The organism is Pantoea endophytica, from assembly GCF_002858935.1.
Classification (GTDB): domain Bacteria; phylum Pseudomonadota; class Gammaproteobacteria; order Enterobacterales; family Enterobacteriaceae; genus Pantoea; species Pantoea leporis.
This window is the reverse complement of sequence record NZ_PJRT01000025.1, coordinates 170,539-227,118: the sequence shown is the minus strand read 5'-3', so window position 1 is coordinate 227,118 and position 56,580 is coordinate 170,539. Positions and strand designations below refer to the sequence as shown.

The following is a 56,580-nucleotide window of genomic DNA, read 5'->3' as shown; positions in this document are numbered from 1 at the left end:
TTTTGCCACCGGCATCGTCACCGGATGGTGTGCGAAAACCTCAACCTTCGTATTCGGTGCCTGGCTGCGTATCACCGCTGCAATACCTTCAGCTGTGTGCGTGGTGTGCAGTAGCGGTTTTAGTATCGCCAGCAGGGGTGATGAAGGTTGGTCGCCGCTATGGTAGATGCCGATTAGCGCCATCACGCTTTGCGAAACCGTATCGGTACCGCCTGGCTCAAAGGTGGCCGGATAGCTGTACTTGCGCCAGATGCGGTAAAACTGCGTCATCAGCCGGTGATTGAAGATATCCAGAAACGCGGCCATCGCATCAGCGCCGTCACGTCCCTGGTTGATGTCATCAATGATGCTGGTGGGCAGCGGCGAATCCACACCGTACAAGCCGAAGAAGTTGGTTCTGACCGTTGGTATCGCATCCGGGTTATCGGCGTCAATTTCCGTGCGCTTTAGTTCCCCGGCGGGAAAGCCCAGATGCGGATTGGGACGAAAACGCACTGGATCACTTTCTGGCGTGCGGCCCGTGCCGAGACGGCTGCCGGTCGTCTGCTCAAGTAACTGGCAGAAGCGGTAAAAGTTGTAACGCGCGGTCTGGTCATTGCCGTCATCGTCCAGCCAGAACGGTTTTTTGTTTTCTTCGCTCACATCAGCACCCTGTCAATGCGTCGCTCCGGCCAGGCCCATTCGGTTCCCGACGCGGTCAGCAGCACCGTCAGTTGGGTAAAACGTACAACGCTGGCGTACTGCGTCAGGAACTGTTCCAGCAGCTCGCAGAACAGGCGGGCATCGCCGGTGCCGCTGAACTGGGTTTCATCGAGCGCCACGCGAATACGCACGCCGTGCCAGTGATAGGAGGCGTTATAGTCCTGACGCCAGCTGACGTGACGAATACCGCTGATGCGACGGCGGTTGTTATCGTCATCGCTCCAGTCAAACAGCGCCAGCACGGCTCGGAGACTTGCAGCATCGTTAATCATCTGGCTCAGGGCGCGCGGATGCAGCAGCGACATCACATGCCACTGATACAACTGCGTGGCTGGCCGGTAATAAGGCATAGAAGGGGGATGACGCGTTATGCACTGCAACGTCAGGTTGCCGGTGACCGCGCTTCCATCAAATACGGCTTTCTCCAGCGCCATGCGCGGATAGTTACCATTGGTGCAGGTGATGTTCATAAACAGCGTGGCATCATCCTCGCCTCGATCGGTCTCGCTTTCATCGCCGCCCAGCATCAGCAAGGTTTCATAAAGACCGCTGACACCACGCCAGATGCGCGTATGGAAATATCGCTCCGGCCACGACTCTTTGCGTTGCAACATGCCCCCTTTTTGCCGGAAGTGCCGATACGGCACATAACGCCGCTTATCCAGTGTTTCGCTGGCGGCAACTTCATCAACACTGTAAATCTCAGTGTGCCGATCGCGCAGGCGGTGGGGACGCAGACGATAATCGAGCTCCGCAGGCTTTACCTTCAGCGGCTCGGCGTTCAGCGTAAACAAGTTAATCACCGGCACGCAGTGAATGCGCAGCGCGTCTGCTGGCAGCGAGATATCATGCGGAAGTGGCTGACTAAGGTGAATATCGAGCATCACTTCCCGGCAGCTTTCATTGAAGGGCAGCGTGTTGAGCCCCGATAGAGTAAAGAAGGCGTAGCGAGTCGGAAAACTGAAATATTCCAGCAGCGGGCGCACTTCACCACAGAGTGCAGGACTGTCGCTTTCCGGCCAGACCGGACGCCAGTGCTGCTGCCAGCGGGCACGGATGTCGCCACTAAATGGCTGCGGATCGGGGTAATCACTCTGCGGCAGGCGTAAAGTAATGTTGCTCAGATGACGGGTCAGCGCATGGTATAGCAGCGACTGCACTGGGCGATCTCCGTTGATATAAAGCGGAATATCACTGAGATCGACCTGGCTCGTATCGGCCTGAGGGCTGAGGGTAAACCGCAGGGAGATCATCTGGTGTCCATCGGGATGGAAGGGCGTCGTTATCTCGCCCAGCGCCAGCGGATGCAATTTCAACGCATCGGTCGTGCGATAAGGGCAGCGCAGGCCAGTGATATCCATCGGTCGGGTCAGCAGCGTTGTACCTTCCGGCAGCACCGCATCACGTACCTGAGCGACGCTATCGGGCGTAAATTCCACCACAGACATTGATGGCAGCGTGCGGTCCACCACGGGCAGCAGATGCCCGAGCAGCGGCTCCGTCAGCTCCGGAATATCGTCATCAATCTTACGACGCATCTGCGCCATCATCAGCGAGAAGCCCTGAAACAGCTGCTCGACCGAGTCGTCCATCTTCAGAGATTTGCCGTCTACGCCCAGTCGCCGTCCCGCCTCCGGATGCTGCTCCGCAAACTCCTGCGCAGCAGCTTTCAGATAACGCATTCCGCTGTCGAAATATTTCAGAAAATCATGGTCGTTCATGGTTCACCTACTCACCCAGCGTGAGTGCCAGATAACTCACTGAGCAGAGTGAAGCCAACCACAGCACCAGCAGTGAGATCATTGCCCGGTAAAACATGACTCTTGTTCCGTGCAGGCGATCAGCCAGAGAACGCGGGCGGGCAAATTTTTTCGGCCATAGCTGCGCCATGCCCCGGTCAAACTCAGCAAGGTCATCTTCGTTGTTGAGCAATGCGAAGAGCCGTTCATCGAGCCATAAACGCCAGCAGTAGTAGTGTGTGATGAAGAACAACACCATTAACGGCAGACTCAGCGCAGAGTGGAGAAGGTTGAGTATCAACGCCAACGGTGGCAGCGTCAGCGCGGCAAAGTAGCGCCAGCTTGCCAGATGAATTTGCACAATTCGGTTGGTCATAGTGAGCTCTGACATAGCTGTTCCTTGCTGAAGGTTTCCAGGATTTAAATGTGTGCGGGGGTGAGAACAATCTGCGGGCGTCGGGACTTAATGAGTTCAATGGCCTGAACGACAGAAACTGCATGTCCTTCCGCCAGCAGCCACGCCGCAATCACCGTGGCACTGCGCGATAAACCCAGCGCGCAGCAAACCAACACCTTGTCACTTTCCCGGTGTAGTTGCTGAAGCTGTCTTACCGCAGTGCGCAAATGCGCAATGTCGGGCACCAGCAGATCCATTAGCGGATAGGCCTGCCATCGCTGTGCGTTCCGGTTGCCTTTGTGTAATTCTGCGGTCAGATCAAAAACGGCAAAATCTTGCTGCGTCTTGTCCGGAAACCTGCCCAGCGCTACGCCAGCGGCAATCTCATTGCTTTGCGCGCTATGCCGGGAAAACCAGCGGCGGGAAATCCTCACGCCTGTCAGATAGGGTAAAAGCACCAGGCGTGCGGAGAGAGATAAGTTACCGCAACTGCTTTTCTGAAACACCGTCACGCCCAACCCGGCATAGCCCGCAGCCACCGCCAGCAGCGCTATGGCAGGCCACAACAGCAAATGACTACAGGGAATCGCTATCCCCGCCAGTAAAAACAGCATTCCACCCAGGGCGTATTTGCTTGCGAGACGTCGCGCGTGCAAAGTGGGCCGCTGCCAGCGCCATTCTCCTCTAATTGGAATCAGGTAGCTGATGATGACCGCGACCCCAATACCGCTAATGACATCGATAACATGGTGCTGCCAGGTGGTCAGTACGGAGATAGCTATTAGCAGGAACCAACTGGCCGCAACGATTCTCGCATTGCGATTCAGATGCTGGCGAAAGCGCAGCCAGAGCAGCCAGGTCAGAATAATGTGCAACGAAGGGGCCTGGTTATAGGGTAAATCAAACTGTTCAAGCTGGTGGAACAACCAGCCGAAGACACCCTGGGTTTCCGGGCGCGTGAAGGTAAACTTCAGCGGGAAAAGTAAAAACGCTGCACACGCCACCAGCGATGCTGCAAGCAGGCGATAGCCGTGACGCATCAACTCCTGTCTTGATGTGCAGATGAACAGTGAAATACCGTAAAGCAGGTCGATGCTCCAGTAAGGCACGATGGTCCAGGGAACAAATGGAATCGAACGTTCCCAGGCAAACACCAGGCTTTCCACATCATCGCGGGTCGCGGTGTAGGTATTCACCTGCCCGTAGCTGAGAAAAAACAGGGGCCCCAGCAACATCAGCCAGCAAAGCCCCTGTTTCCAGGGGCGAAAAGGGCGTTGTGTCAGCAACGATTCAGTCATGCTATTTTCTTACCGCCAGCGACACGGTAAAGATGCCAAACTCATCGATCAGCTGGTGGCATTTCTCAAATCCAGCTTCTTCGACCAGCGTATCCATCTCTTTCTGGCTGCGTACGCGCATCAACCAGGGAATACCGTTCTGATGGCTGGTTAAGGTCCATGCGATGGTTTTCAACTGCGGATGCCACGGTTGCCCGGTATAAACCAGCACGCCGCCCGGCGGAATGGCTGCTGCCAAACCGGCCAACGAAGTTTTGATTAATTGGTTGCTCGGGAACAGTTCATACAGGCCGGAGACAATCCCCAGCGTCGGCGCAGGCGCGAGTGTGGCGAGCGAGTCATAATCAAAGGCATTGCCTTTTTTGAACTGCGCGAGATGGCCTAATTGACGCGCTTCAATCATCGCCTGGCCTTTTTCCACATTCAGATCGCTGTAATCTCGCAACAAGATGCTTTCAATTCCCGGCTGTTTCTCTAGTGCATCAAGAACGTAGCGGCCATGTCCGGCGGCTATGTCGACTACGCGAACCGGCAAATTGTGCTCTTGCAGTTTTGCTACGGCCTGCGTAATCACCTGTTGGATATTTTCTTTGCGCATGCGAATGCCGCGCCAGCCAATGCTGTTGAGGTACTGCCTGTCGATGATACGGCCAATAATGCCGGCGCCTTCGGGCGTGTTGCGGTAGACATAATCCAGTGTACTGCCAGAGTCAAAGCCGGTTTCATATCCCAGGCGCATGCCTTTTGACAGCCGACCAATGGTTTTCATGCCAAAACTTAATGAAGCGTAGGACACGCCTTGTAGTGAGCAGCGCTTGGGTGGCGCCTGCAACTCACGGTACGCATCAGCGCCCGGACTCCACTGATCTTCATGGCTGTAATCGAAGGTGTAAGGCGCAGCGTGGTAAAGCTGTTCGATAAACGGCTTCATTTTATCGAAGGCAAGCTGGCGATCCTTCTCTCCCAGCGTATCGTGATAAAAACCGGGCAGAATATGCTGCTCTTTGATGGCGCTACGCAGCCCCTGATAGAATTTTTTCTGCGGTTTGGTGTGCACCACAAAATCATCGCCGGATATCAGCAGCTGGGTTGGCACGGTGATGGCGGCAGAGTCAGAAACAATACGCTCCGCCGTTTTATACAGATCCAGCAGAATATTCACGGCAATCTGACGGGTGATGAATTTATCCTGCTCAAAGCTGCGAATGCGCTCGGGGTCGTGGCTGAGAAATTTCCCTTTGACGTAAGAGTTCACGTAAAACAGACCGCGAATACGTTGCAGCATAGCCAATCCCGTGCGTGCGAAAGGCACATACAGCTTCACCTTAAACGCTGGAGAGGCCAGCACCATACCGCGAATTTTAGGTGCGTAATCATGCACCCAGGTAGCGACCAGCACCGCACCGACGCTTTGCGCAATCACAACAATATCTTCAATGCTCACCCTGGCTTGTTCAGCGACAAAGCGAACAAATTCATCGACGTCCTGCACTGAGCGAGCTAGGCTTGGGCTGTAACCTCGTTCTCCCGGCGAATGTCCGTGTCCACGCGCATCCCAGGCGTAAAAATGGGCATCCGGCATCAGTAACTCATCGACAAGATGCTGCAAACGCCCTGAGTGCTCATGCCCGCGATGAAATAGCACAATCACTTTTTTGCTCTGCGCATCCTGCGCGGGCCAGTGGCGAAAATAGAGAGATTCACCGTCGCTGGTTGAAAAAGATCCTTCCTGAAATAAACGTGCTTCCTGGCTCATGATGATTTCCTTATGGCTTGCTGTTGTAATTCGACAAAACGATTTAATAACGCGCTTTTAAATTCGGCCTTGTTGTCCTGATAACGCAGCGGATCATCGATATAAATATCGATAAAGAACGGCACCGGTATTTTCTGACCTTTACCCATTGAACGATCCAGCCCGTGCATATAAACCGGAATGATGGGCACATCCGGGCACTGCAGGCTGAGATGCCACAGGCCAGATTTAATTTCTGACAGTTTCCCCGGCTCGCCGCGCGTGCCTTCCGGGAAAATAATCACAATTTTCTTTTCCGCCAGCGCATCGACGCAGGCCTGCAATGGATTAGCCTGATGCGCCCCGCGATACACCGGGATGATGCCAATCACCTTGAGCGCAAACCAACCCACCACTTTGTTTTTCAGGAAATAATCAGCGGCAGCCACCGGCTGTACGTCCACTAACGTCGAGAGGGGGAACAAGGTGAACAGCGTCAGCACATCAAGATGGCTGTTGTGGTTTGCCACAATGATCGCCGGGCCTGTTTTCGGTAGCTTCTTGCGGTTGGCCACGGCGACACCCAGCCAGATCCACACCACCGGATAAGCGATGCACAGGGTAAAGATCCAGCGCAGCATGCGGTTCATGTGCGCCTCCTACACGTAGAAGTAGTAATAGAAGTGGAAGAACAGCGGCGCGGTGTAGATCAGTGAATCGAGTCGATCCAAAATGCCACCGTGTCCGGGCAGCAATTTGCCGGAATCCTTCACACCAAAATCGCGCTTGATCGCCGACATCACAACATCGCCGCAAAAGCCGCTTGCACCAATAATCAACCCAGCACCCAGCGAGTGGAGAAAGCTCATCGGTGTCAGCAGTGGACCAAGAATCACGGCCAGCAACATGGTGGTAAAGATGCCACCCAGCAAACCGGCCAACGTCTTATTCGGGCTGACGTTGGGCGTCACGCGAATCCTGCCCAGCGATTTTCCCCACAGATATTGGGCAATATCATTCAGCTCAGTCAGCGCAACGAGGAAGAACACCAGCAGTGCACCGGCGCTGGCGTCGGCACCGGGTAAAGTCATCAGGTAGGCAACGTGGCTCAGAGCGAACACGGTGGTCATCATGCCCCAGTGCATCACCGATGCAGAGTGCAGAAAACCTTTGGTATCACCGGCAATCACCATGCGAGCGGGCAGGAACAGGAAGATGTAAACCGGGATAAAAATGATGAACATGCCGTACCAGGCCATGCCGGTCCAGAGATATTGCACCGGGATAGCGGCATACATCCACAGCAGCGGCATACTGTCAGAACGCCGCGTGGGTGCTAGCGTCAGATACTCTTTTAACGACAGGAAGCTGATGAAGCCGAAAAAGGTTAGCGCCAGCCACTTCGGCGACAGCATTGCTAACGAGAACAGGCAGATAATCACCCACCAGCTATTAACGCGCTGCTGCAATTCCAGCCAGTTGCGTTGTGGGCGGCACTTTCTCAGCACAAAAATAATCAGCGTCGCCAGCATGAGAACACCGAAGATACCGCCCAGGCAGTAATAAAGCAGGTGTCTGGAGTCAGCCATTTTTCGCCTCCATCGCATTGCGGCAGCGATTCAGGCTGGTCAAGCACAGGAACAGGACGGCGATGGCAAACACTGCGTTAGCGTAGCCGATAGACTGCGGCCACAGCGCAATCACCAGGCCGAGAGCGCCAAAGATAAATGCGCGGTCACTTTTGCCTAACGGGCCACGGTAGCTTCGGATGCCGTTCAGCGTCTGGCACATCACACCGCAAAATTCGCTCAGCCAGGCAAGCAGCACCACCAGCACAACCCACCAGGCAGAGATGCCAGTAACAAACGCAAAAGCGAGGTAGAGTGCCGCGTCGGAGATAATGTCACCCACCTCGTTGAGGATTGCCCCGAGGGTGGATTGCTGATGGAATTCCCTGGCTAACATGCCATCAATGGCGTTTAGCGCCATGCGGAAAAACAGGAAAACGGGCAGGGTGATAAAAAAGCGTGGATCGGGGAAACGCATCAACAAAGCGCCCAGTACTACAGAGGTGAGCATGGCAAACAAGGTTACCTGGTTGGCAGTGATACCCTGCGCATGTAACCTGACGACCAGCGGTCTTAATAAATGCTGAAACTTCGGTTTTATATCGTATAGCGTCACTTTGTGGCTCCTGCCGTTAAATTGAATAGTTACTTCAATAATTCCAAATTCAGGGTGTTATCCCTTACTTCAATCGTGCGTGGTGAATCCGCATCAAGCTCCTCACGGCTCAGCACCCGTTTCCATGTACCACGCTCCCGGTCCGGTTGGCGGAACAAGCCCACGACTGCGACAAACTGCGCCTGCTTCTTCATTGGCATATCCAGGCTGACGCTTTGTCCCGGCATGATGTTAAGCTGCCGCTGCGCCACCAGGCTCTCTTTCAGCACCCAATCTGGCTGTGTCAGCAGGCTGCTGTATTCAGCGTTATCGAAACGTTGACGCGTGCTGAGCTGTAAAATATTCAGGCGTAAAGGCATCGACTGCTGGGCGTCGTCCTGATTGATCGCCGTACGCGCAGTGAAGGTCAGGTGCAGGATATTGACCTGACGATAAAACACGGCATCGGCAATGCTTGCTGTTCCCTGTTTGGTTTTTTGCCACGCTCCACAACTGCTCAGCAACGTTGGCGACAGCAAAATCAGCAACACATGAGCGAAGCGAACTTTCATTGTTCACCTCCCTGATACGCATCTTCATTTTGCGTAGCGGAAATAAATATCCGCGCAGGCATGCGGAAGCCGCGCAATTCGAGTAGCGCCAGCGGGCCACTGCCGAGCTCCGTACGTATCTGATAGTTGAGTGTCAGCCCGTCTGGCGTCGGCCAGGCAACACGATAGATGTTGTTCCCCAGATTGGTGATGCGGGCTTTATCCAGCAGGCGGATCAGGCCCCAGCTTCCAGGGTGATCGGCATAAATGCGGGTTCCGGTATGGGTGCTGCGCCAGGTTAGCGTGGTTTGCGGTTGCCAGCGGTTGTCAGGCCAGTTCAGCGTTTGCCAACTCTCTTCCTGGTTAAAATATTGCAGCTTCTGGCGATCCACCGTCAGCTCTGATTCCACCACGTCGCGGGAAGGTTTTGCCATCATCTGAAAATGCAGTTCCACATCTCCCCGGACAAATGCGGTGTTCGCGATGTGCGTCAGTTTATTCAGCGCATTCAGAAAAGCAGGATCAAACGTCAGTCCCTGGCTGTTCATGGCATCCGGCACCCAGCGATCCCCTTCAAGCCGTAGCAGGCCAGCGAGGCGACTGTTAACGAACTGCGCGATACGTCCGGTGTCGGTACGCATAAACTGCGCTAAATGCGGTAAGGAGACGTCGCTTTGTCGTTTAGCAAACGGATAGCGGTCGGCAAACGATTGATCCCATGGCGTTACAATATCGTTCTGCCATTGACTGTTAATGCTTTCAGCGGTGGGGCTGAGCACTTGCTCCCACGCCTGCACCATCGGCTCGACAAATATCGCCTGACCAAACCCGCTCCACTCCTGTCCGAGGCTGGCAGCAATCAGACTGCCGTAATCGCGGGTGTCAGTCAGATCAACGGCTTTGCCCTGAAACACCGTCAATGCTAACGACTGCATCATGGCCTGTGGATCCGGCGCGTTGGTGACCTGCTGCAGCCGCAGCCGAACACGGGTGATACGCGTCAGGAAGGTTGGCAGGCTGAGGCTATCTTTAGCCGCTGCGCCGGTATCGGTTAGCGCCAGCAAGGGTCCAAAGGCGTCATCCATTGGGCCACGTGCACCTTGTGGTCTGGCGATGGCCTGGGTTTTGTCACTGCTGAGCAAATTCTTTGCAGAGCTCACCAGCGAATCGGTAAGATTACCGCCAGTTTGCCCCGTCCGGCCCTGCACATTCAGCGTGTTCATCAGTGCAATCAGAGGTGACTGGCGTATGTCGGCCAGCAGGGTTAACTGTTCAATCGATTCTGACAGGCTCTCCGCCCGCTGCCATTGCAGGCTATTGAGAAATTTCAGCCAGGCTCCGGCGTAATCGGAGAAATAGCGATCTGTCAGCCGCGCTTGCAACGTATCCGCAGAGACATCAATATTGCTGGCCGTTTTGTTATCACTCAGCACCCAGTCAATTTCATCGCGACGCACTTTCGCCGCTTGCTCAATCGCAGGCTCTACTGCCTCTTCCCACGCTTTACGGGTAAAGACGCCGGGCACGGTTTCATCGGTGTTGAACAACCTGCTGCTGTCGGTGCCGCTGACCATCTCATTGAGTGTCATATCAGCATAATCACGGGACACCTGCTCAATAAGTTGCTGATAGCGCGAGGTCTCCGCATTGCTGGCACCAATCTGACGCAGCAGCGCTGAGCGCATACTGCTGACCAGTCGCATATCCGGTTGTAACTGCCACTCTGGGTGCGTAGGCAGATTCGTCATCATAAAGGCCAGCATAGCGCCACCATTGTTGCGCCAGCTGGCGTCCTGAATGCCATCACGCCGTTGCCAGACCTTCATTACCGTGGCGCTGAAAAACGCCGGATCGGATTGTTCGGGATGCGCCAGCATCAGGTACGCTTTCAGCAGGTCATACATGCTTTTGGCCTCATCGGCCCGCAGCGGGCTATCGGGCGGCAGGTTACGCCAGCCGCTCATCAGCGTAGTCAGGCGCTTGACGGAGGCATCACGCAGCAGCGGCATGGCCGCCTGCTGCCATTGCTGCCACAGCGAATCCAACAGTGCGTCATTCTGGCTGAGGCCAAAACGCATATACCAGGGCGCACCATATTGCTGACGATGCTGCAGACGCTCGATCTCTCTCTGCAACTCGCGCAAGGCTGAAAGTTGCTGCTGCAGCGGCTGACGGGAATCTGTTGCAGCGGCGGCAAGCAGCTGATCTGCCTGTATAAGACGCATATTGGCAATCCAGGAAAACACCAGGCAGGCCATCCACATCACCAGCAGGCAGGAGCAGAGCGTCAGCACCGTTTTCCGCCATGAGGCACCGTTAGTCAGCGGCCTGCGCCAGCGTAGCGCCAGTAAATCCCGCCAGGCTTCTCCCGGCTGCCAGGCATTTCGCAATGAAGCGCTTCCGGTAATCTCCGGCTGGCTGAGCACGACTCCCGCTAGCGGCAGCGCTCTTGCGCCTGTGGAGAGCTGCGACAAAGTTCGTGTCAGGCGATCCGCGCCACCGCTGCGCAGCACGTGCGCCAGTTCCAGTAAAAAACTGTGCTGGCGATTACGCTCAATTTGCTGCATGCCGCGCTCAACCAACTGGTGCTGAAGATCATCCAGTGACTGACGGTAATCGTCCGCACTATCACCTTGCGCAATGGTAAATCCGATCCCCTGCGCGGGGGCGTTATGCAGAGAGGGGGCGTGAATCTCCCACAGCCACAGCGGGATATCCTGGCCCAACAGGTTGTAGCGCTTCTGCATCTGGCGAGCCGTGCTATCCAGCACATCCTGGTTCATTTCCGCTTCTGCGTTCACTACCCACACCACCGCATCGGCCAGCTGGCGGCGAATTTTGCGTAACGCCCGCAGCTGCGCGGGTAGCGGATCTTCCTGTGGACTGCCGTGCCAGAGCAGCAAGGTATGATGCCCCTCAAGCCAGTGTTGAGTTGTCAGGCCGGGAATACTCCGTTCAACCAGATGCTCATCCCCGACCACCAGTAGAATGCGTACCCGGCTGCGCCAGCGCCACCGATACTGGTAGCGCATCTGGGTAATGATCTCATGCACCCACTGATATTCTGCAGGGCGCTGTTTCTGCGAATCAGTTGCGCCTGTTGCTTCACGCGCGTTGAGTCGTACCAGTCCGCGCCAGGCGAGAATAAACAGTGGACAGAACCACACCAGCGCCAGCCAGACCATCAATGACCAGAAAGCAATCTGGCGCGGCAGAGCCTCCGGCAGATCAACGCTGCTGCCTGCGAAGTAATAGAGCTCTGCGCCAGTCAGCACCAGCAGGGTTACGGCTAGCAAATAGCCACAAACCAGCCAGAACAGCGAGTGCCGGGAATTAGTGCGGGAGGTTTCCACGGGGAATACAAACTCCTGTAATGTATTGAGATTCCATTTCTGCGGCGATCCAGCCGCAGGACTGGCCGTTGAACGCCGAGAGCAGCGCCAGCGACCGTAAAGTAAACGGTGTGATTTGCCCGGCATGGCCGAGCCATGGGGCAAGTACGTGATCCAGCGCGGACCAGCCGCCCTCCAGCAATGCTTCCATGGCGGGGGCATCTGCTGCGATCACCGTATCCGGCATATCACTTAATCCGGCATAACGGGAAAGCTGTGAAACGGCCAGAGTGGCCGTTTCACCCAACGCCGGTTGCCAGCACTCCGAGCGATGCATCAGCGCAGTCCCCTGCGCCGAGCAGAGCCAGGCAAAGGCGGCTTCCCCGGCAACCGGGGTGCAATCAGCCAATCCTTCGCCGCTTCCGGCACACAGCAGCAAAACCGGAGCAGTAGTGGCGAAGAGATCGATAACGCTATCTGCGCCATCAATTGCACTGAGTCGAAGGGTTTCCTCTGGCAACGTCATGCCCGCTGCCAGTAGCGTTTCGCGAAAGGCGAGCAGACTTGGGTCATCACCCAGCCAACAGAGATGCGTTATTGAGCGTGTATCACCTAACTGACGCACATGCGCCATCAGGCGATTGGCGAGATAAACCGCCAGCATGACAGGACGACTGCGGGCGCTGTTAAGCACCAGTGGGCAAAGCAACTGAGCGTAACCTTCTGCGTTGATGCCCGGTTGTGGAGCGTCAACTGGTTGCGACAACAGCGCCAGATGTTCCGACGCGTCGTCTCCAGCTGGCGTCACCAATAAAACGGCTTCAATCGGCAAAGCCTGGCTGCGCTTTCGCCACCAGGCATCCAGTGCCAGCGAGGTTTCTGCATAGTGCGTGCGGCTGTTATCGCTAGATTGCAGCCATACCAGCCAGCGCAGCGTCACCGCCAGCAACCAGCACAGCAGCGGCAAGACCAGCGCGCAGAACCAGAAAAGCGGCGAACGGGTCGGCTTTCCCTCCGGCCACAGCAGAATGGTGGTCATCGCAGATATAAACAGCAGCACGGGCAACGCCACCCACCAGCGCCGCCAGCGGGGCGGGTAAATGGTGGCGTAATCGGCATAAACCGGCGGTTGATTCATCCGCAGACATCCATATCGGGCAGGGAGCTGACCAGCGTGCAACCACAGGCGCATTTATGCCCATCGAGCGCCACCGCTTTACCGTTTACGGTGCTGTTGGTTGCTCCCTGAATAATGGCGGTCATGCCGTGCTCGTTGCATTTCGCTTTGTCATTGACGCAGGCCACCGGCTTGCCAAACGCGTTAAAACTGCCGCTGAGCACTTCACCACCATAAGGTTTGAGCTTATCGCCAACGCGCACCAGTTTTTTAAGTGTCATACCACTCGCGCTCCCGAGGATTTCAGCATATCGACGGCAGAGGTCATCATGGCCTGGTGCTGTGATGTGAGCATTTGCTGGCTTGCATGGGCGACTAATGTGCCCGGCTCGCGAGTGGGATTCAGTAACTGTGCTGTACCGTCCTGAAGTGGAATAGCTTTGCCAGTTGCATTGTCAATAACCGTCCAGAATGGAACGGGCTTATCTACCTTCGTGCCCGGGAAGATATTCTGCATTTCAGCGTTGCTTATGCTGCTGGATGGATAGTAGAGCGCATTATTTTTAACGCGATAGGATGTTCCATCGTGAGTAACAGGAACGCCTATCAACTGTTGGTGAATTGAAAACAAATACTGATCTTTATTGCTTTGGCTGCCGTAATAGATCGAGCGATAGAAAAAATAGCCGCCCCAGGGTTCACGTGTGCCCAGCGCAGAGTGCATAAACCAGGCGCGCGAATCGTGAATCTGATCGTCAAACAGTGCGACCACCAGCGCCATCGTTGGATCGGGTGTTACAGTGCCCTGTTTTGAGGAGAAAAGACGCGGATAAAGCCTTTCACCATCCTGCTTTATATTCCGCTGCTGCGTAATCTCATCATCAGTGTTAATCAGCCATACAATGCCTTTGGGGATTTGGTTAAGAACAAATTCACTCCAGCTTTGCGGCCTTATCTTATTCAGGTAGTCATTTTTAAATTCATCTGCGGCTTCCTGAAGTTGTTGTTTATCTATCAGTGGTTCAAAATCAGGCGGGCCCGCCTGATTTAGCATCTTTCCAGCGTCTTTAAGCGCAGGGTTCAATTTTGCCGCTTTGCGTAAGTATTCAATCTTTTGCGCCTTTTCCTCTCGCGCCTTTTTAGTCTGTTCCAGCATTTCTTTCGAATGCTGTTTAGCATTGAGATAAAAAGGTTGGCTGGCATAGCTGCCGTTAGCATAGCGACCAATACGCCATGCGGTGATCAGCCCGATTTGATCGGCAACGGCGTCGTCCAGTGATTGCGAAAGAAGATGTGGGATATAACCATCATCAATAGTGCATTGCTGGTCGAGGCTGGTCTGATCTTTTTCAGACAGGATGGTTTGTCGCCATGCATTGAAGCGCTTGACCAGGGATTTATTTATATCGAATTCCTGGAAGGTGGAAGAGGGCATTACCCTTGACGGTTTCATTAAACGTAATTCGTCAGGTATTGAGTTTTCCATCACCGTCAGAGGTGCACCTGCTGCAAATGCAGCAGCATAGAGATCATGCAGAATAATCTGCGACAACAGATTTCCCGGGTAGTTGGGGTCATCACTCTGTCCGCCCACCAGCCCTTTTCCCTGGTCGCCCGGCGGATAGCCGCCGCCGATATCCGAATGCATACCGGGGTAGATGACCTCCTGAGTGGCTGGCGGATAGCCACCGCCTGGGCGGCATACCGAGTCGAGCGGAAAGCACAGGCGCTGCTCATGGGCCGCAACAAAATGGCGACAGCATTTAATTAAATGAGGAAAGCGTTTTTCATTAGGCAGCAACTGCGTATTGTTGGCCCATCCCATATGCCCATCGACCAGAGGTGCAATATGGGCAATCCCCACGGATGGCACAGTATCCAGCAGACCTAAGAACTCAATGCTCAAAGGGATGCCGAGTATTGATTGTTCCGGTTTATTTGCACCTTTTGGGATTTCAAATAGACCTGTTAGCCAGTTCACGAAAGTACGTGCCTCTGCCGCACCACGAGAAAAACCATAGATAAACAGTTTTATCTTAAGCAACTGAGGTTTGGCGGTAGCAACCTTCGCCTTCATTTCTGTATTCAAAAATGAATAGAATGCAGCTTTACGGCTTTCAGGGTTATCAAACGGCCAGTCGGCTGCCATTCGTGAGATTTTGCTTCCTGCTTCAGAAGCGAAAATTCGTTTCTGTCCTTTTGTAATAGCGCACATAACTGCATCAGCCAACATTAGTAAAGCCCAGTTTATTCTTGCTTCACCCCCAGTGGCATAGGCAAGACCAGCGCTGCTGTAGTTCATTTCACCAATCTCTGGGAAAACAGTCCCAACACCGGGCATGTAATAGGAGAAATAACCATCATCTTCAGCAGTGGCTGGATAGGTTGCATGAAACAACTTTGCAATATTTGTTGGATGCGTTGGACTGGAATGATTGGTGTCGTTATCTTCGTTATTACCCGTTCCATCAAAAAAGAAACTGACATGGAGGCTTTGCGAGCAAGTAAAACCCGCGCCGTTACGTCGCTCAGTTTGCGCATTAAATTGTTGCAGATGCAGCTCTTCCTCTCGCTTTTGCTGCAAGTAGTTTTCGACGACCGCTTTATGGGTAACCGAAAGACGTCCGTTTTCCGGAAAATACGGTGGAGCCCAGACATTTGCTCTGGTTTTTATTTGGGACATGTTGCTGGCTCCTTCATATCCGTTGGTTCTTTAATCGGGTAAGTATCCGCACCGTAGCTAGCGATACCGGCGTAAACCTTCACCTGCTGGCAGGGTAGAAAATGCACGGTGATGCCTGCACTTTCATCATATTCAGGAATAGGCACATCAGCGCTGTACTGACGATATTTCGCTTTATGCAGAGCGTAAGCATTTTGGTCATATCCGGCCCCCTCTTTTCTCATGGGAATTTTTTCATGAGGATTAGGATCAATTTCCCACTCAATATGAACCACTAATCCTGGCCGCCATTTATCTGGGATCATGACACAACAATATCCTCCACCAGTGCCAGGCACGCGATAACCATCAACGGAGAACCAATTAATACTTTGTCCGGCAACATGGTTAATTGCCCCTAAGTTCCCACCGCTATATTCATTAGCTCCTGATTGATCGCATCCAGCCAGGATAAGTAGGCTGCTGAGCGCCGCGAACTGTGTATGAAGACGGAGCCAACGCAACGCAACGTGTAATAATTTTATTTGGGACATGTTGCTGGCTCCTCCATATTCGTTGGTTCTTTAATTGGGTAAGTATCCGCACCATAGCTGGCGATACCGGCGTAAACTTTCACCTTCTGGCAGGGCAGAAAATGCACACTCATTCCTGCACTGTTCTCATATTCAGGAATAGGCACATCAGCGCTGTACTTAATATATTTCGCTTTATGCTGAGCGTATGCCTTTTGGTCATATCCGGCTCCCTCTTTTCTCATGGGGATTTTTTCACGAGGATTGGGATCGATTTCCCACTCAATATGAACCGTTAATCCTGGCCGCCATTTATCGGGGATCATCACACAACAGGTATTGCCAGATAATGTTGCGCGATAGCCATCAACGGTGAACCAATTAACGTGTTGGCTGGCGACATGATTGTATCCTCTGATATTTCCGGCGCTGGACCCACTGGCTCCCGATTGATCACAGCCAGCTAAAATAACCACGCAGCTGAAAAAAAATGTTTTTAACAGCTTGGTTGTATGACTCATTGTCGATGCTCCGTGAATGCTAATAGATCACCCAGATACCCAGCCTGACTTGCCAGCATTGCTATCTGCAGGCATCGTGCATATTTCGCTTCTTTTGAGAAACATGGTTCGCTGGTTTTCAACATCAGCGCCTCGGCATCACTAATACATCCCATCAGTTCAACCTGCGCATCGCTAATTCGGCTCATTTCCGGGGCATCAGCAAGTTGTCGACCCGGGTTCCAGGTACCTATTTTCCACACCACCTCGTCATCACGATCTCGCCAGCCCCAGAACAGCGCAATATCGGTGAAAGCCGCCTGCTGCTCTGGCGTCAGGACGTGCTCAAGTAGCGAGGGAAATACGCGATTGTCGTAATAGCGCAGTAAACCGGTTTGCTCTTCCCAGTGAACCTGTGACAGTGCCTGCAAATGGCTACTCAGCAGGTCGAATGCCAGTGGCGATATCAGCAACGTCAATCGCGGTGTCGTGGAGAAGTGTTCCACCAGCTGTTCAAGCCAGCGCTGGTGGCTGCTGATGCTAAAATGCAATCGCATCACCAGCGGTGAATACTCTGGCGTTGCCGCTTCAGGCGTGTTCGCAAACAGCTCGAACCAGCGTAACGGCGGGTTAATCTGGTTCAGCGCCTGTTGCAGCGGCTGTGCTGTGCCAGCCTGATCAACCAGCACATCGAGATAATCCTGTCCGGCAGCAGTGCAAAGCGCGTTAGCCTGTTTCAACCATCCATTATTCATGTCCGTCATCGCTATCCCCTTGGCGCGAAAGCCAGCGCGGCTTCCTGTGCTTTTTTCAGGCACTCTTTGCACACGGATTTAGGCAGATCAGGCAGCGTTGTTTCTTCGCTGGCAGGAGAATTCCAGACATGAACGCCACGGATGCTGGTTTTACCCGGCGAATGAATTTGGATATCACCCTGCGGCGTAATCCTGATGGTTGCGCCGCCACATCCCAGCACAATGCCGTTTTTCGCGGTCAGGCGCAGTTCACCATGAACGGTCTGCACGCTGATATCTTTCATCGCCGTCAGTCCGAGGGTATCGCCGTGCGATTCCACCGTCAGCGGACCCTGGCCCGACACCATGCGAATCCCTTCCTGCTGCGACAGCAGGGAAATCGCCTGGCTGGCGTTGACCTGAATGCGTTTGCCACTGGCAATGCTGGTTTCCATCTGGCTTTGCAGATGCAGAGTGCTGCCTGAGTTGAGCAGAATGCTTTTGGGGCTGACAACGCCAATGCCTTCTGGCGCACTCAGCAACATGGCAGGGGATTTGAGCTGGTCGACAGCGGCCAGATAAGCCCTGAGATGCGTGACATCAGGCTGGAGATTATGGTGCGACTGAGTGATCGACTGCCAGCCGCTCATCTGGCTGATCGCACCTTTGACCAGGCTTATTGCCGGTGTCATTTCCAGTACCGGTCCGGTTGCCGTGGCCTGCTTATCAGCCGTCAGGAAAAGGCCCTTGCCGGCTCGCAGCGTACCGGTGCTGTCTGTGCGCAGCTCAAACCCTTCGCCGCGCTTGCTACGTGAACTGTCGACGATATGTCCGAGTGAAAGTTGGCTCTTACCGCCAAATTCCGTCGACAGTTTGACATGTTCATATCCACGGCGATCCTCAAAGCGGAGTTTGTTGTTCGCCGGCGTCCTCAGCACATTGCGTTGATAGTTATAGAGATTGACATGATCTTCATGGCGAGAATCATGCACCGCGCAGAGAATGTAAGGTCTGTCAGGATCGCCGTTGGTGAAGGCAATCATCACCTGCGTTCCAGCTATCAGTGGAAAATGCCAGCCGTAGACATTGCCTGCATAGGGCTTCGCCAGCCGCACCGGTACACTTTCAAAACCAGACTGCCAGGATTCGTTTAGATCGAACTGAAAACGCACCCGATAGCGGCCATGTTCATCAAGTTCTGCATATTGCGCATTTTCTACCGGGCTGGTGACGCGAGCCAGCAGCGTGCCTGCAATGTGCGGCCAGCTTTTCAACGGTGGACGATAAGTGCTTTGCGGCCGAACGGGCACAGCGGTAAAGCGGATAACATAGGCGGTATCGCGCGAAATACGGGTTGATGAGGTAGACACTACCAGCAGGCCATCCGGCGCGTCTGGCCACTCTTTACCTTGTGGCGAGATCACCATGCCCGGACGGATATCCATGCCGTTGCTCATACCGTCGAAAGTGACCTGCTCGGTGATCAGGCGTTCCTGGCGACGTCTGACAAACCACTGTCCCTGTTCCGGTAGAGCCTGGTACTCCTTGCCGAGCAACTGATAGTTTTCACCATAGCGATACAGCTCTCCCGTAAGCGCAGGCTTATCAGGATCGGTTTCCGCTTGCGCCAGCATGTCATTTTGCGCGTTGCGGTAATACTCATCATTGAGTCGTGTGCTGGCGGCAACGGATTGGCGATTAACGGAAATATCCCAGAGAGATTCCAGGCCGCCATCAAATAACCCTGACGGATGGCGAAAGACGATGCTTTGCTCAGCACCATAGGCCTGCGCGCTGTCACCCAGTACCAGCACATCTCGGTGGTTTTCTTCATCCCAGGTGAAGTAATAAAAGACACCAATGCGCGACAGATGACGCTCTATAAAGGCGAGATCGCTCTCCGCATATGAGATATAGAAATCGCGAATCGGATATTGAGTATTCAGGCGAAAGTGATAATCCAGCGAGGAGTATTCCCAGCGTTTAAGGATATCCTCTACCGCACCCGGTACACTTTTATGCTGGTAAACGGCATAGGTCAGGCTGTTTTTTAGCAGCGCAAGGCGCGATTCCAGCGTGACCACATAACGTGTTTGGTCAGCAGAGGATTCGCACTGCTGGAAAGCGGTAACTACACCGCGCAAAATGCGGGGTTCCACTGACTGCCAGGGTTGGCCGTCAGGGTAAAACAATAACTGGGCCGTGCTGTTAATCAGAATATCGGCGGGAATATCGCGTGTAGCACTGGTGAGTTCAATACTGTACTTCCACGGCGAATTTAATGCCTCTTCACCGCTAAAACGCAGCACTGACAAAAGAATATCGGGACGCTGATTTTTCAGCGTCTGGATGCTCAGTTGATAGTGGCTGTATATTGGCGTCTTGCCAGCCGTAATCACAAAATCCCTCTTGCCCATTTACAGATTCCTTCCTGAAATTTGTTTGCCTGAAGCCTACCCTTTGACTAACAGATATTGCAGATGACCGTTCATGATGAAAGTGGCGAGAATAATGGCAACCAGCACACTGCTGCGAATAAGCCACGGAGAACGTTGCCAGAACGATGTTTTGTGTTTCGAGCGCTGGATAATTATTGCTGAGTCGGCAGATCCAATCTGCTTTGGCAATAGCGCTTTTAGCTGCTGCATCAGCAACTGGCGCTCCTCATCGTCTTCCGTTCGGTATTTTCCGGCATAACCCAAATGCAACATTCTATAGTAGCAGCTAATGGCGGCTTGAGCTGTTGCAGGTTCACGAAGCAGATTTTTGACGCGGTCAAAGAATTGCTCACCACCAATGAGGTGCCCGAGAAAGTGCCCCTGCAAAGGTGTGCGTTTCCACCAGGCAGAGATATCAGCTTGCGGAATGGTCATGATCAGTTCGTCGAGAAAGACGCAGTGCGCAAATTTGATTTCTTCGCAGAGAGAAGCGGATGCTCCCGCTGTCGTGAGGTGATGCTGAACCTGTTGAATCGTATTGAAGCAGCGCTGGTAGAGTGCATCATCAACCGTGATGGATTGCCCATTACGGATCGCGAGCGCCAATAGCCAGGTATCCTGCATCAGCTCATCGAGAGTATTCGCTGTGATGTTGTGTTGTGAAAACGTCATGGGCACCTTCCTGGTAACGCCTGAACATTGTTAATCCATTAATCCAATTACCGATTTCAATCGAGAAATGGCTGTTGCTCACGCTGCTTACTTAGCCGAGCAAAGGTGGACTCGCTGCCCTGAAAGAGCGATCTCCACCTACCAACGGCCCTGAGGATATTACAAGGAGTGATAGTTGATCAAACTAACAATTTGAGTTTGTGAAACAGGATTCCAATTTTCAGCAAGGATTTTCACTCGACATTACTAGCAATCCTAATGCGATTCAGTAACTGCGGTTTTTTATTTTACATTCTGATTTTGAACGATTTTTGATAATTTAATAAAGGGGAAGTCTGTTCTGCGTGAGTAATCATGCGGTGTGAAGATGTGAATGTTAATGATGAAAATAACGATCGATGAAACGTGATTACGTTAACAGTTTTGGCAGGTTAGGGGACATTGGCAAGGTCGATAAGGTCCAGCAAAAATTTAAGGGCCTGAGGTAGATTGGTATCGCTGAAGTGCGTTGGCAATACATCCCACCACTCAACGTTGTTAAACCACTGCTGAAATATTACTGCCGTTTTAACTCGTTCTTTTTAAGCATTAACTTTTCAATCAACTCATCCAACCCGCTCTCAACCAGCATCTCCACCGCATCACTCCTTGTCGTTTCACTCAATCGCACAACCTGGTCGATCTTCCTCAAAACAGACATGCGCAACGACAGCGACACCGCTTTCTTTTTCTCTTTATCCAGAAATACCCGGCTGACGGTTTCGCTCTGTTGCAGTTCGGCATTCAGTTTGAGCGCTTCATTAATATGGCGCAGACTTTTCTTGTCGAGTTTGCCGGGTTCAGTAAGTTGGTAGCAGTGGGTGAGGCGGCTGTATTTGATCTCCGCAGACCAGGATTCACGCAGCTCTTTTAGCGCGCGCGTCAGCGTGGGTTCGGAGCAGTCTAGCGAGGCGAGAATGCGGCTGGATGCAACCGGTTTGCCGCTGCTGAGCAGTGAGGCGAGCATAAATACGCGTGTCTGTCGGGTACTGAGTTGCATGGTCGATTGAGGCCTGCGTTAGTGGTCAATGGTCGGTATCGCCCTCCTGGCAAATGGTTTTCGACAGTATCAGAGGGTATTTAAATAACAGGTAAATAGGGTCCGAAAATTCCTACGTCCGGTTTGTGGTTCAGTGGTAACGCGGTGGGCATGAATGCCCACCCTGCGGGGGTTGTCAGGTTACCAGCATCAACGCGCCGTCTGAGCGGGTATCGGGTGCGATGCCGTATTCCTGCGCGCGCGCCAGGATGGCGGCGGCCCAGCGGCGATGCGTCGCCGGTTCGCACATCGCGCCCTGCGATTTGAATACCGCCTGGCTTGAATTGAGGATGCGGAAGGCATCCGCCTGATCGCTGGCGGAAACCATCAACATCTCCTGAATCTTGCCGATCTGGCTCGGGTGAATGGCGGTTTTGCCCACCAAACCGTGCGCGATATCCAGCGCCAGTTCCTGATCCATAATTTGCTGATCGTCGATGTGCTCGCACACCGGCGCGGTCAGCGCAAAATCCCGCGATGCAAATACCGCCACCAGCATTTTGATGGTGTAACCCATCGGGCTGTCATACAGCGTGAAGTGACGTGAACGGCGCAGCGACAGCACATTCATCAAATCGTTACCGCCGATGCGCAGGGCGATCACGCGCTCGCGGCAGGCATGGTTTTGCAGCGTGAGGGCCAGCTCGCGCATCGCCACCACGTCGAACACCTCTTCGGTTTCCAGCGTCGGCATCATGCACAGATGGCTCGGTTCAAGAATCTGCCACCACAGCGGCAAGGAGTCGGCGGTGAATTTCGGCAGCACAAAACCGTCTATCGCGCTGAGGTTGAGGTTTTCCACCAGCCACGCGCCCATTTCGCTGTTACGCGGACGGATAAACACCAGCGGCCACTGCGCGTTGCCATTGGCGCGCTGTTCGGCGTTCAACACATTTAAGATTTGCTGGAGATTGTGCAGCGCCTGCGGCAGATCCGCATCACTGACCGCATCTTCCAGGCAGATCACCAGCGAGCGCAACCCGCTAATTTTATTGTGCAGAATGGCATCGACGATATCGCTGCGCACCGCCGGCATATACAGCGTTGCGCCCAATCGCCATGGAGAGAGACGGCCGTTCATCACAGCACCTTTTTGATTATCGTCACGGCGCGGTATTGCCCAAGATCGGCTCCCGCTTCTGTGATGGTCAGCCCTTTTTGTTGGGCAAGATAGACCAGCAGCGCCACGTCGGGATCGTCCACCGAACGGACCAGCACCTGATCCGGCACGCGACGTAGCACGGCGCGCGTGGCTTCGGCGATGCCCGGCTTAATGCGGTTGATGCTGTTCACCTGATAACGCGCCGCCAGCATGGCGATCACCGCTTCACTTTGCGCCACCAGCTGCTGCTGATGTTGTGGATCCTGCTGGCACGCGGGCAGGGCGCTGACATCCAGCGATCGCGCATATTCCGCCACGGTGTTCACCAGCTGCTGGCTGCAATCGTATTGCGCCAGATGGTCGCATTGTACGCAGCCGTGCAAGCCCGCTTCAGACCACAATGATCGCGAGATCAACCCTGAAACCGGCGCGCCCATAATGCCAAACGGGATCAGCCAGTCATCATCGCTGGCCGAAAGCCACGCCCGACCGCACGGATCGGCCAGCACCACCAAGCGCGGCTGTGCCGGATAGCCGGGACGATGTTCGAGGCTGCGGATCAGCTCGCCGGTGATGGCGCCTTTGCCGGTCCAGCCATCGACGAACACAATGCCTGCGGTGCCGTGGCGCGCTTCGATGATCTCCAGCGCGGCCTGATCAATACCGCGATCGCGGATGATGCTAATGCCGTAATGGTAAGATTCGTGGCCCATCGCGCGCAGCGCCTGTTGCAGCATCACGCCGAGCGGCACGCCCGCGCGCACCAGGCTTGCTAGCACAATCGGCGTGTCGCCAAACTGGTGTGCCAGCGTCCGCGCCAGCATGGTGACTTCTTGCGCCAGGCGTCCGGCACCGGCGTCAAGCGCGCGGGAAAACAGCTCAAGGTGCCAGCGCGTCGGTTCCGGTTCCTGACTCAACATCTCGGAATAGTGGCGCGCGCCAGATTGGATCAGCTGCTCTTTTTGCTCCACCGGCGTCATGTCGATTTCAACCGGCTTCAGCAGAAATTCGACGTCGCCGGCTTGGTACGATCCAGAGAAAGGCAAGTTATTCACCATCTGTTTGTTCTCCGAATATGGCCTGGTTGATGCGTTCGGCAAACTGGCTCTGACGCGGAATGCCGTACCAGCTGCACAGCTTCATAAAGCGGTGATCGCTGAGGCTGTCGCCAAGGCCAATCACCGGGAAAACGCCGCGCTCGTTACGCAGCTTTTCCAGCAGGTAGCTGACGGCTAAGCCTTTTTCCACCACGTTCGGCAGCCAGGCGACGTTGTTGCTGTTGCGATGGATGTAATAGCCGGCGGTGGGGAAGCGTTGCTCGATTTCATCGGCGATGGCGTAAAGCTCTTCGAGGCGCGTGCTGTCGCGGTGCTTCATCACCAGATAGATCGGCGTGACGCCATATTCATAGTTGATGCGCGCCCAGCCGTTGATATCGCGCTCTGCCATCAGGTCGGTGATCGCCTGCTGCATCGAGAGCAGCGCCGGGCCGTACGGCGTCAGTTTTTCCAGCATCTGCGCGCGCCATTCGGCATCTTCCTCACCTTGCGGGTTGAGGATCACCGCGCCGTGCGTGGTCACCGCCCACGAACGAAAGGGGATCTGCACGCGGGCGATCTCTTCGGTGCCGCGCGCGGTGACCGGGATCAAATCGGCCTGCTCGATCATCCAGTCAACCAGCATCGACTGCTCTTCAGTCATAAAGCTGCGCGGCTGCAGGCTGAGATCGAGCGCGCCAGTACGGAACGGCTCAAGATCCAGCTCGTCCACCATTTTGCGGCGCGTCTGAAAAAGCGTGTCGTCAAGGTCGGAAAAAATCACCGGTTTATTCATAGCTGATCACCTCCACCTGTGGCGCAACCTTGCTCAGTGCCGTGGTTAGTAGCGGATCAAGGCTGTCGACCGGCGTTTCGATGCACAGCAAAATGCGGTCAAACTGCTGATGCGCCACGTTGTAAACGAAGTTGGCGATGCTGAGACCGTAGTTATCACCGAAGGCGATAGCCGATTCGATGGCAAATCCGGTAGCGATTGGCGAGCGCGTGGTGGAGCTGTATTTCACCTCTGCGCCTTGTGCCGCCAGACGTTCAGCCAGCAAGAAGGGTTCCCAGACAAATTCGCTGCTGCCGAGCACGAGAATTCTCTCTCCCGGCTGCGCCTGAATCGCGCAACCCAGATCGCCCGCTGGCGCTGCCATGCCGAGTCGGCCCCAGCGCTGTTTGCCGGTGATGGGCACGGTGGCGGCGTCGTTAAGCACCATCGCTGGCATCGGTGGCAGTGCGGCGTCGGGATCCTGCTGCCAGTGCCAGTCGCCTTGCACCAGCGACACGCTGCGCACCGGCACCGGACAGCGCGCGGATAACGCATCGCCGCTCCAGTCGGTGAGCGTGACGGCGATAACCTGCTCGATCTGCGTTAAGCCGCCGTCGTTGCGCAGCGCTTCGAGCAGGTTAATAAAGGTGTTGCCGGTGGTGGCTTCGTCATCAATCATCACCAGCGTGCGCGCGTTGAGCACGCGCTGACGCAGCTGCACATCATCGGGCAGGTAGATCAGATGATCGGTGGCGTGGCTGTGATTTTCTTTAAACTCGCACAGCAAATCCGCCTGCTGCGGATGGCGCGTCGAGGTGAGATACACCGGTTCGCTCACACGCTGGCGCACTTCATCAAACACGCCTGCGCCGAGGCCAACGGCGGTTTCCGCCATGCCGATAAACAGCACCGGGCCGTCAGAAAGCGGCGGAAACTGCTCCGCCAGTTGGCGATAAACGGCGCGCATTTTCTCCGGCGCCACCGGAATGTGGCGGCCAAGCACTTTACTGACGAACAAAAAAGCGCGTTTGGGATTGCGGCGCTCGGCGATCTCGAACAGATCGTCGATGGAGCTGATGCCGCCGGTAGGTGTGACGCTCAGCGTGCCGCATGACAGCGTCCTGCTCCAAAGTGTGGTCATGGATTGTTCCTTATTGAACTTGGTTGGACAGGACGGGGTTGTACGCCACCACATCGCTCAGCGCGCGGACGGTGGCTGGCGTGAAGTCGCGGCGGCCGTCGTCGATCACCTGCTGCTGACTGATCAAGCCTAGCTGGCGCAGGGCAAACAAGCCGGGAAGATTGACGCCGCTGAAGCGGGTGTAACCAATGCCGCCGGAAGGGCGCATATTGATCTCCAGTAATAGCGGTTTGCCGCTGGTATCATTGCGCGTCTGCACGTTGATCAATCCATCCGCGCCCATCGCAGCGGCACAGGCTAGCGCCAGTTCAAAGGCTTCGCCGCGGTTTTCCAGATACTGCAGCGCCCCTTCTTTGCGGCGCGCCACGGCGGCCAGCACCTTGCCGTTTTCCGCCAGCATATCAACCGAATATTCCGGGCCTGGCAGATACGGCATCAGAACCAGCGGCTCCATGCTGTCGGCGGCCTCCAGCGCCTGTAAGTAATATTCGGCTTTCACCCGGCGTGCGTCGGGATGGGTAAACGGCGCCATCGGCGAGACGCTTTCATCAAACTGCCAGAATCCCATGCCATAAATACCGGTAACCGGCTTTACGCACAGCGGCAGATCGCCAAAGGGTTTACCGGCGATCAGCTCACGCAACTGTACGGGCGAATCCACGCGCAGTGAAGGCACCACCGGCAAATTCAGGCTTTTCATATGGTGGGCAAACGCGACTTTGTCATCGGCCAGATCCAGCATCGCAACATCGCGTGCGCCAGTGGTTAAGCGCGCACCGCTGGCTTCGATAGCGGCGCGATGGGCTTCAAACCAATGAGCATGTCGACCGGTATGGATCGCCTGAATGGCATATTTTTCTACGGTAGAAAGAATAAATTTGAGGCGCTGATTAACATCACCGGGTTCAATTAATGCATGATCCGCCAGAGAAAGTATTTCATTACGCGATTGGCGATGTGATGCATAAATCGACACGTTGTAGTTATGTTTTTTTGCTGCAGATGTTATGCCATTAATTATATCGCGCTGGGAGGATAAACCTTCCATTAGCCAAATTTTGTGAGACATTTCTAATTATTTCCGCAAGAGGCTGGTGGCTGGGTTATGGTTTGCGAGTTTATTTCTCACTTTGAAATGAGTCAATCATAATATGATTTTTTACCCTAACGTAACCTTATGAATTTTAATGTAAAGAATTGTCATGTTTAGTGCGTTGCTGGTTCGGGCTGGATTCTTTTAAGTTGTTCTTCTGCAAGGATTTATTGTATTTCATAAAATTGCTGTGAAAATTAATGCTGAACATGAATATCCTCATGTTATGATTTTGCCCTCATGGAATTTGTTGCAAATATAAAACCCTTTTCAAACCTGTTTGAAGGAATTATGACATGGTTTCATTAAGCAAGAATCAGACGGTTTCACTCAGCAAACAAACCGCTTCGCTGAATAAATTACATTTCGGCTTAGGCTGGGATCCCATTAAAAAGAAAGGCTTCATGGGCAAGCTTTTTGGTGGTGGCAGCGATTCCATCGATCTGGATGCCAGCTGCGTATTATTGGATCAATCCGGTCATGCCATTGATACCATCTGGTTCCGCGCATTAACCTCCAAATGTGGTGCGGTGAAACACAGCGGTGATAATCGTACTGGCGAAGGCGATGGCGACGATGAAGTGATCATCGTTGAGTTGTCACGTCTGCCAGCTAACGTTGAGTATCTGGCGTTCACCGTGAACAGCTTCCAGGGTCAAACCTTCAATGAAGTGGAAAATGCCTTCTGCCGCGTGGTGGATCAAAACGGCAAAGAGCTGGCGCGCTATGAGCTGACTGAGCAAGGCAGCCATACCGGCATCGTGATTGCTTCGCTGCACCGCAACGGCGGACTGTGGGACTTCACGGCGCATGGCCGCGCGAGTGCCGGCCGTACCATTGACGCGATGCAAAACGACATCGTTGCCGCAGTGGTGCGCTAATGAATATGACGCCGGGGAGCAATGCTCCCGTTCCCGCTAATCTGCTGACGGTGCGCGTGCTCGCTGGCGCCGCCGTTGATGCTTCGGCCTTTCGTCTGTTCGCCAGCGGCAAAGTCAATGGCGATGCCGATATGGTGTTCTACGGTCAGCCGGATAACGATGACCGCACCATCAGCCTGAAAAGCGAAGGGCACAACTCCGCCTTCTCTGTCGATCTCACCCGCCTGCGTCCTGAGGTGCAGAAAGTGGCCTTTACCGTTACCTGTGACGGCGGCCGCAACGTGTCGGGTTTGCAACGTCTGGCGATTCAGGTGGAGCAGAGCGGTGAAGTGTTGCTGAATGGCAGCGTGGAGCTGGTAGGACGTCAGGAAGCAGCGTTGATCCTCGGCGAACTTTACCGCCGTAATAATGAGTGGAAATTCCGCTTTATTGCGCAGGGTTTCAACGGCGGCTTAAAGCCGCTGGCGGAACATTTTGGTGTGGATGTGGCTGAACCCGCGCCTGCCCCAACGCCTGCGCCTGCACCGCAGACGGCACCGGCTCCAGCACCGACACCCGCGCCGGCAAAAATCAATCTGAGCAAAGTGTCTCTTACCAAAGAGAAGCCAGCCATCAGCCTGACCAAGCGCGATAACTTCGGTGAGATCCGCATCAATCTGAACTGGCACCGTGAAACCAGCAGTGGCGGCGGGTTGCGCGGATTGTTCGGCGGCAACAAAGGCGTGGATCTCGATCTCGGCGCCTTCGTTGAGCTGCAAGACGGCTCGCGCGGTGTGATCCAGGCGCTGGGCGGCAATTTTGGCGCCATGCATGCCAAACCTTTCGTACACTTGCAGGGCGACGATCGCACCGGCGAAGTGACCGACGGCGAATGGCTGCACATCAACGGTCGCGAATGGAGTCAGATTCGCGAGGTATTAATTTTCGCCTTCATCTATCAAGGTGCGGCGAGCTGGGACAAAACGGATGGCGTAGTCACGCTGCACATTCCAGACCAGCCTCCGATTGAAACGCGTATGACTGAAGGGGAGAACCGCCGCAACATGTGTGCGATTGCTCGCCTGGTCAATGAGAACGGCAGTATCCGCGTCGAGCGTATCAATCAGTTCTTTAACGGGCATTCCGATATGGACAAAGCTTTCGGTTGGGGATTCAACTGGCGAGCTGGCTCCAAATAATAACAGACAGAGGATTCACTATGAGCTTTTTCAACAAGGTCAAAGGGGCATTTAATTCCGGCCGCGATGAATTAACCAAACAGGTTAGCCGCTTTAAGAACAAGAAATTTATGCAAGGCACCGTCGCGGTGTGCGCACGCATTGCGGTGGCAGACGGCGGCGTGAGCGCGGAAGAGAAGCAGAAGATGATCGGTTTTCTGCGCGCCTCCGAAGAGTTGAAAGTCTTTGATACCAATGAAGTGATTGAGTTCTTCAACAAACTGGTGAGCAGCTTTGATTTCGATCTGGAAATCGGCAAGGGCGAAACCATGAAGTACATCATGGCGTTGAAAGATCAGCCGGAAGCCGCACAGTTGGCGATCCGCGTAGGTATTGCTGTCGGTAAGAGTGATGGTGATTTTGATGCTGACGAGCAGAAAGCGGTGCGCGAAATCGCCGTCGCTTTGGGCTTTGATCCAGCAATATTTGGTCTGTAATTTTTATCTTTTAAGGGTTCATCATGGTGTCTACGCACATTGGCTTCCCAACTGAAACAGTCGCGGTTTTCATCGCGCTGTCGGTGGGCGCTATTTTTATCGACCTGTTCATGCACCGCGGCGACAAGCCGATTTCGCTGAAAAGCGCGGCGCTGTGGTCAGTGTTCTGGGTGGCGGTGGCGATGGGTTTCGCCGGCTTCCTCTATATCCATCACGGCGCTGAAGTTGCCAGCCTGTTCGTGACCGGTTATGCGCTGGAGAAAGTACTCTCCGTCGATAACCTGTTCGTGATGATGGCGATCTTCTCGTGGTTTGCCGTTCCGGACCGCTATCGTCACCGCGTGCTTTACTGGGGCATCATCGGTGCCATCGTTTTCCGTGGCATCTTCGTGGCGATCGGTACCGGCTTGCTGAGCCTTGGTCCGTATGTCGAAATCGTGTTTGCGCTGATCGTCGCGTGGACGGCGGTAATGATGCTGAAAAGCGGCGATGACAGCGACGAGATCGAAGATTACTCGCAGCACCTTGCTTATCGCATGGTGAAGCGCTTCTTCCCAATCTGGCCAAAAATGCGCGGTAACGCCTTCCTGCTGAATCAGAAGGAAGTTGATGAAGAGCTGCAGAAGCCAGAAAACAAAGACGTAGCGATTGGTCGCGGCAAGAAAGCGGCACTGTATGCCACGCCGTTGATGCTGTGTGTGGCGGTGGTTGAACTCTCTGACGTGATGTTCGCCTTTGACTCCGTGCCGGCGATTATCGCAGTAAGCCGTGAACCGCTGATCGTTTATAGCGCCATGATGTTCGCCATCCTCGGCTTGCGTACACTGTACTTCGTACTTGAAGCATTGAAGCAGTATCTGGTTCACCTCGAGAAAGCCGTCATCGTGCTGCTGTTCTTCATCGCGGTGAAACTGGGTCTGAATGCTACCGATCATATCTGGCATCACGGCTACAGCATCTCTGCTAGCGCCAGCTTGTTTGTGGTACTCGGCGTGTTAGCGGTCGGTATCGTACTCAGCGTGATGTTCCCCGGTAAGCCCGAGGAAAAAGAAGAGAGCTGATCTTCTGCCAGCAATGAGTCTGAAAAATCATTAACCAAGAGGTAATTACAATGAGCGTTTCTCTTTCTAAAGGCGGTAACGTTTCGCTGAGCAAAGCGGCACCAACCATGAAAAACGTCCTCGTTGGCCTTGGCTGGGATGCACGTTCCACCGATGGTCAGGACTTTGACCTTGATGCGTCAGCGTTCTTGCTGTCCGCCAGCGGCAAAGTCCGCGGCGATGCTGACTTTATTTTCTACAACAATCTGGTCTCTTCCGACGGTTCCGTTTCTCACACCGGTGACAACCGTACTGGTGCAGGCGATGGCGATGATGAATCGCTGAAAATCAAACTGGATTTGATCCCGGCTGACGTCGACAAGATTGTGTTTGTGGTCACCATCCACGATGCGCAGACCCGTCGTCAGAGCTTTGGCCAGGTTTCCGGCGCGTTTATCCGCCTGGTGAACGATGACGATCGCAGTGAAGTGGCGCGTTACGATTTGACCGAAGATGCCTCAACTGAAACCGCGATGCTGTTTGGTGAGCTGTACCGTAACGGCGCCGAGTGGAAATTCCGCGCGGTAGGCCAGGGTTATGCCGGCGGCCTCGCTTCGGTATGTGCTCAGTACGGTATCAACGCGTCTTAATTATCACGGGCAGCTTCGCGCTGCCCGCATCATCCAATTAAAAGCAGGAGCTTTAAAATGGCAGTTTCTCTGGTAAAAGGCGGTAACGTTTCCCTGACTAAAGAAGCACCCACCATGAATGTTGCCATGGCGGGTCTGGGTTGGGATGCACGTGTAACAGATGGTCAGGATTTCGACCTCGACGCGTCAGTATTTATGGTCGGTGACGACGGTAAAGTGCTGAGCGATGCCAGCTTCATCTTCTTCAACAACAAGCAGAGCGCTTGTGGTTCCGTTGAGCATCAGGGCGATAACCGCACCGGTGCCGGCGATGGCGATGACGAGCAGGTTAAAATTACCCTGTCTAAAGTACCGGCTGAGGTGAAGAAGCTGGTCTTCGCGGTGACCATTTATGATGCCGAAGCGCGTAAGCAGAACTTCGGCATGGTGAGCAACAGCTTCATGCGTATCTTCAATAATGACAGCGGTGCTGAAATCGCCCGTTTTGACCTGTCTGAAGATGCGTCTACCGAAACCGCGATGGTGTTCGGTGAGCTGTATCGCAATGGTGCCGAGTGGAAATTCAAAGCCGTTGGTCAGGGCTTCGCAGGCGGCCTGTCAGCGCTGGCTTCCCAGCACGGCGTGAGCGTCTGATTCAAAGCATTTTATCAAAGCCCCGGCTGGTCCGGGGCTTTTTATTATCCAAAGGACGCATCCTTAACAGGAGGTTAAAACTATGATGTTACAACCGGGCCAGAACCTGCCGCTGAACACCACCGAACTGACGTTGCGCCTGCACTATGCTGCTTCATCCACGTTGCGCGGCGATGTGGATACCAGTGTTTTCCTGCTCGATGCCGCTGGCAAAGTGAGTGGCGATGCCGATTTCATCTTCTTCAATCAGCCCACAACCGCCAATCGCAGTGTGGTCATGCAGAGCACGCCGCAAGGCTGCACCATTAATCTGGATCTGATGAAGATTGCCGCCAGCGTCAGTAAAATCGCCGTCGCCTTAGTGATTGACGGCGACGAGGCGATCAATGCGCTCAACAGCCTGAGCTTAACCGCTGAAGATATTGCCCAATTCAGCCCGGAAACGCACGGGCGCGGGGAGAAGGCGCTGATTCTGGCCGAAGTTTATCGTCACAATGGCGGCTGGAAGCTGCGCGCTCTGGGGCAGGGATTCAACGGCGGGCTCGAACCACTGGCGCGTCATTATGGCGTGGATATCGCCCAGCCCGATCCTCAGCCAGCCGCGCCAACGGTGGTGAGCCTGGAGAAAAAGCTGCAACAGAAAGCGCCACGATTAGTGAGCCTGGCGAAAAACGCCAGCGTTAGCCTGAGCAAATACCAGCTACAAACGGTGAAAGCGAAGGTGGCATTTGTACTGGACGCCTCGGGTTCGATGAAAGGGCAGTTTAGTAAGGGCAACGTGCAGGCCGTATTAGATCGCATTGCGGTGCTGGCGGCGCAGTTTGATGATGACGGTTCGATGGATGTCTGGGGCTTCGGTCAGCAGCACGCGAAATATCCCGATGTAACCCTGGATAATCTTGATGGCTACATCGCCACCATCCAGCGTGGCGGCAAGACATCGGCGTGGGAGATTTTACCAGGACTGGGCGGCACTAATAATGAACCGCCGGTCATGGAAGAGCTGATTGATACCTTTAGGCACAGCGATCTGCCAGTGTACGTGGTTTTCATTACCGACGGCGGCATCAGCAAAACCCGCGCCATCAAAGAGGCGATTCGCCGCTCGGCTAACTATCCCATCTTCTGGAAATTTGTCGGCCTCGGCGGCAGTAATTATGGCATTTTGCAGGATTTGGATAACTTCAACGATCGCCGCATCGACAACACCCATTTCTTCGCCATCGACAACTTTGCCAGCCTGGCGGAAGACCGGTTATACGATTTGCTGCTGGAGGAGTTTAAGCCGTGGCTGGATGCAGCAAAGGCTGACCGGATTTATTGATCAGCCCGAATTGTGCGCCTAAGGATCCAGACGCAGCATGCGCAGTTTTTCCATTGGCACGCGGCGTTTTTTCCACGTTGGATGGAAATGACGCCAGTGTGGATCCTGCGCGGCGGCCAGTAACTCAAAATCACCGCGCGTATCGCCCCAGGCGCGCAGGTGATAGTTATGCAGCGGGCCGTAAACGCTTTCCAGTCGCTTGACCTTTTGCCCGCAGCGGCAGTTATGGCCGGTAATTTTACCAGTAAGAATGCCGTCAACGACTTCTAATTGGGTACCGATCAGATTGATGCCCAGACGCTCGGCGAACGGTTCTAATACCATCGCCGGCGAGGCGGAACAGATGGTCACTTCGGCGCTGGAGTTCACTTCGGCGGCAACCGCTAACAGCCCGGCTGGGCGCATTAGCTTATTCCAGTTTGCCGCGCAGAAAAGTTGCGCCTGCTGGCGAATCCATTGCTCCTCAACGCCGGTTAAAAAGGTGTGAATCAACACTTCTTTTAACTCATCACGCGTTAGCTTTTTCCGCATGCAGCGCAGCGTAGGGAATGCCAGTTTGGCAATTTTGCGTGCGAACGCGCGCTTGCCAAAGCTGAAACGCAGAAAGGGGATGAAGCTGTCGTGAATGGTCAGCGTGCCGTCAAAATCGAAGACTGACAGAACCTGATTTTCACGCGCTAAGGAGGATTCCATGGACATGTTGTTCTCTTTTGTCGCAAGCCGTAATCAATGCCACGATGATAGCAAATGGCTGGCCGATATTCTCATGCGTGAATGCGGCTACCGATAAACGGTAGCCGTTTGAAACGCTTACTCGCGGATTTTGCCCTCTTCCTCGCGGGTTTTACCCTCTTCGATAAACTCTTCGTCAATCTCTTCAGAGTTCTCACGGTTATCGCGACCAGAAAGCAGATTCCAGCAGGCAATAAACAGCGCGGCGATCAGCGGACCAATGACAAAGCCGTTGATGCCGTACACTTCCATGCCGCCCAGCGTGGAGATCAGGATCAGATAGTCCGGCATTTTGGTGTCTTTACCGACCAGCAGCGGACGCAGAATATTATCCACCAGTCCAACCACCACCACGAAGAAGCCAATCAGGAACAGCGCTTTCCAGATGGCGCTGGTGGCGAAAAAGAAGATGGTTGCTGGTACCCAGACAATGGCGGAACCGACCGCCGGAATCAGTGACAGGAACGCCATCAAGGTGCCCCACAGCAAGCTGCCATCAATGCCGGTGATCCAGAAGGCGATGCCGCCCAGCACACCTTGTACCACCGCAACCACCACCGTGCCTTTGACCGTGGCGCGCGATACCGCTGCGAACTTCATCAGCAGGTGATGTTTCACGTAGGTTGAAAGCGGCAGCGCTTCCAGAATTAAATTCACCAGCCAGGCGCCATCTTTCAACAGGAAGAACAGCAGATAGAGCATCACGCCAAAGCCAACGGTAAAGGTGAAGGTCCCTTTACCGATCAGGAACACGCTGCCCGCCATGTATTGGCCGCCTTTCAGCGCAAAGCCAGAGAGCTTCTGCTGAATCTCCTGCGCGTTGTTCAGGTTGTTATCGGCGAGGTAGTTGCGTGCCCAGGAAGGCAGATGCTGCAGCAGATCGGCAAACACCGCAGGGAACTGCGCGGAGTTGTTCTGCAGCTTGGTATAGACGGTGTTAACTTCAACCACCATTGAAGAGGTGATCAGCGCCAGCGGCGTGAACACCATCAGGCAGATAATCAGCAACGTAGCGAACGAAGCCAGACCATTGCGATCGCCCATTTTACGGCGCAGCAGCGACTTCAGTGGATGGAAGATCACCGCCAGAATCGCGGCCCAGAAAATGGCAGAAAAATAGGGTGTCAGCACATCAAAAAAGGCGAAGGTGACGATCGCCAAAATAACGATAAAGAAGCCTAAATTAAGTCCTTTAATACGCATTACATAGTCTCGTCAGTAGATAGGGCGAATGAACTATAGAACGCTTAACGGGGAAAGTAATGTTTTTAGGATCGATGGTTCGCTCAAGCTCGTGAAGAGAGCAGACACAAGATGTCCCGATTTGTCCGCCTGATGTCTGTTCACTGGCTGGCGCGGCAGCACTATTACGGTGATGATGGTGGCTGAAACTCACCGGAGGAAATCATGCTGGAACTACGTCCTAACTGCGAATGCTGCGATAGAGATCTGCCGCCGGAGTCGCTTGAGGCGCGCATCTGTTCATTTGAATGCACGTTCTGTGTGGCGTGCGCGGAAGGTATCCTGGCGCAGCGCTGCCCGAATTGCAGCGGTGAGCTGGTGCGTCGACCGATTCGTCCTGCTGCAGCGTTAGCACGTCATCCGGCGTCCTCAACGCGCCATTTATCTTCTTCATGAGATAGTGAGCGTGCAAACGAATATTCTGCTCATGTAAACGTTTACCCTAAATAGTTTATCAGGCTGCCTCGTGATATTTAAACGTTACGCAAGCAGGGTAATTTTGAGCACGATAGTAATCACCGCTGTGTATTAATGTTGGTGATAAACAATCCGGGCCTAATAAGGAGCAGTAATTGTTAAATACTCATCAGGTTGCGCGTGTGGCGTGCTGGAATTAAAAGGCTTAAGACGTTAATGGTGTTGTTTTTAAAGGGATATTTACCATTTCTGATAGCGTGGATTAGCTGCTTGAAAGCCTAATTAATGTGTCTTTGCTGAATCTGGTCAGAGCACAGACCTTATTTATCCTGAAACAACGTTCCTAAAATAATATTTTTCTGTCATTTATTTTTTGCGTATTTTTCTGAAAAATAGCCCTTTTCAAAAGAAGTTTTCAATTTTAAATGGTATTGTTTGCTGGCAATGCTAGTGATGTGGCGTTGTGTGCTTCAGTTTTACCCTCACTTTTGCAGGGTTTACCCCTTTATGCAATTTATGGAAATTGAATTATCCTCCCGATCCTTGCGATCGGGTTTTTCTTTATATTTCCCGCTCTCGCCGCAATAAACGCTGATTCGTCTCTTCGATCCCGTTAATGTCAGAAAATACACAATCGTTAAGAAAGTGATAAGTTGACGTAATTTCCTGTAAGTATGCGGTTTTTAAGAGTTTTGGAAATGCTTTTCTGTCTCCAGTTAATCAATAGTAATGCTTAACGGCACAGCAACCGCCGTTATCATTGGAGGCAACACCATGAAAAAAACAACATTAACTCTTATTGCGTCATTTATTGCATGCAGCACACTGTTTTCTAGCGTCTCGTGGGCAGACGGCCCAGGTGACCAGCGCTGGCAGCCGCACGGCGGCGACCAGCATCAGGACCACGGACGTGGCCCGGATCGTGGCGGCGACCGCGGACCGGATCGCGGCAATCATCACGACCGTGGTCACGATCGCGGCCCGGATCGTCATGACCGTTATGCTGACCATCGTATGCCGGAAGGGCATCATGGTGGCGACCGCTTCGCTTGGGGCGGACATGACTTCCGTCGCGGATATCCGGCACCGCCGGAGTTTCGTGGTCCGCATTATCGCATAGATGACTGGCGCGACCGTGGTTTGTATGAACCACCGCGCGGTGAGCATTGGGCTTACATCGACGGTAATTACGTGCTGGTGGCCGCAGCAACCGGCATCATTACCGCGATTCTGCTCAACGGCGCGTTCAACTAATCTCCCCGGCGGATGGCTGCGGCCATCCGTGTTTCTCTGCGCTTTATCCGCTCACCAGGTTATTCTCTCTACGACCCGTTTTTCCTTTCGATACGTTAAGGAGTGATGATGACCGTGGTAAAAATGGTGGCGGTGGATAAAGACGGCACCTTTCTCGACGACAATAAACAGTACAATCGCGCGCGTTTTAACGCCTGCTATCAGGAAATGAAGCAGCGCGGCATCAAGTTTGTGGTAGCCAGCGGCAACCAGTATTACCAACTCAAATCCTTCTTCCCTGAGATCGCCCACGAAATTGCCTTCGTGGCGGAGAACGGCGCGTGGATTATCGATTGTGATGAAGAGTTATTCTGCGGCGAGTTTTCTCGTCCGGATATTGATGCGGTGCTGGATACGTTGCACAACGGTAACTATCCCGAACTGCGTTACATCCTGTGCGGACGCGACAGCGCGTACTACTTCGAAGGCCTTGATGAAAAGTGGCTGGTGAAAATGCGTCACTATTGCCACCGCCTGAAGGCGATTCGCAGCCTCGATGACGTGGCGGGCGATAAGCTGTTCAAGTTTGCGCTGAATCTGTCTGATGATTACGTGGAACCGCTGATGGCGGACATTGAGCGTCTGCATCAGGGGGCGGCTGCCGCCACGTCCAGCGGTCATGGATCGGTGGATTTGATCGTGCCGGGCAACCATAAAGGTCACGGCCTCGATCTGTTGGGCAAACGCTGGGGCATCGAACGCAGTGAAATTCTGGTGTTTGGCGACGGCGGTAACGATCTCGAAATGCTGCAGCAGTCGGGCTTCAGCTTTGCCATGGCGAACGCACCGCAGAAGGTCAAAGATGCGGCCCGCTTTGAAGCGCCGGGCAATAACGACGAGGGCGTTTTACAGGTGATTGAGCAGATGCTGGCCGGTAAACCGCCGTTTGTCATCTGATCGTCATTTTTAGCTGAATTTAATCCTTGCTTTGCCGATATTCGATTGTGACGGAACGCACAATTCGCCGCTGAGCGGCACTTCTTATCTCAATCGTTAATGCAGTCGGTTAGAAAGGATAAATTATGTTGCCAACCCGTTTGGCTGCCCGCATGACGCTGGGTGGCCTGCTATTACTGTGCGTCACCACCGCAGTGGTGTTTTCCGTTCTGTTGTTGCGCGGTCAGCCGCGCGTCATCGAAGCCAGCCATACGCTGATTGAGCAGGCCGGTAGCAATCTGGTCAGCCAATTAAATCAGCAGCTGGTGCGCATTGAAGGCGAGGCCGTCAGCATGGCGCGCCTTGCTGAAGTGTTGCCGCACGATGCCACGCTGTGGCAGCAAAGCTTCCCACAAATCATCAACAGCAGCGGCAATAAAACCATTGCCGGCGGCGGCGTGTGGCCGGAACCCGATGCGTTTAGCGCCGGAGTGCAGCGTCGTAGCTTCTTCTGGGCGCGTCAGGGTGATGGCGCGCTGGCCTATTCCGATGACTACAACCTGCCTGCGGGCAACGGCTATCAACAGGAAAGCTGGTACAGCGCGGTGCGTAACGGACCGCGCGATCGTTGCGGTTGGTCGGAGGTGTATCAGGATCCGGTCTCCGGTGTGAAAATGGTCACCTGCAGCGTGCCGTATGCGGCGGGCGATCGGTTTGCCGGTGTCGCAACGCTGGATGTGCAGCTGGATAATCTTGCGGGCTTTATGCAGCAGAAAGGGCAGGTGACGGGCGGTTATGCCTTTGCGCTCGATAGCGCGGGCAATCTGCTCTATTACCCAGGCCAGGATATGAAATCGCTCACCACCTTGAGCAGCCTGGCGGAAAAATCCAGCTGGCTGGCGCCGCTGGCCGCCCGTATCGCCCAGCTGAAGGGCGATGGCGATGTATTACAACTGTCGGATTTTGCAGACGGCTACTTGCACAACAGCGCGCAGGTGACGCTGTTCCGCATGCCCGGCACCGGTTGGGTGATTGGTCTGGTAACGCCGGAAAGTGCCGTCAGCGGCCTGGCGCGTACCATGATGCGCGACATCTTCACTTTCCTGATTCCGGCGATGATCGTGCTGCTGCTGTTAACCTGGGCGTTTACCCAACGCATTGGCCAACGTCTGAAGGCCACGCACGCGGCGCTGGATGAGATTGCCAATGGCGATGGCGATTTAACCCGCCGTCTGACCAAAAGTGGGCGCGATGAGCTGGCGGATATTGCCGGTGCGTTCAACAGCTTTGTCGATAAGATCGCTGGCGTGATTACCCGCGTGCAGGGCAGCGGCGAAACGGTGGCGGCCAACGCATCGGGATTAGCGCACAGCAACACCGCGCTGTCGGAGAAAATCGCTGAGCAGGCTGCGGCGCTTGAGCAGAGTGCGGCGGCGATGGAGCAGCTTAACGCCACCGTGCAGCAAAATGCCGAAAATACCCGACTGGCCGATGCTGCCGCCGAACAGACCGCGCAGATTGCCCGCAGCAGCAGCGAAGTGATGGGCGAAGTGGTGAGCACCATGGGCGCTATTCAATCCTCGTCGCGCCGCGTGGCGGAGATTCTGACGGTGATCGACAGCATCGCGTTTCAAACCAACATCCTTGCCCTGAATGCGGCGGTGGAAGCGGCACGCGCCGGTGAGCAAGGGCGTGGTTTTGCTGTGGTGGCATCTGAAGTGCGGGCCTTAGCGCAGCGCAGCGCCACGGCGGCGCAGGAGATCAAAGCGCTGATTGCCGATTCCGACAGCAACGTGCTGGCCGGCAGTAAACTGGTGGAAGGCGCGGGGCAGCAGCTTTCGCAGCTGGTTTCCGACGTGCATAAAGTGAAGCAGGTAGTCAGCGAGATGCGCGTGGCCGGTGATGAGCAGAGCAAAGGTATCGCGGAAGTGACGCTGGCCGTATCACAGATGGAGCGCGGTATTCAGCAAAACCTGATGCTGGTGACGCAAACCGCCGAAAATACCCAGGCGCTGCGTGATGAAGCGGCGCAGCTGGCGCAAGAGATGGCGATGTTTAAAGTGGCTGAGCAGTAAAAAATCGGGCAGCGTCGGCTGCCCGTTATCATTTAGACGATGCGCCAGGCGGCGGCGATCATCTCGGTTAACGTCGGTGCATCGTAGCTGACCCAGCCGTTTTTGCTGTTGGCGCGTGACACAATCCAGTCAACGTCGGTGGCTGACAGCGTTGGGCCCTCTAACCAGAACGGCACGATCGCCTGCTGCTGGATCCAGGCTTTCAACGCCAGCGCGGGCGGCGCGGGATCGTCCGGCAGCAGCTGTTGGCCGAACTGCGCCATCAAACGTTGCTGTTCAGCATGCTCGGTTTCTGCCAGCACCTCGAGGAACGGGAACAGTAAACGTCCGCACACTTCGCCGTGATGGAACGGCTTGATCGCCCCTAACTCACCGGCAATGCCGTGGATCACGCCCAATCCGGCGCTGCTCAGACACACGCCACCCAACCATGACGCCATCATCATCGCTTCGCGCGCGGCATCTCCACGCTCGTCGTCACGGTTTAAATCTGGCCAGGCCTGGAAGAACAGTCGCAGCCCATTAAGCGCAGTTTGCTGGGTGAACAAATTGCCTTTGCGCGACAGATAGGCTTCGAAAAGATGGGTGAAGGCATCGATGGCGCAGGTTGCCAGCACGCTGTCGGGCGCGCCTTTTAGCAGATCAGGATCGAGAATTGCGACCTGCGGCACAAACACCGGATGGCGCAGCGACGCTTTGACCTGAATATGCTGCTGATCGGTCACCACTGCGTTCTGCGTGGCTTCGCTGCCGGTGCCGGCCGTGGTGGGAATGGCGATCAGCGGCAAGGTCACCGCTTGCACTGGCGTATCACCGACTTTCTCCAGATAGCGCGCGGTATTCAGCGGGTGCTGCATCATCGCGCTAAAGGCTTTAGCCGCATCCAGCACGCTGCCGCCACCAATCGCCACCACGCGATCAACATGGCCGCGCCAGCGTCGCACCCAGCCATCAATCTCATCTGGCGAGGCTTCATGGCTGACAATCTCGTAACCGATGATGTGATCGTTGAGCGCGGCACCTAAGCGCGTCCAGGCCGGACCATTCAGGAATGAGCGGCCGCAAAACAGCAGCGTCGGCTGGGTATTGGCCGCCAGCAGCGGAATCAGTTGGTCAATGCTGCCGCGCCCAAACAGGGTTTGTTGATTACTGTACAACTCGATCAGATTCTCACTCACCTGCACGTCCTTCTTGTTTGGCTCAAAGACCTAAGTGTAACCATAAGCCATGACACTCCCGCTGCAAACATTCTGATAACCCGCTGGCAAAAAGTTGATCACCTTCGCAAAACAGAAATTCCGCTGCGGCGCCAGGTGCTTTGTACGCAATGTTACCCTTAACATGATACCCGTAACATTGCTCAGCAGGATGTTTACTGTGGTGCACGTTGTTGATTCTCATGTCCTCTGGGATAACCAAAATAAACCGCTGCCGGTAACTTACCGTGCGCAAAAGTGGAGAAAAATTATGCCATTACTCTATGTGGCGATTGGCGTAGCGTTACTGCTGTTGCTGATGATTCGTTTCAAACTGAACGGATTTATTGCGCTGATTCTGGTGGCGCTGGCCGTTGGCATGATGCAGGGCATGCCGGTCAACAAAGTTATCGTTTCGATTAAAACCGGCGTCGGCGGCACGTTGGGCAGCCTCGCGCTGATCATGGGCTTCGGCGCGATGCTGGGTAAACTGCTGGCGGATTGCGGCGGGGCGCAGCGAATCGCCACCACGTTAATCGCTAAATTTGGTGAGAAGCATATTCAGTGGGCGCTGGTGCTGACCGGCTTCACCGTCGGCTTTGCGCTGTTCTACGAAGTGGGCTTTGTGCTGATGCTGCCGTTGGTGTTCAGCATCGCCGCCTCCGCGCGCGTACCGCTGCTGTACGTGGGTGTGCCGATGGCGGCCGCGCTCTCGGTCACACACGGTTTCCTGCCACCGCATCCGGGCCCAACTGCGATCGCCACGCTGTTTAACGCCGATATGGGTAAAACGTTGCTGTACGGAACGCTGCTGGGGATTCCAACCGTTATTCTTGCCGGTCCGGTTTATGCGCGCTTCCTGAAAGGCATTGATAAGCCGATCCCGGAAGGCTTGTGGAACCCGAAAACCTTTACCGAAGCGGAGATGCCTGGCTTTGGCGTCAGCGTCTGGACGGCATTGGTGCCGGTGGTGCTGATGGCGTTGCGCGCGGTGGCGGAGATGCTGCTGCCGAAAGGTCACGTGTTGTTGCCGTATGCCGAGTTCTTTGGTGACCCCATTATGGCAACCTTGATTGCCGTGCTGATTGCCATCTTCACCTTTGGTCTCAACCGTGGCCGCAGCATGGATGACGTGATGGGCACCATCACCGATTCGATCAAGATCATCGCCATGATGCTGTTAGTGATTGGTGGTGGCGGGGCGTTCAAACAGGTGCTGGTGGACAGCGGCGTCGATAAATATATCGCCAGCATGATGCATGAAACCAATCTGTCGCCGATCTTCATGGCGTGGTCGATTGCTGCGGTGCTGCGTATTGCGCTGGGTTCCGCTACCGTGGCGGCGATTACGGCAGGCGGGATTGTCGCACCGTTGATCATCACCAGCGGCGCCAGTCCGGAACTGATGGTGATTGCGGTCGGCTCCGGCAGCGTGATTTTCTCTCACGTCAACGATCCGGGCTTCTGGCTGTTTAAGGAGTATTTCAACCTGACCATCGGCGAAACTTTCCGCTCATGGTCGGCGCTGGAAACCATTATTTCGGTGTGCGGTTTGCTGGGTTGCTTACTGCTCGCCAACGTCATCTAAGCATCAAGGCTGAGGCACTGCGCCTCAGCCGCTTGCGGTTTACTGCGTTAAGGCGCGGAACGCCGCGAGTTCCTCTTGCGGCATTCCCGCTTGTAACGCCGCGTCACAGATTTGCTCCCAGCTGTTGCTGTCGAGTGGAATGCCATCGCGTTCACGTGCCACGCGGTTTTGCTCTTCCCACTCGCCGGGCACCTGAATCGGTGCATCGCCACTTTGCGGCGACTGTTTCACCCAATCCAGGAATGATTCCGCTTCTTCCTGCATCGCAGGCGCATCGAACGCATCCGGATTCACGATGATGGTGGTCATGCAGTTGAAAATGGCATCGTGGCTGGTGACCAGCGTCTCATCATGTGTGGTGCGTCCGCCGGACAGCGCGCCGCCGAGAATTTCACACATGGTTGCCAGCGCATAGCCTTTGTGCAGACCAAACGGCATCAGTGAACCATACGGCGCCTGGTGCATCACGCCTGGCTCGGTGGTCGGCTGGCCGTGATGATCAATCAGATAACCTGGCGCGACCTGCTGCTCTTTATTCCACGCTACTCGCGTTTTACCAAAGGCGATGCCGCTGGTGGCGAAATCGAGCAGCAGTGGTTTGGCATTGGGGCGCGGGAAAATGGCGCAAAAAGGATTAGTGCCAAAACGACGATCGCTACCGTTAAACGGCGCGACCATCGGATCGCCCATCACGTTAACAAAATGGAACGAGACAAAACCGGCGGCCGCACACTGTTCTGCCCAATGGCCGATGCGACCAATGTGGTGCGAATGGTGTAAACCAACCGCCGCAATACCTAACCTGGCTGCGCGCTCAATACCGAGTTGCATCGCCTCAAAGGCCGCGACCTGACCAAAACCGTGGTGCCCGTGCAGCGTCAGCACCGCGCCGGCGTCTTTTGCAACGCTGGCATGTTGGTTGAGTTGCAAAAAGCCCTGTGCCAGCGATTTCATGTAGCTCGGAATCATGCCAACGCCGTGTGAATCGTGACCCGCCAGATTCGCGGCCACCAAATGGTCGGCGACCAGGCGCGCTTCTTCGGCGCTGCTGCCAGCATGTAACCAAATGGCTTGAACAAACTGATGAAGGCGAGAAGGGGGAATAAGATGCAGAGTACTCATACGGTCAATCTCCTTATCATGAACAATCATGCATCCTGTGCTGAAACCAGTAATAACCGCAAGTCAATGATAAGAAGTAAAGGGCCACAACGTGTGGCCCAAAAACTCAGTGCGGCTGTTCAAAGCCTGCTTTGACCATCTGATCGCGCAGCGCGCGGGTAATTTCACGGTTTCCGCCAGTGATCGGATAAATGACATTGTTGACGACATCGTCAAGATAGTGCTCTTCAAACTCCTGCAGGGTGAGTTGCGTGCCACCTTCATCATTAATCGCAATACTGCCGCTGATGTGGTTGCCGTAATCCTTTGCCTTAAGGCTATAACGCCCCATGCTGGTATTAATCGTGCTCATAAGAATCTCCTTGTTACGTCGGCATTGATAACAATCGAGGCCTCTTCAGGCGCTATAAGTTTAGACTGTCGACAGGCGCTGAGTGCGGAATCAAGGAGAGGGAAAATCGCAGGCTGCGACCCGTCTCGCAGAATTCAATCGGCATTAAGCGAAACGATAGCAAAGGGTTGTGACCACTCTCGCAGCGCCCAGCGAAAGCAGAATGATCATCTATACTGGTAAGCAGACACGTTATTTTTCATACTTGAAGGAGCGAACAATGAAAATAATTCTGTGGGTCATCGCCATCATCTTCATCGTTGGGTTACTGACACTAACAGGCGTCTTTAAACTGATTTTCTGACAACAACAGGCACCTGCGGGTGCCTGAATTTTTTATTCAGCATAGGATTTTTCGCTGTCATTAAAAGACGCAATCGGCAGGATAAGATCGCCCAGCGTCAACGGTTTCTGACATTGTGCGCAGCAGGCGCCATGATGATTTATTGCATCGACCTGTTTGCAGTCCGTTAAGGTGTAAAAAAATTTAGTGCAACCGCAGCGGCTACAACGAATAGTCATGTCAGTTTTTTCCCCATCTCCGTCCTGGAGTATCGAGATTTATCTTATTCGTCGGGCGAGTTCAATTGATAAATTTTGTTAATTTATTCCATGCGTGAATAGTTGACACTAAGTCACTGAAAGCTATCTCATTGCTTGCCGTCATCATCACAACATGATTGCACTTTGTGTACATCCCTCAGTAATACCTTTCCGTTTATCCGGCGTTTCAATTTCACGTTCCGCATGAGGTAAAATTCGCCGTCAACCGAGAATTAGCCTGGAGATATTAAGCCTGTTGTTTAATATCCTTTTGGCGATTACTTAGGAATGCGTCGTACAAGAATCTGAAAAATTTACCTCAGGGTAGTGCATTTTTTCAGCATGAATTAACAGGAAATTACGTTGTGAATCGGCACTTTTCTGCAGTTTTGTTAGGCTGCATTTTGACCTCATCGGTCTCATTTTCGGCATCAGCGGTAACAACTTCACAAGCCATCAAATCAGGCTGGAACACCTTTAGCGATAACGTGTCGCAAACCTGGTCGCAACCGCAGAATTATGATTTTTATCTGCCGGCGATTACCTGGCACAACCGTTGGACTTACGACGATGAACACATCGATAAATACAACGAGCGCCCGTGGGGCGCAGGTGCGGGCGTTTCGCGCTGGGATGAGAAAGGTAACTGGCACGGTTTGTACCTGATGGCGTTCAAGGACTCCTTCAATAAATGGGAGCCGATTGGCGGTTACGGTTGGGAAGCGACCTGGCGACCGCTTAGCGATCAGAACTTTCATTTGGGCGCCGGATACACGGCGGGTGTAACGGCGCGGGATAACTGGCGCTACATCCCGGTTCCGCTGATATTGCCTTTAGCATCAATTGGATATGGTCCAGCCACTTTCCAAATGACTTATATTCCTGGCACTTACAATAACGGCAACGTTTACTTTGCATGGCTGAGATTTGAGTTTTAAGCGCTGGCGGCACGCATAAAGTGTGATCGGCATGCAAAAAATCAATATTTATCACTTTTTCATCAAAACGCACTGGACAAATGTCACCGCAATTGCTGTACTAGACGTCGACACAGTTTAGTGTCCTTTTTTCATGTAAAGGTAATATAGATGTCTAAGATCAAAGGTAACGTAAAGTGGTTTAATGAGTCGAAAGGCTTCGGTTTCATTACTCCAGAAGATGGCAGCAAAGATGTATTCGTACACTTCTCTGCAATCAACAGCAACGGTTTCAAAACTCTGGCTGAAGGTCAACGCGTTGAGTTCGAAATCACTGACGGCGCTAAAGGCCCATCAGCTGCTAACGTTATCGCACTGTAATTTAACAGTTCGAATTCTGAAAACCCGCCTTCTGGCGGGTTTTTTTTATTCATTTTTAGGCTCGCCACCAAATAATCATCCAGCTCGCTAAGGCAAGCATGCTGATGCTCAGTGCCATTAACTCATCGAAAGTGCGTGGAATAAGGTTCTTCATTTCGCCTGCCTTAGAAAGATATTTCCCTCAGCATGCCAATGCCAGATTAAGCCAGCCTTAAGCCGTTATGACATTCTCGTGACAAGGCAGATTCTGCGGCACATCTCACAGATAACTTCCGTAACATAGCCACAACAATGCTTACTTGCAGATTTTTGTCCGGCAACGCTATATAACTGCTCAGGGAAAATGAGGAGGCAGGATGAACATACGTCAGGCACAGGCAAAAGACAGTTTTGCATTGAGCGCGTTGCTAACCGAATTAGGTTATAGCGCGACGGAAGGATTTATCGATACACGTTTGGCGCAGCTTATTCATCATCCCGATGAAATGTTGTTGGTCGCGGAACACGGCAATCAGGTGCTGGGCTTTCTCTCGTTGCACTTTATTCCGCAGCTGGCATTGGCCGGCGATTTTGCGCGCATCAGCTACTTCTGTATTGCCGAAGGCGAGCGCAGCAAAGGCAGCGGGCAGCAGTTATTGAACCACGCCGAACAGCTGGCGCGGTCACGCGGTTGCGACCGTATGGAAGTGCACTGCCATTCATCGCGCCTCAAAGCCAACCAGTTCTATGCGCGTGAAGGCTATGTGGAATCACCGCGCTATCACATTAAAGCTCTGGGTTAAGATTGAGCTCGCGTCCGCTGGCTATCACGATGGCATCGGCGATGCTGTCGAGTTGTGCAACAGGCAGCAGCGCCGCGCTGACGCGAATGAACTGCCGGCTGCTTATGCTACAGCGTTCTCCGGGCAGCACGGCGATACCGCGCGCGGCTAGCGTGATCATCGCGTACTGCTCCGATTCCACCGGAATCCATACGCTCAAACCATCGCGCTCTTCCAGCACCAGACCGCGTTTCGCCAGCGCGGCCAGTAACTGCTGGCGACGCTGCGCATAGGTGGCTTTAGCCTGCTGAATACGCTGCTGAGTCTCTTCATCATTGAGCATCCACGCCACGGCATCCTGCAAAATACGGCTGGTCCAGCTCACGCCAAAGTTGCGCCACGCTTGCAGGCGCTTCACCATTTCTGCGGTGCCTGATAACACCGCCAGCCGCAAATCCGGCCCATAAGCTTTGGAAAACGAGTGCACGTGCAGCACGCGTTCGGGATAGTGGAAGCCGAGGCTAAACACCGGGTAGCGCGACAGATCGCCAATGCCGTCATCTTCGACAATGACGGTGCTGCTGTTTGCCAGCACGCGCGCCAGCTCTGCACTGCGACGCTGGCTCACGCTGTTTCCGGTGGCGGAATGTGTGCGCGGTTGATAGATAAACATCGCCGGAGATTTCTGCATCAGCGTGATCAGCGCCGAGGGAATGGGACCTTGCTCATCACAGGGCAGCGGCAGAATTTCTGCACCCATGTTGTCTAAAATATCCAGTAATCGCGTGGCGGTAGGATCTTCGATCACTACACGATCGCCCGGTGACAGCAACGTCTGCACGATCAGGTTCATGGCATCGAAGCCGCCATCGGTTGCCAACCAGGCTTCGGCGGGATAGGGCCAACGTGGCGTTACGGCATCCTGCAATTGCGGTGAAATCGCCTCACGCTGATAACTATTCAGTTGCGGCGACGCAATGCCCGCCAGCATCGCCCGACGCAGATCCGGCAATAACGTTGGATCCGGTGAGGCCATCGCCAGTGACGCCTGAATATTCTCGCCGTAATTGCCGATCTTCTCGAAGCGAATCGGACGCGGCATCACGCTGTTACCGCTCACCCACACGCCGCTGCGACCTTTACCCGCCAGCACTTTCTGCTTCTTCAGTTGCGCCCAGGCAGCGGAAACGGTTGCCGGGCTCACGCCCAATCGCTCAGCCAACTCGCGTACCGCCGGCATCTGCATGCCCACCGCAATCTGCCCATCGCGAATTAGCGTGGATGCCGCATGCGTGATGCCTTTCACCGAAGCATCCGTGATCTGCTGGCTGAGCCACTCCAAATCCACACTTTGCGTCATAAGAAAATCCTTTGTTCAGTAACAAATAATAGATTGTTCAGATTAGTATTCGCGATTTAGACTCAAATTCAAGCACTATTTGCTGCATAAATAATCACAGCCGCAGGGCTGGCAGAACAGACGGGGAAGGCAAAACTATGGTAACCATCAGACTGGCGGTACGTGACTGGGATTACTTCACACCGCTGGCACTTGGCGATATCAAGCCGGAAGGTTTCACGCTGGAGATCGATCGCGTTGGCACGCTGGTGGATAACCTCGCCACCAGCGATAAATACGATGCCGGTGAAGTGTCGTTTAGCCGCTTTGCTCAGGCCCGGGCAAAAGGTGACACTTCACTGTTGGGCCTGCCACACTTTCTGATGCGCGGTTTCCGTCAGCGCTGCATCATTACGCGCAGCGACAGCCCGATTACCTCGCCAGCGCAGCTGAAAGGTAAAAAAATCGGCGTCACCGGCTGGCAGGATTCAGGCAACACCTGGACGCGCACCGTGCTGCGTGAAGCGGGCGTGGAGATTGATGATGCGTACTGGTTTGCCGGGCGTTTGACTGAGGATCACCCGATTGTTGATCGTCTGGCCGGTTTTGGTCGTCCGGGGCGTATTGAACCGGCGCCAGGTGAGCGTCCACTGATCGCGTTGCTGAAAGCGGGCGAGCTGGATGCTGTGTTTACCCCTTTTATGCCGGAAGGTTTTTTCCTCGCCGATTCGGGTTTGCGTCAGCTGCAGGTGGATTTTGCCGCTGCCGAGCGCGACTACTTTAATCGCGTCGGTTATGTGCCGGGCATTCACTTACTGGCACTGAAGCCCGCCTTAGCGGAGGCGCATCCGTGGCTGCCTCAGGCGCTGAGCGACATCATCGATCGTTCGTACCAGATGTGGATGAAGAAGCGCGAGAAATACGCCGACACCACGCCGTGGCTGCTGGACGATTTGCGGCGCACCGCGCAGGAATTACCGGCCAACTGGAATCAGAACGGATTTTCCGTTAACAAAAAGATGATTGCCGACTTTGCGAATGAGCTGTTCCAGCAAGGCCTAACCCAAACATTGCTGACGCCGGAAGCGATTTTTCCGGCTGCGGCGCAAGGAGAATAACCATGAAAGTAGCAATGGGACAATTTGCCGTCAGCCGCGAATGGCAGGAAAACACCGATATCTGCATCGGATTGATGAACCAGGCATTGGCAGGCGGTGCTGATCTGCTGGTGCTGCCGGAAGGCGTGCTGGCGCGTGATATCGCCGATCCTGATCTGGTATTGAAAGCGGCGCAGCCACTTGATGGTCCTTTCGTCACGCAGCTGCTGGCGGTTAGCCAAGGCAACAATCTGACCACCATGATGAGCGTGCACGTGCCGACAGAAGGGCAGAAGGCGCTCAATGTGCTGATCGCCATTCGCAACGGCGAAATCATCGCCGAGTACGTGAAACTGCACCTTTACGATGCCTTCGCCATGCAGGAGTCGCAGCGCGTAAATCCGGGGCGCGAAATTCCGCCGCTGGTTGACGTGGCGGGCATGAAAGTCGGGTTGATGACCTGCTACGACGTGCGCTTTCCGGAGCTGGCGCGTCGCTTAGTGCTTGACGGCGCGGATGTGCTGGTGCTGCCGGCAGCGTGGGTGAAAGGCCCGCTGAAAGAGATGCACTGGGAATTGCTGACCACCGCGCGTGCGCTGGAAAACACCTGCTACATGGTGGCGGTGGGCGAATGCGGGCCACGCAATATCGGCAACAGCCTGGTAATCGATCCGTTGGGCGTGGCGATTGCCAAAGCGCCGGAATCGGCCGCGCTGGTGTTTGCCGATCTCGATCCACAGCGCATCGCCTACGCACGCAGCGTACTGCCGGTGCTGGAAAATCGCTGTTTTGCGCGTCCCGAACTTAAACCACTTTGATCGCTGGGGAATCTGACTGATGAAAATTCTTGCTACCGCCATCGCGCTGTCATTGGGCCTCACGGCCTGTTTCGCTCAGGCCGCCGACGTGATTCCTGCGCAAAAAGTGGATCAGGCGCTGCACGATCGTCTGCCAGCAGAGATCAAAAGCAGCGGTAAAATGATCTCGGTGAACAACGGATCTTTTCCTCCGTATGAGATCGTTAACGGTCCGCACTCAATGGACGGCGCTTCCGCCGATCTCACCGAAGCGCTGGCACAATTGCTGGGCGTGAAGATTGAACATGCCACCGTCAGCGGTTTATCGGGCGTGCTCACCGGCATTAATTCCGGCCGCTACCAGATGGCGATTGGCCCGATTGGCGATTATCCGGATCGTCAGCAGAAGGTTGATTTTATCGACTTCGTGCAGGAGTTCGTGGTGTTTGGCGTGCAGAAAGGCAATCCCTCGAAGATTAACGGTCTGGAAGATACCTGCGGTAAACGCATTGCGGTAATGGCGGCCGGTTCAGCAGAGCAGGTGATTCGCAAGCAGTCCGATGCCTGTGTCGCGGCGGGTAAACCGGCGGTGGTGGTGCAATCCTTCACCGACCAGCCATCGTCGATTTTAGCCGTGCGTTCAAAACGTTCCGATGCTTTTTTCTCCTCGCAGGCGCCGCTGACATACTTCATCGAACAGGCCAATGGTCAGCTGGAGCTGTCAGGCAAAGGCAAGAAAAACGGCTTTGGCGACATTTTCCAGGGCACCGTGGTACCCAAGGGTTCTGAACTCGGCAACGTGGTGCTGGATGCGTACAAAGAGCTGTTCAGTAATGGCACTTACGCGGCCATCATGAAGAAGTGGAAATTAGACGGCAACGTGTTGCAGCAACCGGGACGTAACCTGGCGCAAGGGGCAGCAAAATGAGTCCGGTCACCAACAATTCGCGAGCCAGGGATAAGGCCGACGTGCAGCAGCGCGATGTGGCTTTTGCCCGCAGTGCGCCCACTTATGGGCGCTGGATCTCATGGATTTTGGTGCTGGTTATTGCCGCGAACTTCCTCTGGCTGGTGGCGACCAACCCCAATTTCGAGTGGAACGTGGTGCTGCAGTGGTTCACCGAAGGTTCGGTGATGAAAGGCCTGCAGGTCACGCTCGGCTTGACGGTGGTGTCGATGATTCTCGGCACGCTGCTCGGGCTGCTGTTGGGCGTCTGGCGTCTCTCGGAAAACAAATTGCTGAGCGGCTTATCGTCCCTCTACATCTGGTTTTTCCGGGGTACGCCGCTGCTGGTACAGCTGATCTTTTGGTACAACCTGTCGACGCTGTTTCCCACCATCGCAATCACTCTTCCGTGGACGGATATCACTTTTGCCAGCTGGAACACCAACGATCTGATCACGCCACTGACCGCAGCCATTGCCGGACTGGCGCTCAATGAAGCGGCTTATATGGCCGAGATCATTCGCGCCGGCCTGCTGTCAGTGGATAACGGTCAGGTCGAAACCACCCAGGCGTTTGGCATGAGTCGCAGTCGTGCGCTGCGCCGCGTGATCATTCCACAGGCGATGCGTTCAATTATTCCGCCTACCGGCAACCAGTTGATCAGCATGATCAAAGCGACCTCGCTGGTAAGTGTGATCGCTATGGGCGATCTGTTGTACTCAGTGCAGGCGGTTTATAACCGCACCTTTGAAATTATCCCGATGCTGATGGTTGCGGTGATCTGGTATCTGCTTATCACCTCGATTCTTAACCTTGGCCAGTCCGCCATCGAGCGTTACTACGCCCGTGGCACCACCCGCACGGTGGTGAATAAACGTCGCGTTGCTGCTAACGAAGCCGCGCCTGCCGTCGCGCACCGTCTGAAGGAGGATGTATGAGTGAAGTTCAGCCACTGGTGCGTGCGCGTAATGTGCAGAAGAGTTATGGCGATAATGAAGTGCTGAAAGGCATCGATCTCGATGTGTTTCCCGGTGAAGTGGTGGTGATTCTCGGGCCATCAGGTTCGGGTAAATCCACCTTTTTACGCTGCATTAACCATCTGGAAGACATGAATGCCGGTTCGATTGTGGTCGGTGACGATCAGATCGGTTATGAACTGAAGCGCGGTATTCTGCATCGTCTGTCGGCGCGTAAAATTGCTCATCAGCGCCAGAAAATCGGCATGGTGTTTCAGCAGTTCAACCTCTATCCGCACATGACGGTGCTGCAAAACATCATTGAAGCGCCGATAGGTGTGCACAAATTTACACGGCAGGATGCACTCAAGCATGCGCGTGAGCTGCTGGCGACCGTGGGATTGAGTGACAAAGCCGATGCCTGGCCGCGTCATCTATCCGGTGGCCAGCAGCAGCGCGTGGCGATTGCGCGTGCGCTGGCGATTAAACCGGCGCTGATGCTGTTCGATGAGCCCACTTCGGCGCTCGATCCGGAGTTAGTCGGCGAAGTGCTGGCCACTATGCGCACCTTAGCCGATCAAGGGCTAACCATGATTGTCGTGACCCATGAAATTGGTTTCGCGCGTGAGGCGGCCGATCGCGTGGTGTTTATGGATGGCGGCGTGGTAGTGGAGCAGGGTAGTCCGGAGCAGGTGATTGGTAACCCGCAACATCCGCGCACGCAGGCATTTCTCAGCCGCTTTATCTGAGCAGGCGGTCTCACTCTGTTACAGATTGCAGTTGAGGCCGTTTATAAACTGCGCGTTAATAGTCAGGTCCGTTTTTCACATTGGTTGAAAGGTAAATTATGGAAGGTATCAGTATTGCCAAACTGCTGATCATCGGTGCGCTCATCGTACTGCTTTTTGGCACCAATAAGTTACGTTCACTGGGTGGCGATCTGGGTTCCGCAATCAAAGGCTTCAAAAAAGCCATGAAAGATGATGAATCCGGCGCATCCAAAAGCAGCGCTGAAGAAGTGCCTGCTGAACGTGTCAGCCACAAAGAGTAATCTCTGCGCCGAACGTCAATAAGTGTAAATATTTATTACGTTGATAAAAAACCAGACTGTCGCCAGCCTGGTTTTTGTTTTTTGCGTCTTAGTGCCAATTGGCGTAAATGATTTCCTGCTCATCCACATCAAATATTGTTGAGCCATATAAGCCATCAAAGTCGCTCAACCCATCCTGGGTATGCCAGCCCTGCAACATATCATCAGTTAAAATTAAGGGTATCAGCGATAGTCTTTCTTCTTCCTCGGCTGTAATAACATCAATGAGTGCTATTTCAATTTTGTCTGATTCACTCTCATCAATTGGCATAATGATTTCACCTATTTTAGGCTTAGTCAAAAACGGATAATCAACTTTGCCACCCATTACGCCTTGCGGATTAATGGGGACTGCACTAAAAACATGCTGAGCGACAGAAATATCGGTGGGCAGTTCAAACTGCCAGCGGCCTTGGCTATCAATTTCAGAGCTGCCGACCCACACATCATCAAGATAAAAGTATAACGTCGTACCAACTGGCGCATCACCGCTGAAAGACCCTTCATCCTCATTCAGATCATCGATGATGACCTCATTTTCAGCGATAACCTTTGACTGTACCTGTACTAAAAGTTGAGGTTTGGCACTCTCGCGTTCAGGTAGCGTGGCAATTTCCACACTCTCGTGGTGCATGCCGATAGCCGGTTGCCACAGTTGTGGCAGAGGAGCATTGAATTTCGCTTCCAGCAAATCAAAATTCCATTCAGGTTCAGGCTCTTCATTAATCACAGGGAGTACATTCTCCTGAGAAGTTTGAAAAGCAATATCTTCAGCATAAGGCATGATGTGTCGCACCACTTCGGGCATCACAGCGACAGTTTCATGACCCTTTAATGGCAACTCTAAATGAATTTCATCGTATCGATGCTCAATACTGATAGCGGTAGCGATAAATGCATTGGCACATGAGGCGTGAGATGAAGTATAGGGATTGGTGTTATCTATGGGCGTGGTGCGCGCTTTAAGCGCATCCAAACTCTCTCCGGATGCACTGTTGAGCCGCACATCGGGTATTTGACCTGACAAATCGGGTTCCCGGAGAAAATCGAGCCCCTTTAAGTGAGAGGATGCTTGCATTATCTGACCTTCAAAATAAACACTGAGAAAAGAGAAATAGGCTCTTATGGCCTCAGCGATTAAAGCGACAGATTTGAGACAGGGATTAAGACTTTTAAGGGGATATTTGCGATTGCACCCTGGTAAGAGCGCAATCGCGAAGCATATTACTTAACTTCCAGACCTTTGGCCTGCATATCAGCATGATAAGAGGAGCGCACAAACGGGCCGCAGGCGGCATGGGTGAAGCCCATCGCCATTGCTTCTTCTTTCATTTCGTCAAACTCGGCCGGGCTAACGTAGCGCTGCACCGGCAAGTGGTGACGGCTCGGCTGCAAATACTGTCCCAGCGTCAGCATGGTGACGCCGTGGCGACGCAGATCGCGCATCACTTCAATGATTTCAGCATTGGTTTCGCCCAGACCGACCATCAAACCCGATTTAGTCGGGATATCCGGATGCGCTTCTTTGAAACGCTCCAGCAATTTCAGTGACCAATCGTAGTTGGCGCCAGGACGGACCTGACGGTAAACGCGCGGCACGTTTTCCAGATTGTGGTTAAACACATCCGGTGGCGTCGCGGTGAGGATTTCCAGCGCGCGATCCATACGACCACGGAAGTCCGGCACCAATGTTTCAATTTTGATGGTTGGGCTTTTTTCGCGAATCGCGCTGATGCAGTCAGCAAAGTGCTGGGCACCGCCGTCGCGCAGATCATCACGGTCCACAGAAGTGATGACCACATAACGCAGCGCCATATCGGCGATGGTTTGTGCCAGTTTCAGCGGTTCGTTAGCGTCAGGCATATTCGGACGGCCGTGCGCCACGTCGCAGAATGGGCAGCGACGGGTACAGATCGCGCCGAGGATCATAAAGGTCGCGGTACCGTGGTTGAAACACTCTGCGAGGTTAGGGCAGGAGGCTTCTTCACACACCGAGTGCAGACCGTTTTTACGCATCGCGGCCTTGATGCCCTGAATGCGGCTGGAGTCCGCAGGCAGTTTGATCTTCATCCATTCCGGCTTACGCAGAATTTCTTCACGCTCAACCATCACGGTTTTCACCGGGATTAGCGCCATTTTGTCGGCATCGCGATACTTGACGCCACGTTCCATCTGAATTGGTTTACTCATAAATCTGCAGGTTCCGGTCGGGATTGCGATTTGAAAGCTTCCTCACTCAAACTGAGAACCAGGCTTTCAACTTTTTTTGAAAATATGGCAAAAATTATATCATCTCGTCTACCCATAAGCAGCCGATTCGCCGGTGCAAAAGTTACAATTTTGTAAATAGGCACGTACAGTCAAGGTCAGACCGCGGCATCACTTTGCCATTCCAGTTGGGTAAATCCGGTTAAACGGGCGAAATGCTGCACCAGACGCGGCTGCACATCGGCCGGTGTAACGCCCGGCTGTAGCTGGCTAAGCTGCGTCATTTGCATCCCGGCATATCCGCACGGGTTGATGCGCAGGAACGGCGCTAAATCCATCGCCACATTCAGCGCCAGGCCGTGAAACGAGCAGCCTTTACGAATACGCAGCCCCAGCGAACAAATCTTGTCATCGCCAACGTACACGCCCGGCGCATCCGGTCGCGCCCGCGCGCTGATGTCATAGTCGGCCAGCGTGGCGATCACCGTTTCTTCTAACGCCGTCACTAACTCGCGCACGCCCATCTTGCGACGTTTCACGTCAATCAGCACATACATCACCTGTTGGCCGGGGCCGTGATAGGTTACCTGGCCGCCGCGATCGCTTTGTACCACCGGAATATCGCCCGGCATCAGCAGATGTTCAGCTTTCCCTGCCTGACCCTGGGTAAACACCGGATGATGTTCCACCAGCCAGATTTCATCGGCAGTGCTGCTGTCGCGTTGATCGGTAAAGTGATGCATGGCATCGGAGATGGGTTGCCAATCGCGCTGGCCGAGTTGACGAACAAGAAGCGTATTAGCTGACAAAGCAGAGATCCGGTAAAGAGTGGAAGGCAGAGTATAACGCTGGCAAAGCGGACTTTGCCAGCGCCAGAATTACAGCACCATGCGCACGATTTCGATGTTGCCTAGCTCTTCATACAGGGTTTCAACCTGCTCAATGTGGGTGGCGATGATGGTAATGGAAACAGAGTGATAGTTGCCTTTGCTGCTTGGCTTAACGTCCGGTTTGTAATCGCCTGGCGCGTGGCGCTGCACCACTTCAACCACTTGATCAACCAGCTCCGGTTGCGCCAAACCCATCACTTTGTAAGTGAAAGGCGTAGGGAATTCGAGCAGTTCATTCAATTTGGTTTTCATACATTGACTCCGGTGCTTAAAAAACAGGCTCCCGCCGAGGCGGGAGCAAAGATAGTAACTTAATTGGGGGCAAATTGGCGTTTTTTCAAGCGCGCCTTAGCCGAACCAGTGGTGGAACATCAGTTTGATGTAATCGATGATGCGGCCGAAGAAACCACCTTCTTTCACTTCATTCAGCACCACCAGCGGACGCTGTTCCACCGTTTTGCCGTCGAGCTGGAAGTTGATGCTGCCCACTACCTGATTTTTCTGCAGCGGCGCATGCAGTTCAGTGTTGTTCAGCACATAGCTGGCTTTGAGATCTTTCATGCGGCCACGCGGAATGGTCAGATAGGCATCTTTCTCCACGCCCAGCTGGACACGATCGCTGTCACCGAACCACACAGGCTCAGAGGCAAACTCTTTGCCCGCTTTCAGCGGTGCGACGGTTTCAAAGAAGCGGAAGCCCCACGTCAGCAACTTCTTGCTCTCGGTTTCACGGCCTTTAAAG

Annotated in this window: 57 protein-coding genes (2 of these 57 cut by a window edge); 22 read left to right on the top strand and 35 right to left on the bottom strand. The window is 54.1% G+C overall.

The features are described from left to right. From tssG to PZBJ_RS15980, 24 genes are all read right to left on the bottom strand, one after another. On the bottom strand, nt 1-642 hold the 5' portion of the coding sequence (gene tssG, locus PZBJ_RS16095; RefSeq protein WP_101763301.1) for a type VI secretion system baseplate subunit TssG. It extends 375 nt beyond the left edge of the window; the window shows 642 of its 1,017 coding nt (coding positions 1-642); it begins with the start codon at nt 640-642; its stop codon lies off the left edge, out of view. Beyond that, nucleotides 639-2,423, bottom strand: a complete 1,785-nt coding sequence (tssF, locus tag PZBJ_RS16090) for a type VI secretion system baseplate subunit TssF (protein WP_101763300.1) — start codon at nt 2,421-2,423, stop codon at nt 639-641. Before tssF ends, tssG begins: the two co-directional genes overlap by 4 nt. A 7-nt stretch (nt 2,424-2,430) precedes the next feature. Next, nucleotides 2,431-2,832 carry a hypothetical protein gene (locus PZBJ_RS16085; protein ID WP_101763299.1) on the bottom strand — a complete coding sequence of 134 codons (402 nt, stop codon included), beginning with the start codon at nt 2,830-2,832 and terminating at the stop codon, nt 2,431-2,433. 29 nt (nt 2,833-2,861) lie between these two features. After that, nucleotides 2,862-4,136, bottom strand: a complete 1,275-nt coding sequence (locus tag PZBJ_RS16080) for a phosphatase PAP2/dual specificity phosphatase family protein (RefSeq protein ID WP_101763298.1) — start codon at nt 4,134-4,136, stop codon at nt 2,862-2,864. A 1-nt stretch (nt 4,137) separates the two neighbouring features. Beyond that, nucleotides 4,138-5,892 carry a bifunctional alpha/beta hydrolase/class I SAM-dependent methyltransferase gene (locus PZBJ_RS16075; protein WP_101763297.1) on the bottom strand — a complete coding sequence of 585 codons (1,755 nt, stop codon included), beginning with the start codon at nt 5,890-5,892 and terminating at the stop codon, nt 4,138-4,140. Then, nucleotides 5,889-6,521 carry a lysophospholipid acyltransferase family protein gene (locus tag PZBJ_RS16070; RefSeq protein ID WP_101763296.1) on the bottom strand — a complete coding sequence of 211 codons (633 nt, stop codon included), beginning with the start codon at nt 6,519-6,521 and terminating at the stop codon, nt 5,889-5,891. Before PZBJ_RS16070 ends, PZBJ_RS16075 begins: the two co-directional genes overlap by 4 nt. Before the next feature lie 9 nt (nt 6,522-6,530). Next, nucleotides 6,531-7,460 (bottom strand): phosphatidate cytidylyltransferase, encoded by a 930-nt coding sequence (locus tag PZBJ_RS16065; RefSeq protein ID WP_101763295.1) that lies wholly within the window; start codon nt 7,458-7,460, stop codon nt 6,531-6,533. Then, nucleotides 7,453-8,055, bottom strand: a complete 603-nt coding sequence (locus PZBJ_RS16060; protein WP_101763294.1) for a CDP-alcohol phosphatidyltransferase family protein — start codon at nt 8,053-8,055, stop codon at nt 7,453-7,455. Before PZBJ_RS16060 ends, PZBJ_RS16065 begins: the two co-directional genes overlap by 8 nt. Before the next feature lie 29 nt (nt 8,056-8,084). After that, entirely contained in the window at nt 8,085-8,606 is a 522-nt protein-coding gene (tssJ, locus tag PZBJ_RS16055) for a type VI secretion system lipoprotein TssJ (RefSeq protein WP_101763293.1), read from the bottom strand. Next, nucleotides 8,603-11,938: an ImcF-related family protein gene (locus PZBJ_RS16050; RefSeq protein ID WP_101763292.1), complete on the bottom strand. Its 3,336-nt coding sequence runs from the start codon at nt 11,936-11,938 to the stop codon at nt 8,603-8,605. The genes tssJ and PZBJ_RS16050 overlap by 4 nt, the downstream gene beginning before the upstream one ends. After that, complete coding sequence (locus tag PZBJ_RS16045; RefSeq protein ID WP_101763291.1) at nt 11,919-13,055, bottom strand: KPHS_23130 family T6SS system protein; 1,137 nt, start codon at nt 13,053-13,055, stop codon at nt 11,919-11,921. Before PZBJ_RS16045 ends, PZBJ_RS16050 begins: the two co-directional genes overlap by 20 nt. Beyond that, a complete protein-coding gene (locus PZBJ_RS16040) occupies nt 13,052-13,315 on the bottom strand; it encodes a PAAR domain-containing protein (RefSeq protein WP_101763290.1) in 264 nt (87 codons plus the stop codon). The genes PZBJ_RS16045 and PZBJ_RS16040 overlap by 4 nt, the downstream gene beginning before the upstream one ends. Further along, nucleotides 13,312-15,717, bottom strand: a complete 2,406-nt coding sequence (locus PZBJ_RS16035) for a T6SS phospholipase effector Tle1-like catalytic domain-containing protein (RefSeq protein ID WP_101763289.1) — start codon at nt 15,715-15,717, stop codon at nt 13,312-13,314. Before PZBJ_RS16035 ends, PZBJ_RS16040 begins: the two co-directional genes overlap by 4 nt. Then, on the bottom strand, nt 15,705-16,250 hold the full coding sequence (locus PZBJ_RS16030; protein WP_101763288.1) for a Tli1a family immunity protein: 546 nt from the start codon (nt 16,248-16,250) through the stop codon (nt 15,705-15,707). Before PZBJ_RS16030 ends, PZBJ_RS16035 begins: the two co-directional genes overlap by 13 nt. Further along, entirely contained in the window at nt 16,238-16,750 is a 513-nt protein-coding gene (locus PZBJ_RS16025) for a Tli1a family immunity protein (protein WP_101763287.1), read from the bottom strand. The genes PZBJ_RS16030 and PZBJ_RS16025 overlap by 13 nt, the downstream gene beginning before the upstream one ends. After that, a complete protein-coding gene (locus tag PZBJ_RS16020; RefSeq protein ID WP_101763286.1) occupies nt 16,747-17,493 on the bottom strand; it encodes a toxin Tle1 chaperone Tla1 in 747 nt (248 codons plus the stop codon). The genes PZBJ_RS16025 and PZBJ_RS16020 overlap by 4 nt, the downstream gene beginning before the upstream one ends. A gap of 2 nt (nt 17,494-17,495) precedes the next feature. Further along, entirely contained in the window at nt 17,496-19,880 is a 2,385-nt protein-coding gene (locus PZBJ_RS16015) for a type VI secretion system Vgr family protein (RefSeq protein ID WP_101763285.1), read from the bottom strand. 36 nt (nt 19,881-19,916) lie between these two features. Continuing rightward, complete coding sequence (gene tssL, locus PZBJ_RS16010; RefSeq protein WP_101763284.1) at nt 19,917-20,573, bottom strand: type VI secretion system protein TssL, short form; 657 nt, start codon at nt 20,571-20,573, stop codon at nt 19,917-19,919. A 556-nt stretch (nt 20,574-21,129) separates the two neighbouring features. Next, nucleotides 21,130-21,612 carry a tellurium resistance protein TerW gene (locus PZBJ_RS16005; RefSeq protein ID WP_101763283.1) on the bottom strand — a complete coding sequence of 161 codons (483 nt, stop codon included), beginning with the start codon at nt 21,610-21,612 and terminating at the stop codon, nt 21,130-21,132. Nucleotides 21,613-21,787: 175 nt separating this feature from the next. Continuing rightward, on the bottom strand, nt 21,788-22,732 hold the full coding sequence (locus tag PZBJ_RS16000; RefSeq protein ID WP_101763282.1) for an HpcH/HpaI aldolase/citrate lyase family protein: 945 nt from the start codon (nt 22,730-22,732) through the stop codon (nt 21,788-21,790). Then, nucleotides 22,732-23,811, bottom strand: coding sequence for a cysteine protease StiP family protein (locus tag PZBJ_RS15995; protein WP_101763281.1), 1,080 nt, complete (start codon nt 23,809-23,811; stop codon nt 22,732-22,734). The genes PZBJ_RS16000 and PZBJ_RS15995 overlap by 1 nt, the downstream gene beginning before the upstream one ends. Next, the gene (locus PZBJ_RS15990) at nt 23,801-24,586 is read right to left on the bottom strand and encodes an HAD family hydrolase (protein ID WP_101763319.1); all 786 of its coding nucleotides are present in this window, start codon (nt 24,584-24,586) and stop codon (nt 23,801-23,803) included. The genes PZBJ_RS15995 and PZBJ_RS15990 overlap by 11 nt, the downstream gene beginning before the upstream one ends. After that, nucleotides 24,579-25,706 carry a phosphoribosyltransferase domain-containing protein gene (locus PZBJ_RS15985; protein WP_101763280.1) on the bottom strand — a complete coding sequence of 376 codons (1,128 nt, stop codon included), beginning with the start codon at nt 25,704-25,706 and terminating at the stop codon, nt 24,579-24,581. The genes PZBJ_RS15990 and PZBJ_RS15985 overlap by 8 nt, the downstream gene beginning before the upstream one ends. Nucleotides 25,707-25,716: 10 nt before the next feature. Next, nucleotides 25,717-26,775, bottom strand: a complete 1,059-nt coding sequence (locus PZBJ_RS15980) for an ATP-grasp domain-containing protein (protein WP_101763279.1) — start codon at nt 26,773-26,775, stop codon at nt 25,717-25,719. Nucleotides 26,776-27,095: 320 nt separating this feature from the next. Here PZBJ_RS15980 and PZBJ_RS15975 point away from each other — a divergent pair, with 320 nt between their 5' ends. From PZBJ_RS15975 to PZBJ_RS15945, 7 genes are all read left to right on the top strand, one after another. Continuing rightward, on the top strand, nt 27,096-27,680 hold the full coding sequence (locus PZBJ_RS15975; protein ID WP_101763278.1) for a TerD family protein: 585 nt from the start codon (nt 27,096-27,098) through the stop codon (nt 27,678-27,680). Next, nucleotides 27,680-28,858: a TerD family protein gene (locus PZBJ_RS15970; RefSeq protein WP_101763277.1), complete on the top strand. Its 1,179-nt coding sequence runs from the start codon at nt 27,680-27,682 to the stop codon at nt 28,856-28,858. Before PZBJ_RS15975 ends, PZBJ_RS15970 begins: the two co-directional genes overlap by 1 nt. A 20-nt stretch (nt 28,859-28,878) precedes the next feature. Beyond that, complete coding sequence (locus PZBJ_RS15965; protein WP_101763276.1) at nt 28,879-29,334, top strand: tellurite resistance TerB family protein; 456 nt, start codon at nt 28,879-28,881, stop codon at nt 29,332-29,334. A gap of 23 nt (nt 29,335-29,357) precedes the next feature. Then, on the top strand, nt 29,358-30,395 hold the full coding sequence (locus PZBJ_RS15960) for a TerC/Alx family metal homeostasis membrane protein (protein ID WP_008103746.1): 1,038 nt from the start codon (nt 29,358-29,360) through the stop codon (nt 30,393-30,395). A 50-nt stretch (nt 30,396-30,445) separates the two neighbouring features. Further along, nucleotides 30,446-31,024 carry a TerD family protein gene (locus tag PZBJ_RS15955; RefSeq protein WP_008103744.1) on the top strand — a complete coding sequence of 193 codons (579 nt, stop codon included), beginning with the start codon at nt 30,446-30,448 and terminating at the stop codon, nt 31,022-31,024. A gap of 57 nt (nt 31,025-31,081) precedes the next feature. Next, nucleotides 31,082-31,657, top strand: coding sequence for a TerD family protein (locus PZBJ_RS15950; protein WP_101763275.1), 576 nt, complete (start codon nt 31,082-31,084; stop codon nt 31,655-31,657). 82 nt (nt 31,658-31,739) lie between these two features. Beyond that, the gene (locus tag PZBJ_RS15945) at nt 31,740-32,981 is read left to right on the top strand and encodes a vWA domain-containing protein (protein WP_101763274.1); all 1,242 of its coding nucleotides are present in this window, start codon (nt 31,740-31,742) and stop codon (nt 32,979-32,981) included. 18 nt (nt 32,982-32,999) lie between these two features. On the opposite strand, the gene PZBJ_RS15940 is transcribed toward PZBJ_RS15945, so the two are convergent. Together PZBJ_RS15940 and PZBJ_RS15935 are read right to left on the bottom strand one after the other, a co-directional pair. After that, the gene (locus PZBJ_RS15940; protein ID WP_101763273.1) at nt 33,000-33,680 is read right to left on the bottom strand and encodes an HAD family hydrolase; all 681 of its coding nucleotides are present in this window, start codon (nt 33,678-33,680) and stop codon (nt 33,000-33,002) included. A 111-nt stretch (nt 33,681-33,791) separates the two neighbouring features. Beyond that, on the bottom strand, nt 33,792-34,916 hold the full coding sequence (locus PZBJ_RS15935) for an AI-2E family transporter (RefSeq protein ID WP_101763272.1): 1,125 nt from the start codon (nt 34,914-34,916) through the stop codon (nt 33,792-33,794). A gap of 204 nt (nt 34,917-35,120) precedes the next feature. Between PZBJ_RS15935 and PZBJ_RS15930 the strand changes: the two genes are divergently transcribed. The 4 genes from PZBJ_RS15930 to PZBJ_RS15915 all read left to right on the top strand — a co-directional run bounded on the left by PZBJ_RS15930 (nt 35,121) and on the right by PZBJ_RS15915 (nt 39,616). Continuing rightward, entirely contained in the window at nt 35,121-35,351 is a 231-nt protein-coding gene (locus PZBJ_RS15930) for a DUF1272 domain-containing protein (protein WP_101763271.1), read from the top strand. Nucleotides 35,352-36,146: 795 nt separating this feature from the next. Beyond that, nucleotides 36,147-36,626 (top strand): RcnB family protein, encoded by a 480-nt coding sequence (locus PZBJ_RS15925; RefSeq protein WP_101763318.1) that lies wholly within the window; start codon nt 36,147-36,149, stop codon nt 36,624-36,626. Between the two features lie 108 nt (nt 36,627-36,734). Further along, nucleotides 36,735-37,562 carry a Cof-type HAD-IIB family hydrolase gene (locus PZBJ_RS15920; RefSeq protein ID WP_101763270.1) on the top strand — a complete coding sequence of 276 codons (828 nt, stop codon included), beginning with the start codon at nt 36,735-36,737 and terminating at the stop codon, nt 37,560-37,562. Between the two features lie 125 nt (nt 37,563-37,687). Beyond that, nucleotides 37,688-39,616, top strand: a complete 1,929-nt coding sequence (locus tag PZBJ_RS15915) for a methyl-accepting chemotaxis protein (protein WP_101763269.1) — start codon at nt 37,688-37,690, stop codon at nt 39,614-39,616. Nucleotides 39,617-39,648: 32 nt separating this feature from the next. Here PZBJ_RS15915 and PZBJ_RS15910 read toward each other — a convergent pair whose 3' ends face one another. Then, nucleotides 39,649-40,800 carry an iron-containing alcohol dehydrogenase gene (locus tag PZBJ_RS15910; RefSeq protein WP_233501651.1) on the bottom strand — a complete coding sequence of 384 codons (1,152 nt, stop codon included), beginning with the start codon at nt 40,798-40,800 and terminating at the stop codon, nt 39,649-39,651. Nucleotides 40,801-41,083: 283 nt separating this feature from the next. Between PZBJ_RS15910 and gntT the strand changes: the two genes are divergently transcribed. Then, nucleotides 41,084-42,400 carry a gluconate transporter gene (gene gntT / locus PZBJ_RS15905; RefSeq protein ID WP_101763267.1) on the top strand — a complete coding sequence of 439 codons (1,317 nt, stop codon included), beginning with the start codon at nt 41,084-41,086 and terminating at the stop codon, nt 42,398-42,400. A gap of 39 nt (nt 42,401-42,439) precedes the next feature. On the opposite strand, the gene PZBJ_RS15900 is transcribed toward gntT, so the two are convergent. Both PZBJ_RS15900 and PZBJ_RS15895 read right to left on the bottom strand, forming a co-directional pair. Then, the gene (locus PZBJ_RS15900) at nt 42,440-43,522 is read right to left on the bottom strand and encodes a malate/lactate/ureidoglycolate dehydrogenase (RefSeq protein ID WP_101763317.1); all 1,083 of its coding nucleotides are present in this window, start codon (nt 43,520-43,522) and stop codon (nt 42,440-42,442) included. Between the two features lie 106 nt (nt 43,523-43,628). Then, nucleotides 43,629-43,874: a hypothetical protein gene (locus PZBJ_RS15895; protein WP_101763266.1), complete on the bottom strand. Its 246-nt coding sequence runs from the start codon at nt 43,872-43,874 to the stop codon at nt 43,629-43,631. Between the two features lie 202 nt (nt 43,875-44,076). Here PZBJ_RS15895 and PZBJ_RS24550 point away from each other — a divergent pair, with 202 nt between their 5' ends. The 4 genes from PZBJ_RS24550 (at nt 44,077) to PZBJ_RS15875 (ending at nt 46,536) form a co-directional block, all read left to right on the top strand. After that, complete coding sequence (locus PZBJ_RS24550; RefSeq protein WP_476703809.1) at nt 44,077-44,217, top strand: small membrane protein YohP; 141 nt, start codon at nt 44,077-44,079, stop codon at nt 44,215-44,217. A 604-nt stretch (nt 44,218-44,821) separates the two neighbouring features. After that, complete coding sequence (gene pagP, locus PZBJ_RS15885) at nt 44,822-45,394, top strand: lipid IV(A) palmitoyltransferase PagP (RefSeq protein WP_101763264.1); 573 nt, start codon at nt 44,822-44,824, stop codon at nt 45,392-45,394. Nucleotides 45,395-45,544: 150 nt separating this feature from the next. Then, nucleotides 45,545-45,754 carry a transcription antiterminator/RNA stability regulator CspE gene (gene cspE / locus PZBJ_RS15880; protein WP_007890714.1) on the top strand — a complete coding sequence of 70 codons (210 nt, stop codon included), beginning with the start codon at nt 45,545-45,547 and terminating at the stop codon, nt 45,752-45,754. Nucleotides 45,755-46,110: 356 nt separating this feature from the next. Beyond that, the gene (locus PZBJ_RS15875) at nt 46,111-46,536 is read left to right on the top strand and encodes a GNAT family N-acetyltransferase (protein WP_101763263.1); all 426 of its coding nucleotides are present in this window, start codon (nt 46,111-46,113) and stop codon (nt 46,534-46,536) included. Here the strand turns inward: PZBJ_RS15875 and PZBJ_RS15870 are convergent. Next, the gene (locus PZBJ_RS15870) at nt 46,520-47,875 is read right to left on the bottom strand and encodes an aminotransferase-like domain-containing protein (RefSeq protein ID WP_101763262.1); all 1,356 of its coding nucleotides are present in this window, start codon (nt 47,873-47,875) and stop codon (nt 46,520-46,522) included. The genes PZBJ_RS15875 and PZBJ_RS15870 overlap by 17 nt on opposite strands. 137 nt (nt 47,876-48,012) lie before the next feature. On the opposite strand from PZBJ_RS15870, the gene PZBJ_RS15865 reads away from it, so the two are divergent. From PZBJ_RS15865 to tatE, 6 genes are all read left to right on the top strand, one after another. Continuing rightward, nucleotides 48,013-48,972: an ABC transporter substrate-binding protein gene (locus PZBJ_RS15865; protein ID WP_101763261.1), complete on the top strand. Its 960-nt coding sequence runs from the start codon at nt 48,013-48,015 to the stop codon at nt 48,970-48,972. Nucleotides 48,973-48,974: 2 nt separating this feature from the next. Continuing rightward, nucleotides 48,975-49,769 (top strand): deaminated glutathione amidase, encoded by a 795-nt coding sequence (locus PZBJ_RS15860; protein WP_101763260.1) that lies wholly within the window; start codon nt 48,975-48,977, stop codon nt 49,767-49,769. A 19-nt stretch (nt 49,770-49,788) separates the two neighbouring features. Next, nucleotides 49,789-50,676, top strand: a complete 888-nt coding sequence (locus tag PZBJ_RS15855) for an ABC transporter substrate-binding protein (protein ID WP_101763259.1) — start codon at nt 49,789-49,791, stop codon at nt 50,674-50,676. Then, entirely contained in the window at nt 50,673-51,632 is a 960-nt protein-coding gene (locus PZBJ_RS15850; RefSeq protein ID WP_101763258.1) for an amino acid ABC transporter permease, read from the top strand. Before PZBJ_RS15855 ends, PZBJ_RS15850 begins: the two co-directional genes overlap by 4 nt. Beyond that, entirely contained in the window at nt 51,629-52,399 is a 771-nt protein-coding gene (locus PZBJ_RS15845; protein ID WP_101763257.1) for an amino acid ABC transporter ATP-binding protein, read from the top strand. Before PZBJ_RS15850 ends, PZBJ_RS15845 begins: the two co-directional genes overlap by 4 nt. Before the next feature lie 98 nt (nt 52,400-52,497). Then, nucleotides 52,498-52,701 carry a twin-arginine translocase subunit TatE gene (gene tatE, locus PZBJ_RS15840; protein ID WP_064740541.1) on the top strand — a complete coding sequence of 68 codons (204 nt, stop codon included), beginning with the start codon at nt 52,498-52,500 and terminating at the stop codon, nt 52,699-52,701. Nucleotides 52,702-52,789: 88 nt separating this feature from the next. On the opposite strand, the gene PZBJ_RS15835 is transcribed toward tatE, so the two are convergent. The 5 genes from PZBJ_RS15835 to dacA all read right to left on the bottom strand — a co-directional run. Beyond that, nucleotides 52,790-53,818 carry a hypothetical protein gene (locus PZBJ_RS15835; RefSeq protein WP_146001299.1) on the bottom strand — a complete coding sequence of 343 codons (1,029 nt, stop codon included), beginning with the start codon at nt 53,816-53,818 and terminating at the stop codon, nt 52,790-52,792. A gap of 146 nt (nt 53,819-53,964) precedes the next feature. Then, nucleotides 53,965-54,930: a lipoyl synthase gene (lipA, locus tag PZBJ_RS15830; protein WP_101763255.1), complete on the bottom strand. Its 966-nt coding sequence runs from the start codon at nt 54,928-54,930 to the stop codon at nt 53,965-53,967. A 176-nt stretch (nt 54,931-55,106) separates the two neighbouring features. Further along, nucleotides 55,107-55,757: a lipoyl(octanoyl) transferase LipB gene (gene lipB / locus PZBJ_RS15825; RefSeq protein WP_101763254.1), complete on the bottom strand. Its 651-nt coding sequence runs from the start codon at nt 55,755-55,757 to the stop codon at nt 55,107-55,109. Nucleotides 55,758-55,826: 69 nt separating this feature from the next. Further along, nucleotides 55,827-56,090, bottom strand: a complete 264-nt coding sequence (gene ybeD / locus PZBJ_RS15820; protein ID WP_008103691.1) for a DUF493 family protein YbeD — start codon at nt 56,088-56,090, stop codon at nt 55,827-55,829. Between the two features lie 96 nt (nt 56,091-56,186). Then, nucleotides 56,187-56,580 carry the final stretch of a D-alanyl-D-alanine carboxypeptidase DacA gene (gene dacA, locus PZBJ_RS15815; protein ID WP_101763253.1) on the bottom strand. It continues 818 nt past the right edge of the window, so only the last 394 of its 1,212 coding nucleotides appear in the window; its start codon lies beyond the right edge, outside the window; it ends in the stop codon at nt 56,187-56,189.

Coding starts and splice junctions, on each gene's coding strand:
- tssF (WP_101763300.1), bottom strand. CDS start 2,423: ATGAACGACCATGATTTTCTGAAATATTTCGACAGCGGAATGCGTTAT.
- PZBJ_RS16085 (WP_101763299.1), bottom strand. CDS start 2,832: ATGTCAGAGCTCACTATGACCAACCGAATTGTGCAAATTCATCTGGCA.
- PZBJ_RS16080 (WP_101763298.1), bottom strand. CDS start 4,136: ATGACTGAATCGTTGCTGACACAACGCCCTTTTCGCCCCTGGAAACAG.
- PZBJ_RS16075 (WP_101763297.1), bottom strand. CDS start 5,892: ATGAGCCAGGAAGCACGTTTATTTCAGGAAGGATCTTTTTCAACCAGC.
- PZBJ_RS16070 (WP_101763296.1), bottom strand. CDS start 6,521: ATGAACCGCATGCTGCGCTGGATCTTTACCCTGTGCATCGCTTATCCG.
- PZBJ_RS16065 (WP_101763295.1), bottom strand. CDS start 7,460: ATGGCTGACTCCAGACACCTGCTTTATTACTGCCTGGGCGGTATCTTC.
- tssJ (WP_101763293.1), bottom strand. CDS start 8,606: ATGAAAGTTCGCTTCGCTCATGTGTTGCTGATTTTGCTGTCGCCAACG.
- PZBJ_RS16045 (WP_101763291.1), bottom strand. CDS start 13,055: ATGAATCAACCGCCGGTTTATGCCGATTACGCCACCATTTACCCGCCC.
- PZBJ_RS16040 (WP_101763290.1), bottom strand. CDS start 13,315: ATGACACTTAAAAAACTGGTGCGCGTTGGCGATAAGCTCAAACCTTAT.
- PZBJ_RS16035 (WP_101763289.1), bottom strand. CDS start 15,717: ATGTCCCAAATAAAAACCAGAGCAAATGTCTGGGCTCCACCGTATTTT.
- PZBJ_RS16030 (WP_101763288.1), bottom strand. CDS start 16,250: ATGTCCCAAATAAAATTATTACACGTTGCGTTGCGTTGGCTCCGTCTT.
- PZBJ_RS16025 (WP_101763287.1), bottom strand. CDS start 16,750: ATGAGTCATACAACCAAGCTGTTAAAAACATTTTTTTTCAGCTGCGTG.
- PZBJ_RS16020 (WP_101763286.1), bottom strand. CDS start 17,493: ATGACGGACATGAATAATGGATGGTTGAAACAGGCTAACGCGCTTTGC.
- PZBJ_RS16015 (WP_101763285.1), bottom strand. CDS start 19,880: ATGGGCAAGAGGGATTTTGTGATTACGGCTGGCAAGACGCCAATATAC.
- tssL (WP_101763284.1), bottom strand. CDS start 20,573: ATGACGTTTTCACAACACAACATCACAGCGAATACTCTCGATGAGCTG.
- PZBJ_RS16005 (WP_101763283.1), bottom strand. CDS start 21,612: ATGCAACTCAGTACCCGACAGACACGCGTATTTATGCTCGCCTCACTG.
- PZBJ_RS16000 (WP_101763282.1), bottom strand. CDS start 22,732: ATGAACGGCCGTCTCTCTCCATGGCGATTGGGCGCAACGCTGTATATG.
- PZBJ_RS15995 (WP_101763281.1), bottom strand. CDS start 23,811: ATGGTGAATAACTTGCCTTTCTCTGGATCGTACCAAGCCGGCGACGTC.
- PZBJ_RS15990 (WP_101763319.1), bottom strand. CDS start 24,586: ATGAATAAACCGGTGATTTTTTCCGACCTTGACGACACGCTTTTTCAG.
- PZBJ_RS15985 (WP_101763280.1), bottom strand. CDS start 25,706: ATGACCACACTTTGGAGCAGGACGCTGTCATGCGGCACGCTGAGCGTC.
- PZBJ_RS15980 (WP_101763279.1), bottom strand. CDS start 26,775: ATGTCTCACAAAATTTGGCTAATGGAAGGTTTATCCTCCCAGCGCGAT.
- PZBJ_RS15975 (WP_101763278.1), top strand. CDS start 27,096: ATGGTTTCATTAAGCAAGAATCAGACGGTTTCACTCAGCAAACAAACC.
- PZBJ_RS15970 (WP_101763277.1), top strand. CDS start 27,680: ATGAATATGACGCCGGGGAGCAATGCTCCCGTTCCCGCTAATCTGCTG.
- PZBJ_RS15965 (WP_101763276.1), top strand. CDS start 28,879: ATGAGCTTTTTCAACAAGGTCAAAGGGGCATTTAATTCCGGCCGCGAT.
- PZBJ_RS15960 (WP_008103746.1), top strand. CDS start 29,358: ATGGTGTCTACGCACATTGGCTTCCCAACTGAAACAGTCGCGGTTTTC.
- PZBJ_RS15955 (WP_008103744.1), top strand. CDS start 30,446: ATGAGCGTTTCTCTTTCTAAAGGCGGTAACGTTTCGCTGAGCAAAGCG.
- PZBJ_RS15950 (WP_101763275.1), top strand. CDS start 31,082: ATGGCAGTTTCTCTGGTAAAAGGCGGTAACGTTTCCCTGACTAAAGAA.
- PZBJ_RS15945 (WP_101763274.1), top strand. CDS start 31,740: ATGATGTTACAACCGGGCCAGAACCTGCCGCTGAACACCACCGAACTG.
- PZBJ_RS15940 (WP_101763273.1), bottom strand. CDS start 33,680: ATGTCCATGGAATCCTCCTTAGCGCGTGAAAATCAGGTTCTGTCAGTC.
- PZBJ_RS15935 (WP_101763272.1), bottom strand. CDS start 34,916: ATGCGTATTAAAGGACTTAATTTAGGCTTCTTTATCGTTATTTTGGCG.
- PZBJ_RS15930 (WP_101763271.1), top strand. CDS start 35,121: ATGCTGGAACTACGTCCTAACTGCGAATGCTGCGATAGAGATCTGCCG.
- PZBJ_RS15925 (WP_101763318.1), top strand. CDS start 36,147: ATGAAAAAAACAACATTAACTCTTATTGCGTCATTTATTGCATGCAGC.
- PZBJ_RS15920 (WP_101763270.1), top strand. CDS start 36,735: ATGACCGTGGTAAAAATGGTGGCGGTGGATAAAGACGGCACCTTTCTC.
- PZBJ_RS15915 (WP_101763269.1), top strand. CDS start 37,688: ATGTTGCCAACCCGTTTGGCTGCCCGCATGACGCTGGGTGGCCTGCTA.
- gntT (WP_101763267.1), top strand. CDS start 41,084: ATGCCATTACTCTATGTGGCGATTGGCGTAGCGTTACTGCTGTTGCTG.
- PZBJ_RS15900 (WP_101763317.1), bottom strand. CDS start 43,522: ATGAGTACTCTGCATCTTATTCCCCCTTCTCGCCTTCATCAGTTTGTT.
- PZBJ_RS15895 (WP_101763266.1), bottom strand. CDS start 43,874: ATGAGCACGATTAATACCAGCATGGGGCGTTATAGCCTTAAGGCAAAG.
- PZBJ_RS24550 (WP_476703809.1), top strand. CDS start 44,077: ATGATCATCTATACTGGTAAGCAGACACGTTATTTTTCATACTTGAAG.
- cspE (WP_007890714.1), top strand. CDS start 45,545: ATGTCTAAGATCAAAGGTAACGTAAAGTGGTTTAATGAGTCGAAAGGC.
- PZBJ_RS15875 (WP_101763263.1), top strand. CDS start 46,111: ATGAACATACGTCAGGCACAGGCAAAAGACAGTTTTGCATTGAGCGCG.
- PZBJ_RS15870 (WP_101763262.1), bottom strand. CDS start 47,875: ATGACGCAAAGTGTGGATTTGGAGTGGCTCAGCCAGCAGATCACGGAT.
- PZBJ_RS15865 (WP_101763261.1), top strand. CDS start 48,013: ATGGTAACCATCAGACTGGCGGTACGTGACTGGGATTACTTCACACCG.
- PZBJ_RS15860 (WP_101763260.1), top strand. CDS start 48,975: ATGAAAGTAGCAATGGGACAATTTGCCGTCAGCCGCGAATGGCAGGAA.
- PZBJ_RS15855 (WP_101763259.1), top strand. CDS start 49,789: ATGAAAATTCTTGCTACCGCCATCGCGCTGTCATTGGGCCTCACGGCC.
- PZBJ_RS15850 (WP_101763258.1), top strand. CDS start 50,673: ATGAGTCCGGTCACCAACAATTCGCGAGCCAGGGATAAGGCCGACGTG.
- PZBJ_RS15845 (WP_101763257.1), top strand. CDS start 51,629: ATGAGTGAAGTTCAGCCACTGGTGCGTGCGCGTAATGTGCAGAAGAGT.
- tatE (WP_064740541.1), top strand. CDS start 52,498: ATGGAAGGTATCAGTATTGCCAAACTGCTGATCATCGGTGCGCTCATC.
- PZBJ_RS15835 (WP_146001299.1), bottom strand. CDS start 53,818: ATGCAAGCATCCTCTCACTTAAAGGGGCTCGATTTTCTCCGGGAACCC.
- lipA (WP_101763255.1), bottom strand. CDS start 54,930: ATGAGTAAACCAATTCAGATGGAACGTGGCGTCAAGTATCGCGATGCC.
- ybeD (WP_008103691.1), bottom strand. CDS start 56,090: ATGAAAACCAAATTGAATGAACTGCTCGAATTCCCTACGCCTTTCACT.